At 71.2% G+C, this 49,879-nt stretch carries 42 protein-coding genes and 2 pseudogenes (1 of these 44 running past the window's edge); 24 read left to right on the forward strand and 20 right to left on the reverse strand.

Features of this window, described 5'->3' with window-relative positions:
• Nucleotides 1–1,002: the 5' portion of an ADP-ribosylglycohydrolase family protein gene (locus tag ACIP6U_RS18180; protein ID WP_401718401.1), read on the reverse strand. Its footprint begins 72 nt before the window's first position; only the first 1,002 of its 1,074 coding nucleotides appear in the window; the start codon lies at nucleotides 1,000–1,002; its stop codon lies beyond the left edge, outside the window.
• Between the two features lie 212 nt (nucleotides 1,003–1,214).
• On the opposite strand from ACIP6U_RS18180, the gene ACIP6U_RS18185 reads away from it, so the two are divergent.
• The gene (locus ACIP6U_RS18185) at nucleotides 1,215–2,333 is read left to right on the forward strand and encodes a glycerate kinase (RefSeq protein WP_401718544.1); all 1,119 of its coding nucleotides are present in this window, start codon (nucleotides 1,215–1,217) and stop codon (nucleotides 2,331–2,333) included.
• Nucleotides 2,334–2,422: 89 nt separating this feature from the next.
• Here ACIP6U_RS18185 and ACIP6U_RS18190 read toward each other — a convergent pair whose 3' ends face one another.
• A complete protein-coding gene (locus ACIP6U_RS18190; RefSeq protein WP_401718404.1) occupies nucleotides 2,423–3,619 on the reverse strand; it encodes a PucR family transcriptional regulator in 1,197 nt (398 codons plus the stop codon).
• Nucleotides 3,620–3,797: 178 nt separating this feature from the next.
• Between ACIP6U_RS18190 and ACIP6U_RS18195 the strand changes: the two genes are divergently transcribed.
• The 5 genes from ACIP6U_RS18195 to ACIP6U_RS18215 are packed head-to-tail and all read left to right on the forward strand — an operon-like array spanning nucleotide 3,798 to nucleotide 8,712.
• A complete protein-coding gene (locus tag ACIP6U_RS18195) occupies nucleotides 3,798–4,604 on the forward strand; it encodes an ABC transporter ATP-binding protein (RefSeq protein WP_401718407.1) in 807 nt (268 codons plus the stop codon).
• Nucleotides 4,605–4,612: 8 nt separating this feature from the next.
• Nucleotides 4,613–5,473, forward strand: coding sequence for an ABC transporter ATP-binding protein (locus ACIP6U_RS18200; protein WP_401718410.1), 861 nt, complete (start codon nucleotides 4,613–4,615; stop codon nucleotides 5,471–5,473).
• Nucleotides 5,470–6,360: a branched-chain amino acid ABC transporter permease gene (locus ACIP6U_RS18205; protein WP_401718413.1), complete on the forward strand. Its 891-nt coding sequence runs from the start codon at nucleotides 5,470–5,472 to the stop codon at nucleotides 6,358–6,360. The genes ACIP6U_RS18200 and ACIP6U_RS18205 overlap by 4 nt, the downstream gene beginning before the upstream one ends.
• A complete protein-coding gene (locus ACIP6U_RS18210) occupies nucleotides 6,353–7,438 on the forward strand; it encodes a branched-chain amino acid ABC transporter permease (protein WP_401718416.1) in 1,086 nt (361 codons plus the stop codon). The genes ACIP6U_RS18205 and ACIP6U_RS18210 overlap by 8 nt, the downstream gene beginning before the upstream one ends.
• Nucleotides 7,435–8,712, forward strand: coding sequence for an ABC transporter substrate-binding protein (locus ACIP6U_RS18215; protein ID WP_401718419.1), 1,278 nt, complete (start codon nucleotides 7,435–7,437; stop codon nucleotides 8,710–8,712). Before ACIP6U_RS18210 ends, ACIP6U_RS18215 begins: the two co-directional genes overlap by 4 nt.
• 92 nt (nucleotides 8,713–8,804) lie before the next feature.
• Here ACIP6U_RS18215 and pssA read toward each other — a convergent pair whose 3' ends face one another.
• The 9 genes from pssA to ACIP6U_RS18260 form a co-directional block, all read right to left on the reverse strand.
• A complete protein-coding gene (gene pssA, locus ACIP6U_RS18220) occupies nucleotides 8,805–9,587 on the reverse strand; it encodes a CDP-diacylglycerol--serine O-phosphatidyltransferase (RefSeq protein WP_124002281.1) in 783 nt (260 codons plus the stop codon).
• Between the two features lie 58 nt (nucleotides 9,588–9,645).
• Nucleotides 9,646–10,302 (reverse strand): phosphatidylserine decarboxylase, encoded by a 657-nt coding sequence (locus tag ACIP6U_RS18225; RefSeq protein WP_401718547.1) that lies wholly within the window; start codon nucleotides 10,300–10,302, stop codon nucleotides 9,646–9,648.
• 170 nt (nucleotides 10,303–10,472) lie between these two features.
• Complete coding sequence (locus ACIP6U_RS18230; protein ID WP_401718422.1) at nucleotides 10,473–11,678, reverse strand: acyl-CoA dehydrogenase family protein; 1,206 nt, start codon at nucleotides 11,676–11,678, stop codon at nucleotides 10,473–10,475.
• A 2-nt stretch (nucleotides 11,679–11,680) separates the two neighbouring features.
• On the reverse strand, nucleotides 11,681–12,193 hold the full coding sequence (locus tag ACIP6U_RS18235) for a MaoC family dehydratase (RefSeq protein WP_401718550.1): 513 nt from the start codon (nucleotides 12,191–12,193) through the stop codon (nucleotides 11,681–11,683).
• 2 nt (nucleotides 12,194–12,195) lie between these two features.
• Nucleotides 12,196–13,167 (reverse strand): HpcH/HpaI aldolase/citrate lyase family protein, encoded by a 972-nt coding sequence (locus ACIP6U_RS18240; RefSeq protein WP_401718425.1) that lies wholly within the window; start codon nucleotides 13,165–13,167, stop codon nucleotides 12,196–12,198.
• Nucleotides 13,164–15,212 (reverse strand): protein meaA, encoded by a 2,049-nt coding sequence (locus ACIP6U_RS18245; RefSeq protein ID WP_401718428.1) that lies wholly within the window; start codon nucleotides 15,210–15,212, stop codon nucleotides 13,164–13,166. Before ACIP6U_RS18245 ends, ACIP6U_RS18240 begins: the two co-directional genes overlap by 4 nt.
• Nucleotides 15,213–15,229: 17 nt before the next feature.
• Nucleotides 15,230–16,573 carry a crotonyl-CoA carboxylase/reductase gene (gene ccrA, locus ACIP6U_RS18250; RefSeq protein ID WP_401718431.1) on the reverse strand — a complete coding sequence of 448 codons (1,344 nt, stop codon included), beginning with the start codon at nucleotides 16,571–16,573 and terminating at the stop codon, nucleotides 15,230–15,232.
• Between the two features lie 391 nt (nucleotides 16,574–16,964).
• Complete coding sequence (locus ACIP6U_RS18255; protein WP_401718433.1) at nucleotides 16,965–17,777, reverse strand: TetR family transcriptional regulator; 813 nt, start codon at nucleotides 17,775–17,777, stop codon at nucleotides 16,965–16,967.
• A gap of 160 nt (nucleotides 17,778–17,937) precedes the next feature.
• Nucleotides 17,938–19,743, reverse strand: coding sequence for a 3-hydroxyacyl-CoA dehydrogenase family protein (locus ACIP6U_RS18260; RefSeq protein WP_401718435.1), 1,806 nt, complete (start codon nucleotides 19,741–19,743; stop codon nucleotides 17,938–17,940).
• 384 nt (nucleotides 19,744–20,127) lie between these two features.
• On the opposite strand from ACIP6U_RS18260, the gene ACIP6U_RS18265 reads away from it, so the two are divergent.
• A complete protein-coding gene (locus tag ACIP6U_RS18265; protein WP_401718438.1) occupies nucleotides 20,128–20,703 on the forward strand; it encodes an adenylosuccinate lyase in 576 nt (191 codons plus the stop codon).
• 40 nt (nucleotides 20,704–20,743) lie between these two features.
• On the opposite strand, the pseudogene ACIP6U_RS18270 reads toward ACIP6U_RS18265, so the two are convergent.
• The 4 genes and pseudogenes from ACIP6U_RS18270 to ACIP6U_RS18285 all read right to left on the reverse strand — a co-directional run bounded on the left by ACIP6U_RS18270 (nucleotide 20,744) and on the right by ACIP6U_RS18285 (nucleotide 24,513).
• Nucleotides 20,744–21,244, reverse strand: a pseudogene (locus ACIP6U_RS18270) (GNAT family N-acetyltransferase).
• Nucleotides 21,245–21,276: 32 nt separating this feature from the next.
• Complete coding sequence (locus tag ACIP6U_RS18275; protein ID WP_401718440.1) at nucleotides 21,277–21,675, reverse strand: RidA family protein; 399 nt, start codon at nucleotides 21,673–21,675, stop codon at nucleotides 21,277–21,279.
• Nucleotides 21,676–21,756: 81 nt separating this feature from the next.
• Nucleotides 21,757–23,334 (reverse strand): alpha/beta hydrolase, encoded by a 1,578-nt coding sequence (locus tag ACIP6U_RS18280; protein ID WP_401718443.1) that lies wholly within the window; start codon nucleotides 23,332–23,334, stop codon nucleotides 21,757–21,759.
• Between the two features lie 135 nt (nucleotides 23,335–23,469).
• Nucleotides 23,470–24,513 carry an Rv2578c family radical SAM protein gene (locus tag ACIP6U_RS18285; RefSeq protein ID WP_401718446.1) on the reverse strand — a complete coding sequence of 348 codons (1,044 nt, stop codon included), beginning with the start codon at nucleotides 24,511–24,513 and terminating at the stop codon, nucleotides 23,470–23,472.
• Between the two features lie 167 nt (nucleotides 24,514–24,680).
• Between ACIP6U_RS18285 and ACIP6U_RS18290 the strand changes: the two genes are divergently transcribed.
• The 5 genes from ACIP6U_RS18290 to ACIP6U_RS18310 all read left to right on the forward strand — a co-directional run bounded on the left by ACIP6U_RS18290 (nucleotide 24,681) and on the right by ACIP6U_RS18310 (nucleotide 32,354).
• A complete protein-coding gene (locus ACIP6U_RS18290) occupies nucleotides 24,681–25,124 on the forward strand; it encodes an SRPBCC family protein (RefSeq protein WP_401718449.1) in 444 nt (147 codons plus the stop codon).
• Nucleotides 25,125–25,287: 163 nt separating this feature from the next.
• A complete protein-coding gene (locus ACIP6U_RS18295; protein ID WP_401718451.1) occupies nucleotides 25,288–27,672 on the forward strand; it encodes an MFS transporter in 2,385 nt (794 codons plus the stop codon).
• Between the two features lie 205 nt (nucleotides 27,673–27,877).
• The gene (locus ACIP6U_RS18300; protein ID WP_401718454.1) at nucleotides 27,878–30,337 is read left to right on the forward strand and encodes a SpoIIE family protein phosphatase; all 2,460 of its coding nucleotides are present in this window, start codon (nucleotides 27,878–27,880) and stop codon (nucleotides 30,335–30,337) included.
• Nucleotides 30,338–30,493: 156 nt separating this feature from the next.
• Nucleotides 30,494–31,219, forward strand: coding sequence for a class I SAM-dependent methyltransferase (locus ACIP6U_RS18305; RefSeq protein ID WP_401718457.1), 726 nt, complete (start codon nucleotides 30,494–30,496; stop codon nucleotides 31,217–31,219).
• A gap of 193 nt (nucleotides 31,220–31,412) precedes the next feature.
• Nucleotides 31,413–32,354 (forward strand): SMP-30/gluconolactonase/LRE family protein, encoded by a 942-nt coding sequence (locus tag ACIP6U_RS18310; RefSeq protein WP_401718460.1) that lies wholly within the window; start codon nucleotides 31,413–31,415, stop codon nucleotides 32,352–32,354.
• Between the two features lie 96 nt (nucleotides 32,355–32,450).
• On the opposite strand, the gene ACIP6U_RS18315 is transcribed toward ACIP6U_RS18310, so the two are convergent.
• The 3 genes from ACIP6U_RS18315 to ACIP6U_RS18325 all read right to left on the reverse strand — a co-directional run bounded on the left by ACIP6U_RS18315 (nucleotide 32,451) and on the right by ACIP6U_RS18325 (nucleotide 35,833).
• Entirely contained in the window at nucleotides 32,451–34,490 is a 2,040-nt protein-coding gene (locus ACIP6U_RS18315; RefSeq protein WP_401718463.1) for a hypothetical protein, read from the reverse strand.
• Nucleotides 34,487–35,026, reverse strand: a complete 540-nt coding sequence (locus ACIP6U_RS18320; RefSeq protein WP_401718466.1) for a hypothetical protein — start codon at nucleotides 35,024–35,026, stop codon at nucleotides 34,487–34,489. Before ACIP6U_RS18320 ends, ACIP6U_RS18315 begins: the two co-directional genes overlap by 4 nt.
• A 180-nt stretch (nucleotides 35,027–35,206) precedes the next feature.
• Nucleotides 35,207–35,833, reverse strand: coding sequence for a TetR/AcrR family transcriptional regulator (locus ACIP6U_RS18325; protein WP_401718469.1), 627 nt, complete (start codon nucleotides 35,831–35,833; stop codon nucleotides 35,207–35,209).
• A 96-nt stretch (nucleotides 35,834–35,929) separates the two neighbouring features.
• Between ACIP6U_RS18325 and ACIP6U_RS18330 the strand changes: the two genes are divergently transcribed.
• The 9 genes from ACIP6U_RS18330 (at nucleotide 35,930) to ACIP6U_RS18370 (ending at nucleotide 43,854) form a co-directional block, all read left to right on the forward strand.
• A complete protein-coding gene (locus ACIP6U_RS18330) occupies nucleotides 35,930–36,691 on the forward strand; it encodes a dienelactone hydrolase family protein (protein ID WP_401718471.1) in 762 nt (253 codons plus the stop codon).
• Nucleotides 36,692–36,799: 108 nt separating this feature from the next.
• Nucleotides 36,800–37,213 carry a DUF6069 family protein gene (locus ACIP6U_RS18335; protein WP_401718474.1) on the forward strand — a complete coding sequence of 138 codons (414 nt, stop codon included), beginning with the start codon at nucleotides 36,800–36,802 and terminating at the stop codon, nucleotides 37,211–37,213.
• Between the two features lie 60 nt (nucleotides 37,214–37,273).
• Entirely contained in the window at nucleotides 37,274–37,780 is a 507-nt protein-coding gene (locus ACIP6U_RS18340) for a MarR family winged helix-turn-helix transcriptional regulator (protein ID WP_401718477.1), read from the forward strand.
• 71 nt (nucleotides 37,781–37,851) lie between these two features.
• Nucleotides 37,852–38,685 (forward strand): M55 family metallopeptidase, encoded by an 834-nt coding sequence (locus tag ACIP6U_RS18345; protein WP_280874316.1) that lies wholly within the window; start codon nucleotides 37,852–37,854, stop codon nucleotides 38,683–38,685.
• Nucleotides 38,678–39,982 (forward strand): M20/M25/M40 family metallo-hydrolase, encoded by a 1,305-nt coding sequence (locus ACIP6U_RS18350; protein ID WP_401718481.1) that lies wholly within the window; start codon nucleotides 38,678–38,680, stop codon nucleotides 39,980–39,982. The genes ACIP6U_RS18345 and ACIP6U_RS18350 overlap by 8 nt, the downstream gene beginning before the upstream one ends.
• A 16-nt stretch (nucleotides 39,983–39,998) precedes the next feature.
• Nucleotides 39,999–41,951: a prolyl oligopeptidase family serine peptidase gene (locus tag ACIP6U_RS18355; RefSeq protein ID WP_401718484.1), complete on the forward strand. Its 1,953-nt coding sequence runs from the start codon at nucleotides 39,999–40,001 to the stop codon at nucleotides 41,949–41,951.
• A complete protein-coding gene (locus ACIP6U_RS18360; protein WP_401718487.1) occupies nucleotides 41,948–42,871 on the forward strand; it encodes an LD-carboxypeptidase in 924 nt (307 codons plus the stop codon). The genes ACIP6U_RS18355 and ACIP6U_RS18360 overlap by 4 nt, the downstream gene beginning before the upstream one ends.
• 130 nt (nucleotides 42,872–43,001) lie before the next feature.
• The gene (locus ACIP6U_RS18365) at nucleotides 43,002–43,247 is read left to right on the forward strand and encodes a DUF1049 domain-containing protein (protein WP_401718490.1); all 246 of its coding nucleotides are present in this window, start codon (nucleotides 43,002–43,004) and stop codon (nucleotides 43,245–43,247) included.
• A 19-nt stretch (nucleotides 43,248–43,266) separates the two neighbouring features.
• Entirely contained in the window at nucleotides 43,267–43,854 is a 588-nt protein-coding gene (locus tag ACIP6U_RS18370) for a GNAT family N-acetyltransferase (RefSeq protein WP_401718493.1), read from the forward strand.
• On the opposite strand, the gene ACIP6U_RS18375 is transcribed toward ACIP6U_RS18370, so the two are convergent.
• Complete coding sequence (locus ACIP6U_RS18375; protein WP_401718496.1) at nucleotides 43,826–44,173, reverse strand: DUF6204 family protein; 348 nt, start codon at nucleotides 44,171–44,173, stop codon at nucleotides 43,826–43,828. The two genes, ACIP6U_RS18370 and ACIP6U_RS18375, sit on opposite strands and share 29 nt — an antisense overlap.
• A 168-nt stretch (nucleotides 44,174–44,341) precedes the next feature.
• On the opposite strand from ACIP6U_RS18375, the gene ACIP6U_RS18380 reads away from it, so the two are divergent.
• Nucleotides 44,342–46,297 carry a DUF5107 domain-containing protein gene (locus ACIP6U_RS18380; protein ID WP_401718499.1) on the forward strand — a complete coding sequence of 652 codons (1,956 nt, stop codon included), beginning with the start codon at nucleotides 44,342–44,344 and terminating at the stop codon, nucleotides 46,295–46,297.
• A gap of 28 nt (nucleotides 46,298–46,325) precedes the next feature.
• Here ACIP6U_RS18380 and ACIP6U_RS18385 read toward each other — a convergent pair whose 3' ends face one another.
• Complete coding sequence (locus ACIP6U_RS18385; protein WP_124001755.1) at nucleotides 46,326–46,673, reverse strand: VOC family protein; 348 nt, start codon at nucleotides 46,671–46,673, stop codon at nucleotides 46,326–46,328.
• 266 nt (nucleotides 46,674–46,939) lie between these two features.
• Between ACIP6U_RS18385 and ACIP6U_RS18390 the strand changes: the two genes are divergently transcribed.
• Nucleotides 46,940–48,808: a transketolase gene (locus ACIP6U_RS18390; RefSeq protein WP_401718502.1), complete on the forward strand. Its 1,869-nt coding sequence runs from the start codon at nucleotides 46,940–46,942 to the stop codon at nucleotides 48,806–48,808.
• A pseudogene (gene ligD / locus ACIP6U_RS18395) lies at nucleotides 48,805–49,764 on the forward strand (non-homologous end-joining DNA ligase); the annotation flags it as partial. The gene ACIP6U_RS18390 and the pseudogene ligD, both read left to right, overlap by 4 nt.
• Nucleotides 49,765–49,879 lie beyond the last annotated feature (115 nt).

A 49,879-nucleotide genomic window follows, 5' to 3' on the forward strand; every position in this document is an offset into this window, starting at 1 on the left:
GACCGCGCTGCGTACCGTGTCCTCCAGCGGTTCCTTCCACTGCGCCGGGATGGCGTCCGCGCCGGTCAGGACGCCCGCCACCGAGCCGGCCGTCGCGCCGTTGGAGTCGGTGTCCAGCCCGCCGCGGACGGTGAGCGTGATGGTGCGGGTGAAGTCGCCGTCGCCGTACAGCAGCCCGGCGGTGAGCACGGCCGCGTTCGGGATGGTGTGGATCCAGCCGAGCCCGGCGGTCTCCTCGGACACCGTGGTGAGCGTGTCCTCCCAGGTCATGCGGGTGTCGTGGAGCGAGACGACCCGGCGCACGGTACGGGCGAGCCGGCTGCCCGCCGGGATGACGGCCAGCGCCTGGTCCACCGCGTGCCGCACGGTCGGCGCGGTGAAGGCCGCCGAGATCAGCGCCGCCGCCCACATGGCGCCGTAGACACCGCTGCCCGTATGGGACAGCACCGCGTCCCGGCGGGCCAGGGAGGCGGCCCGGCGGGGGACGCCCGGGCAGGTCCAGCCGTAGATGTCGGCTCGGATCAGCGCGCCGATCCACTCCTGGTAGGGGTTGTCGTACGTCGCCGTCAGCGGCGGTTTGAGCCCGTTGGCGAGGTTGCGGTACGCGGCCCGTTCCGCCGTGTAGGTCTGCAGATACGGCAGCCGCAGCAGCCACAGATCGCCGACCTGCTCGGTGCTGAAGCCGAAACCGTGGGTCTCCAGCAGGTCGAGGCCGAGGATCGCGTAGTCGACGTCGTCGTCACGACAGCTGCCGTGGATGCGGCCGCGCACGCACTGACGCCACTCGGGGCGCAGCTCGAAGCCGTCGCTCTCGTCGGCGGGCGCGGGCAGGTAGTCGGTGAGCGGCAGGGCGGCGGCCTGCCGCAGATAGCGGTCGATCCGGTCCCGCGTCCACAGGTCGCCCTGCTCGACCGGCTTGCCGAGCATGTTGCCCGAGATCCGGCCCAGCCAGCCCCCGAGAACGCGGTCGGCGAGCTCTGGCGCGGTGCCCACAGGGGTCATGGTCCCGGTCTACCCGAATCCGGGGCCGCCGTCTCGTCCCCGGCGGTCCGCACAGGGGTTTCCCACCGCGCTCGTACGTTGTTCCCACCCCGTTCTCAGGGAACGGTCGGGGCATGACGGCGAGGCCGTCCTCCGGTTAAGGTCACAGCGGCGCGACTGGTCCTGACATGTGCGGGACCCGGAGAGCAAGGGGATAACTGGTGACACAGCGGGTGCTCATCGCCGCGGACAAGTTCAAGGGCTCGCTGACGGCCGTACAGGTCGCCGAGCGGGTGACGACCGGGCTGCGCCGGATCGTCCCGACGCTCCAGGTGGCGTCGCTCCCCGTGGCCGACGGCGGTGACGGCACCGTGGACGCGGCGGTCGCGGCCGGTTTCGAGCGGCACGAGGTGCGGGTCGCGGGACCGCTCGGGCACGAGGTGACGGCGGCCTTCGCGCTGCGCGGCGACACGGCGGTCGTCGAGATGGCCGAGGCCAGCGGGTTGCAGCGACTGCCCGCGGGCGTCTTCGCGCCGCTCACGGCCTCGACGTACGGCTCCGGGGAACTGCTGCGGGCCGCGCTCGACGCGGGCGCGCGGACCGTCGTGTTCGGGGTCGGCGGCAGCGCCACGACCGACGGCGGCGCCGGCATGCTGTCCGCGCTCGGCGCGCGGTTCCTGGACGCCGAGGGGGAGCCGGTCCCGCCGGGCGGCGGTGGTCTGGCCGAGCTCGCCTCCGCCGACCTGTCGGCCCTTGACCCCCGCTTCGCCTCCGTCGACCTGGTGCTCGCCAGCGACGTGGACAACCCGCTCACCGGGCCGAAGGGCGCCCCCGCGGTCTACGGGCCGCAGAAGGGCGCCTCGCCGGACGACGTGGAGGCCCTGGACGCGGCCCTTGCCCACTACGCCAAGGTGCTGGAGGACTCGGTCGGCGCCAAGGCCGCCGAGTACGCCCTCGCGCCGGGCGCGGGTGCCGCGGGCGGTATCGGCTACGGCGCCCTCCTGCTCGGCGCCCGCTTCCGCCCCGGCATCGAGGTCATGCTCGACGTCCTCGGTTTCGCGGCGGCCCTTGAGCACGCGGACCTGGTGATCACCGGCGAGGGCTCCCTGGACGAACAGACCCTGCACGGCAAGGCCCCCGCGGGCGTCGCCACCGCGGCACGGGCGGCCGGCAAGGAGGTCGTCGCGGTGTGCGGGCGGCTCGCCCTGCAACCGCAGGCGCTGGGGCAGGCCGGCTTCCGGCGGGCGTACCCGCTGACCGGCATCGAGCCGGACATCGCCAAGTGCATCACGGAGGCCGGACCGATCCTGGAACGGGTCGCGGAGCAGATCGCGCGGGACTTCCTGGTCTGAGGCCCGCACGGTCCGGGGCCCGCGCAATCTGAGGCCCGCACGGCTTCAGTCGACCGGCGTCAGCCAACTGGCTTCCGTCTCAACCCCGTTCACCTCCGCATCCCCGACAGCCGGTACGCGTCCAGCGCCAGCGTCATCTCGATCAGGTCCCGGGGTCTGGCCAGCGACCGGGACGTGAGCTGTTCCAGCCGCCGTAATCGGTTGAAGACCGTGTTGCGGTGGCAGTACAGCCGCGCCGCGGCCCGGCCCGCCGAGCCCTCGCAGGCCAGCCACCCCTCGAGGGTCTCCAGGAGCACGGCCCGGTCGGCGGGCTCCAGCTCCAGGAGCGCGCCGAACACGTCCGCCACCAGCCGGTCCGCCAGCTCCGGCTGGCTGACCACCAGCGCGGTCGGCATCCGCTGGTCCAGGCGTACGACCGCGGTGCCGTCCGGCGGACAGGTGCGCAGCGCCAGTTCGGCCAGCCGACGGGCCCGCCCCAGCTCGGCGAGCCCGGGCACCACCGGACTGAGCCCGCCCGGTCCCGAGCAGCGCCCGGCGAGCACGCGCGCGACGCCGTCCAGGCCCTGACCGGGCGCGAGCGCCACCACCCCCACCTCGCCGTCCGCCCGCATCCGCCAGATGAACCGGAACCCGGCCCCCTGCACCGGCCGCTCGGCGGGCTCGCGCCGTTCGGCCCGCAGCACCACGACCGCGTACGGCCCGTGCTCGGGCAGGTCGAGCCCCGCCGCAGCCCGAGCCGCGAGCCCAGGTGTGGCCTGTCCCTCCAGCAGCGCGTCGAGCAGCGCCTGCAACTGCTCGTCCGTGCGCCGCCGCAGCTCCGCCTCCGTGGCGCGATAGGCCTCCGAGGCGGTCTGGGCCTGCGCGTCCACCGCCGACCACACCATCGTCGTCGAGCGCATCAGCGCCGTGAGCCGCTCGGGCTCGCGGCCCGCCGCCCCGTCGATGAGCGCGTCCCACAGCAGGTAACCGGCGCTGCGGTAGGCGTGCACGAGGAGGTCAAGGGGCAGGCCCTGCCGGGCCCGGCGCCGGCCCGCGTCCTCGGCGTACTCCAGGTCCCGGCGCGGGGAGTCCCGGGGTGCGGACAGCGTCTCGATGCCGATCCGCATCGCCTCCTCGGCCTCGCGCCACTGCTGGTCGTGCGGGAGCACCTGCCCGTAGACGGGGGAGTACTCGGTGAGCTGCCGCAGATGCTCGTCGACGAGTTGCGGCAGCCGTTCCAGCAGAGCCGTGCAGGACTCCGCGAGCAGCTTCCAGTCATGACCGGTCCGCGGCCTTCGCGCTCCCATGGCCGGAGGATGCCATCGCGGGACGGTCCCGCACAGGCCCCTGACACGCGGTGTTGTGCGCGTGCACAACGGCCGGCCCGACCTGCTGGGCACTCGCAGCGATTCCGCCACGGGCCGTGGACGGGCGCCCCCTCCGGTGCTGGGGTGAGCGCCACACCGAGTCGAACAGGGGGTGTTCATGGGCGGATCCGGACTGGTCGTACGTGATCTGTCGGTCGGCTACGGACCCGTACGGGCGGTGCGCCGGGTGTCCCTGGAGGTGCCCGAGGGGGCGGTGGTGACCGTGCTCGGCAGCAACGGCGCGGGCAAGTCCACGCTGCTCAGGGCGGTCAGCCGGACGCTGTCCTTCCACGGCGGCGCGATCACCGAGGGCAGCGTGTGCCTGGGCGACCGCCGCCTCGACCGACTCGCGCCGGACCGGGTGGTCGCCGCCGGTGTGTCCCAAGTGCCGGAAGGGAGGCGGGTGTTCGCGCGGATGACGGTCGCCGACAACCTGCGCGCGGGTGCCCTCGGCGCCGCCCGCTCGGGCCGGGCCGCCGCCCTCGCCCGCGTCCACGAACTGTTCCCCGTCCTCGCCGAACGCTCGGGACAGCGCGCCGGACTGCTCTCCGGCGGTGAACAGCAGATGCTCGCCGTCGCCCGCGCCCTGATGGCCGCCCCGAAGGTGCTGCTCCTCGACGAACCCTCCCTCGGCCTCGCCCCGCTCATGGCCCAGCGCATCGCCGACACCGTCCGCGAGATCAACGCCCAGGGCACCTCCGTCCTCCTCGTCGAACAGAACGCGGCCCTCGCCCTGCGGCTCGCCACACGCGCGTACGTCCTCGAAGTCGGCGAGGTCACGCTGTCCGGACCGGCCGAGGAACTGGCCGCCTCCGACGAGGTGCGCCGCCGCTACCTGGGCGTGGTCGACGAGGACGCGGCCGCGGACGCGGATGCCGAACAGGCGGGTGGCGTACGGCGGACGCTGACCCGGTGGCGGGGGTGAGGCGCCGGATGGAACCGCGCGAAGAGCCTCGCGAGGAACCCCTCGAGGAGAGACGCACGGATCCGGTCGACGACCCTCGGGCGGACCGGCTCGACTCCTCCCCGACCGACCCCCTCGAAGTCCGCGGCCTCACCGTCCGGTTCGCCGGACTCACCGCCCTGGACGACGTCGGCTTCACGGTCCGCCCCGGCACCGTGCACGCGCTCATCGGGCCGAACGGCGCGGGCAAGTCGACCTGTTTCAACGTGCTTTCGGGGGTCTACCGGGCCACCGCCGGCAGCGTCCGCTTCGGCCCGCACGAGCTGACCGGCATGCCCGCGCACCGCATCGCGGGACTCGGTGTCGCCCGCATCTTCCAGAACCTCGCGTTGCCGCCCCGCGCCTCGGTCGAGGACTGTCTGCTGCTCGGCCGGTACCGACTGACCCGAACGGGCTTCCTGGCGGCCGGACTCGGCCTGCCCTCGGCGGCCCGCGAGGAACAGCTCCACCGTGAACGCGTTCGGGAGATAGCGGAGTTCGTCGGCATCGCCGACTGCCTCCACCGCCCGGCGGGCTCACTCCCGTACGGACAGCAGAAGCTCGCCGAACTGGCCCGCGCGCTGTGCATGGAACCGCGCCTGCTGCTCCTGGACGAGCCGGTCGCGGGCATGACCGCCGACGAACGGCGCCGAACCGCCGCCGTGATCGCGGGAGTTCGCGACGGGCTCGGCATCTCGATCGTGCTGGTGGAACACGACATGGGGGTGGTGATGCGGCTCGCGGACGCGGTGACCGTACTGGACTTCGGGCGCCTGATCGCGGACGGCGTCCCCGCCGACGTACAGAACGATCCGGCCGTCGTACGCGCCTACCTGGGGGCCGGAGCATGAGCACCTTCGCCGAAGTCCTGCTCAACGGCGTCTCGTTGGGCTCCGTCTACGCGCTCATCGCGCTCGGCTTCGTGGTGGTCTTCCGGGCCACCGAGGTCGTCAACTTCGCTCATGCCTCGCTGCTGCTCGCGGGCGGATACATCACCGCGTCCCTGCACGACGACATCGGCTTCTGGCCCGCGCTGCTGGTCGGGATCGCGGGGGCCGCGCTGGTCGGCGCGGCCGTGGAGTTCCTGGTGATCCGGCGCTACCGGGGCAGCGACCACAGTGTGCTGGCCATCGTCACCATCGGCGTCGATATCCTGCTCACGACCGAACTGACGCGCCGTATCGGCACCGACGTCATCCCGCTGGGCGACCCGTGGGGCGATGCCGTCCTCAAGATCGGGCCGGTGTCCCTCGCGCACACGCGGATCGCCGCGTTCGTGGCCGCCGCGCTGCTCATCACCGCGTTCCTGCTCGCCTTCCGGTTCACCTCCTGGGGCGTGGCGATGCGGGCGGCGGCGGAGAGCGGGGAGACCGCCGCGCTGATGGGCGTACGGCTCGGGCGGGTCTCGCTGGGCGCGTGGGCCGTGGCCGGGGGACTGGCCGCCGTGGCCGCGCTCTTCCTCACCGTCTTCCCGACCCCGGGCCTGGAACGGGCCACCTCCCTGGCCGCGCTCAAGGCGTTCCCGGCGGCGATCCTCGGCGGCCTCGACTCCACCACGGGCGCGCTGGTGGGCGGCCTGCTGGTCGGCATCACGGAGTCCCTGGCCACCGGCTACCAGAGCGACCTGACCTTCCTGGGCCGCGGCCTGGGCGACCTCGCCCCCTACCTCGTCATGGTCGCGATCCTGCTCGTCCGGCCCGCGGGACTGTTCGGCACGAAGGAGCTGGCGCGTGTCTGAGGTCCTGGTGAAGCCGTTGCGGGTGATCCGGTCCCGCGGATACGTCTGGGCCGCGGTCGCGACCGTCCTCCTCCTCGCCCTCCCCTTCTACCTCGACCGGTTCTGGCTCCAGGCCGGCCTCTTCGCGATGGCCGCCGCGATCGGGGCGATCGGCATCAACCTGCTCACCGGCGCGACCGGTCAACTCTCCATGGGACACGCCTTCTTCCTCGCCGTCGGCGCCTACGGGTACTGCGTGTTCGCGGCGGACGGCGGTGACGGGCTGACCGGGCTCGGGCTTCCGACCTGGCTCGCGGCCGTGCTCGCGGTGCTGGTCGCCGGTGTCGCGGGCGGGCTGTTCAGCCCCATCTCCGGGCGGCTCGGCGGCGCGTACCTGGGGATCGCCACCCTCGCCCTGGTCTTCATCGGCCAGCACGTGATGTTCAACGCCCACGACCTGACCGGCGGGGCGAACGGCCGGGACGTACCGCCCCTGAGTCTGTTCGGCCTCACCTTCGACGACCGTGAACTCCTCGTCGCCGCCGTGCCGTTCGGGTCGGCAGAGAAGCTCTGGTACGCGGGCCTGGCCGTGCTGCTCGGCGGTGCGCTGTTCGCCCGTGGAGTGCTGCGCGGGCGGCCGGGGCGGGCCATGAACGCGATCCGGGACCACAGTGTCGCGGCCGGCGTCCTCGGCGTGCCCGTGGCCCGTCACCGGGCCGCCGTCTTCGTGCTGTCCTCGATGTACGCGGGCCTCGCGGGCGTCCTGCTCGCGCTGGTCTTCCAGCGGACCGTGCCCGACTACTTCGGCATCACGCTGTCCCTGGAGTACCTCGCCATGATCGTCATCGGCGGGCTCGGCTCGGTCTCCGGCGCGGTGGCCGGGGCCGTGTTCGTGTCCCTGCTGCCCCAGCTGCTGACCCGCTACAGCGATGCGCTGCCGTTGGTCTCCGCCCCCGGCACGGGCGGGATCGCACCGGGCGAGGCGTCCCGGTACCTCTACGGCGCCGCCGTCGTGCTGGTGGTGCTGTTCCTGCCCGGCGGTCTGGTCAGTACGGCCGCCCGGCGTCGCGTCAGAACCGATCCAGGGGAGGAACGATGAACAGGACGTACGGGGCCAGAGCCACGGCGGGTGCCCTCGCGGCACTGCTCGTGCTGGCGGCGGCCGGATGCAGCTCCAAGGCCAAGGACAGTGACAGCGGTGACGGCGACAAGGCGGGCGCGGGCGGCATCAAGACCGGCCAGGGGATCTCCGGCAAGACCATCACGCTGGGCGCGCTCACCGACATGACCGGCGTCTACGCGACCCTCGGCAAGAGCGTCACCCAGGCCCAGCAGCTGTACGTGAAGCAGCTGAACGCGGCCGGTGGCGTCTGCGGCTACAAGGTGGCCCTCACGGTCCGCGACCACGGCTACGACCCGCAGAAGGCCGTCTCCGGCTACACCGAGCTGGCGCCGAAGGTGCTGGGCTTCGCGCAGTTCATCGGCTCGCCGTTCGTCGCGGCGGTCAAGCAGCGCGTCGACGGCCAGGACAAGGGCCTTGTGCTGCCGCAGGCGTGGTCGGCGGCGCTGCTGGGCAGCCCGTACATCCGGGTCATCGGATCGACGTACGACATCGAGACGATCAACGCCGTCGACTTCCTGATCAAGGAGAAGGGGATCAAGAAGGGCGACAAGATCGGGCACGTGTACTTCGAGGGCGACTACGGCGAGAGCGCCCTGGTCGGCAGCAAGTACATGGCGAGCAAGGCAGGGTTGTCGGTCGTCGAGCAGAAGATCAAGCCGACCGACAACGACATGACCGCCCAGGTCACCGCGCTCAAGAAAGCGGGCGTCAAGGCGATCGTCATCAGCGCCGGGCCGCGCCAGGCGGCCTCGCTGGTCGGCGTCGCGGCGGCGAGCGGCTTCGACGTGCCGGTGATCGGCAACAACTCCGCGTTCGCGCCACAACTCCTCGCCACCCAGGCGGGTCCGGCCCTGACGAAGAACTACTGGGTGGCCTCGCCCTCGCTGCCGATCGGCGCGGACACCCCGCAGGCGACGAAGCTCGTCGCCGACTACAAGGCGGCCTATCCGAAGGACTCCCTCGACAACGGCATCGTCGCGGGCTGGACCGCCGCGTCGGCCTTCGGCGAGGCCCTGAAGAAGGCCTGCGCGAGCAAGGACCTCACCCGCGAGGGCGTCGACAAGGCGCTGCTGACGCTCGACGCCTTCGACTCGGGCTTCGGCACCGTCCAGGACTTCACCGACCCGGCCGTCGCGTCCTCCCGGGAGAGCGTGATCCTCCAGCCCGACAAGAGCGCCACGGGCGGCATGAAGGTCGTACGGGAGGCAGGTGCGTCCGAGGAGGCGGAGGCGTACACACCGAAGGCCTGAGACCACCGAGGGCCGCATGTGAGCGAGGAACGGCCGAGGGGCCCGAACCGGAATCGGTTCGGGCCCCTCGGGAGTGTTACGGCTGAGACGTCCTACGGGAGTTGTGCCGCCCGCGCCTCGCGACGGTTGTCGCGGAAGTTGTTCACCCGGCGGGCCGTGGCGAACAGCGGGATGACCGCGCCCATGACCAGCTGCAGGGCGCAGCCCGTCTGGAGCAGGAGCTGACCGCTGGGGGCGTCGAAGGCCCAGGCGGCCAGGAGGCCCATGGACACGACGATCCAGGCCAGCATCGCCACGGCGAGGCGGCCGCGCGGCTTCGGGTACTCGACCCGGCTCACCATCAGCCAGGCGGTGCCGAGGATGGCCAGGAGCGTCGCCACGAAGGGCAGCTCCAGGAGCACGATCGATACGACCGTCAGCGCGCCGAACGGGGATGGCATGCCTTGGAACATGCCGTTCGGCACTGTCACGCACGAGAAGCGCGCCAGACGTAGGACCACCGCCAGCAGCACGACGACGGCACCGACCGCCGCCACCTTCTGGTACGCGTCGTCCGCGACCATCCCGTAGACCAGGACGAAGTACGCGGGGGCCAGGCCGAAGCTGATCAGGTCGGAGAGGTTGTCCAGCTCGGCGCCCATGGGGGAGGAGCGGAGCTTCCGTGCGACCAGGCCGTCGAACAGGTCGAACACCGCCGCGCACAGCATGAGGATCACGGCGGTGGCCGCGCTGTTGCGCGCCATGCCCGATTCCTGGCTGTCGGTGAGGTGCGGGATCAGGATGCCGGTGGTGGTGAAGTACACCGCCATGAAGCCGCACGTGGCGTTGCCGAGCGTGAGGGTGTCCGCTATCGAGAGGCGGAGAGAGAGGGGCATCTCCTCCTCGTCGTCCACCTCGTCGGCCTCCGGAACCCAGCCGGCCTGCGTCTCAGGATCAATCACGGTCAATGCGAGTCACCCCAGCCACGGTCTTCTGACCGACCTCGACCGCCACCTCCACGCCCTCGGGCAGGTAGATGTCTACGCGCGAGCCGAAGCGGATCAGACCGATACGGTCGCCCTGCTCGACCTTCGTCCCCTGCGGGATGTAGGGCACGATGCGGCGGGCCACCGCGCCGGCGATCTGGATCATCTCGATGTCGCCGAGTTCGGTGTCGAAATGCCAGACTACGCGCTCGTTGTTCTCGCTCTCCTTGTTGAACGCCGGAACGAACCCGCCGGGGATGTGCTCGACCGACGTCACCTCGCCGGAGAGCGGCGCGCGGTTGACGTGGACGTTGAGCGGGCTCATGAAGATCGCGACGCGGGTGCGACCGTCCTTCCACGGCATGATGCTCTGCACCACACCGTCGGCGGGCGAGATGACCCGGCCCGGGCCGATCTCTCGCTCGGGGTCGCGGAAGAACCACAGCATGCCCGCCGCGAGCACGGTGGCGGGCACGGCGACAGCCTTGGCGGCGCCGGACTTGCGCGCGCGTACCAGGCTGAGGGCTGCGGTGGCGACGGTCGGGAGAAGCCACGGCGATGCTCCGCGCGCGAGGCGTACGCCGGCCCGGCTGTCGCGTGGTGCAGAGGTTTGGCTGTGGGGCATGGATGACCTTCGTAGCGGATGATGCCGCGCTGTAACGGGGGACGGCGGCTTTCCCGGGATCGTACCGGTCGTCGGCCACAACTGGGTAAGCCAGGAAGCCGAGTCGGCGGCTGAAGGGTGCTGACGGGGTGTGATCTTCTTCTCCAAGAAAACACCCCGTATCCGGACATCTAGCCCTGGAATCGATACTCTTCGAGCAGCCTGCGACCGATGATCATTTTCTGGATCTCGGCGGTACCTTCACCGATCAGCAGCATCGGAGCCTCGCGGTAGAGGCGCTCGATCTCGTACTCCTTGGAGAAGCCGTAGCCGCCGTGGATCCGGAAGGAGTCCTCCACGACCTCCTTGCAGTACTCGGACGCGAGGTACTTCGCCATCCCAGCCTCAAGGTCGTTTCGCTCCCCCGAGTCCTTTTTGCGTGCCGCGTTGACCATCATCGCATGGGCGGCCTCGACCTTGGTAGCCATCTCGGCCAGCTTGAACTGGATGGCCTGGTGCTGGGCGATCGGCTTGCCGAAAGTGTGCCGTTGCTGGGCGTAGCGGACGCCCAGTTCAAAGGCACGCTGAGCGACCCCGCAACCACGCGCCGCCACGTTGACGCGGCCCACCTCGACGCCGTCCATCATTTGGTAAAAACCTCGGCCCGTGGTCCCGCCGAGCACGCGATCGGCGGGAACGCGCAGGCCATCCATGATCAACTCGGTGGTGTCGACGCCCTTGTAACCCATCTTGTCGATCTTCCCGGGGATGGTGAGCCCGGGACGGACCTCACCGAAACCGGGCTCCTTCTCGACCAGGAAGGTCGTCATCGACTTGTGGGGCGCGGTGCCTTCGGGGTGTCCTTCGTCACTTCGGACGAGTACGGCGACCAGATTTGACGTGCCACCGTTGGTCAGCCACATCTTCTGGCCGGTCAGGACGTAATCGTCGCCCTCCTTCACGGCCTTGGAGGTGATGGCGGAGACGTCCGAGCCGAGACCCGGCTCCGACATCGAGAAGGCGCCGCGGATGTCGCCGGCCGCCATGCGCGGCAGGAAGTGCTCCCGCTGCTCCTGGGTGCCGTGCTGCTTGAGCATGTAGGCCACGATGAAATGGGTGTTGATGATGCCGGACACCGACATCCACCCGCGGGCGATCTCCTCGACGCACAGGGCGTAGGTGAGCAACGACTCGCCCAGACCCCCGTACTCCTCGGGGATCATCAGACCGAACAGGCCCAACTCCTTGAGCCCGTCGACGATCTGCTGCGGATACTCGTCGCGGTGCTCCAGCTCGGTCGCGACCGGGATGATCTCCTTGTCCACGAAGTCGCGGACGGTGGACAGGATCTCCTGCTGGACATCGGTCAGACCGGCGGTCTGGGCGAGGCGCGCCATGGCTACTTCTCCTGCTGCTTCAGGTCGGGGCGGCCCGGCTGCTCGCCGCCGCGCTCCTTGATGTACGTCTCGGTCGGCACCATCACCTTGCGGCGGAACACGCAGACCAGCGTGCCGTCCTGCTTGTAGCCCTTGGTCTCCACATGGACGATCCCGCGGTCGTTCTTCGACTTCGAGGGCGTCTTGTCGAGCACGGTCGTCTCGCCGTACAGCGTGTCGCCGTGGAAGGTCGGCGCCACGTGCTTGAGCGACTCGATCTCCAGGTTGGCGATCGCCTTGCCGGAGACGTCAGGTACCGACATGCCCAGCAGCAGCGAGTAGATGTAGTTCCCGACCACCACGTTCTTGCCGAAGTCCGTCGTGTTCTCGGCGTAGTTGGCGTCCAGGTGGAGCGGGTGGTGGTTCATGGTGAGGAGACAGAACAGATGGTCGTCGTACTCCGTGACCGTCTTCCCGGGCCAGTGCTTGTAGACGGCCCCGACCTCGAACTCCTCGTAGGTGCGCCCGAACTGCATGCTCACGCCTCCGGAATCTCGAACTCGGTGGTGCGCTTCATGCCGGCCGCGCGCCCCTTGCCGGAGATGACCAGCGCCATCTTGCGGCTGGCCTCGTCGATCATCTCGTCGCCGATCATCGCCGAGCCCTTCTTGCCGCCCGCCTCGGACGTGTAGTACTCGTACGCGTCCAGGATCAGCTCGGCGTGGTCGAAGTCCTCCTGGGAGGGCGAGAAGATCTCGTTGGACGCCTCGACCTGGCCCGGGTGCAGTACCCACTTGCCGTCGAAGCCGAGCGCGGCGGCGCGCCGCGCGACCTCGCGGTAGCCGTCCACGTTGCGGATCTGGAGGTAGGGGCCGTCGATCGCCTGGAGGTTGTTGGCGCGGGCCGCCATCAGGATCTTCATCAGGATGTAGTGGTAGGCGTCCGCCGGGTAGCCGGGCGGCTGTTCGCCCACGACGAGCGACTTCATGTTGATCGACGCCATGAAGTCGGCCGGGCCGAAGATGATCGTCTCGACACGTTGACTGGCTTGAGCGATCGCATTGACGTTGTTGAGACCCTGCGCGTTCTCGATCTGCGCCTCAATACCGATCTTGCCGACCTCGAAGCCCATCGTCTTCTCGATCTGCGTCAGCAACAGGTCCAGCGCCACGACCTGCTGGGCGTCCTGGACCTTCGGCAGCATGATGCAGTCGAGGTTGGGACCCGCGCCCTCGACGACCGTGACGACATCGCGGTACGTCCACTCGGTCGTCCAGTCGTTGACGCGCACGACCCTCGTCTTGCCCGTCCAGTCACCCTCGTTGAGGAACTTGACGATCGTGTGCCGTGCCTCCGGCTTGGCGAGCGGGGCGCACGCGTCCTCCAGGTCGAGGAAGACCTGGTCGGCGGGGAGGCCCTGCGCCTTCTCCAGGAAGCGCGGGTTGCTCCCGGGGACCGCGAGGCAGGAGCGCCGCGGCCGGAGCCGGTTCACGGGGGCGGGCGTGGTCATGCGGGGACCTCCAGAGGGTCGAGCTTGTTCGCTTTCCGGATCTCGTCGACGATGCGGCCGATGATGCCGGTGATGTCGAAGTCCTTCGGGGTGAAGACCGCGGCCACTCCGGCGGCCCGCAGCTGCTCGGCGTCACCATTGGGGATGATGCCACCGGCGATCACGGGTATATCTGTGGCACCGGCCACACGGAGCCGCTCCAGCACGTCCGGGACCAGCTGCGCGTGCGAGCCGGACAGGATGGACAGACCGACCGCGTGCACGTCCTCGGCGACGGCCGCGTCCACGATCTGCTCGGGCGTCAGCCTGATGCCCTGGTAGACGACTTCGAAGCCGGCGTCACGCGCGCGTACGGCAATCTGCTCGGCGCCGTTGGAGTGCCCGTCCAGGCCCGGCTTGCCGACCAGGAAGCGCAGCTTGCCGACGCCGAGGTCCTTCGCCGTCAGGTCCACCTTGCGGCGCACCTCGCTCATCGCCGAGCCCTCCTCGGCCGGCACCGCCACCGGCGCCGACGAGACGCCCGTCGGCGCCCGGAACTCCCCGAACACCTCGCGCAGGGCCCCGGCCCACTCGCCGGTCGTGACACCCGCGCGGGCGCACTCCAGGGTGGCCTCCATGAGGTTGTCGGTGCCCTTGGCGGCCTCCTTCAGCCGCTCCAGCGCCTTGCACGGGCGCGGGTGGTTGAAGGGCGGCTGGTAGCGCGTGTCACGCCAGTGCTGGAGCGAGGCGATGACCTGAGCCTCGACAGCCGGATCGACTGTCTGGATGGCTGTATCGAGATCGGCCGTCAATGGATTGGGCTCGGTCGTCTCGTAGATGTTGACGCCCACGATCTTCTCTTGACCGGATTCAATACGAGCCCTGCGCTCGGCGTGCGAGGAGACGAGCTGCGACTTGAGGTAGCCCGACTCCACGGCGGCCATCGCGCCGCCCATCTCCTCGATCCGCGCCATCTCCGCGAGCGACTCCTCGACGAGCACCGCCACCTTCGCCTCGATGACGTGCGAGCCGTCGAAGATGTCCGCGTACTCCAGCAGGTCGCTCTCGTGGGCGAGCACCTGCTGGATGCGCAGCGACCACTGCTGGTCCCAGGGACGGGGCAGGCCCAACGCCTCGTTCCAGGCCGGGAGTTGCACGGCACGCGCGCGTGCGTCCTTGGACAGCGTCACGGCGAGCATCTCCAGCACGATCCGCTGGACGTTGTTCTCCGGCTGGGCCTCCGTCAGCCCCAGCGAGTTGACCTGGACGCCGTACCGGAAGCGCCGCTGCTTGGCGTTCTCGATGCCGTACCGCTCCCGCGTGACCTGGTCCCAGATCCGGCCGAACGCCCGCATCTTGCACATCTCCTCGATGAACCGCACACCGGCGTTCACGAAGAAGGAGATACGGGCGACCACGTCACCGAACTTCTCGGCGGGCACCTGGCCCGAGTCGCGCACGGCGTCGAGCACCGCGATCGCCGTGGACATCGCGTACGCGATCTCCTGCACCGGCGTGGCGCCCGCCTCCTGCAAGTGGTAGCTGCAGATGTTGATCGGGTTCCACTTCGGCAGGTGGGAGACCGTGTACGCGATCATGTCCGTCGTCAGCCGGAGCGAGGGCACCGGCGGGAACACGTGCGTGCCCCGGGACAGGTACTCCTTGACGATGTCGTTCTGGGTCGTGCCGGAGAGCTGGGTGATGTCGGCGCCCTGCTCCTCGGCGACGACCTGGTAGAGCGCCAGCAGCCACATGGCGGTGGCGTTGATCGTCATCGAGGTGTTCATCTGCTCCAGGGGGATGTCCTGGAACAGCCGGCGCATGTCACCGAGGTGCGCGATCGGCACGCCGACCCGGCCGACCTCGCCGCGGGCGAGGACGTGGTCGGAGTCGTAGCCGGTCTGCGTCGGCAGGTCGAACGCCACCGACAGACCGGTCTGGCCCTTGGCGAGGTTGCGCCGGTACAGCTCGTTGGACGCCTCGGCCGTGGAGTGACCGGCATACGTGCGCATGAGCCACGGCCGGTCCTTCTCCCGCATGCCGTCGGCATTCTGACGCTCAGTCATCTATGACCTCGGGTGTCTCAGACGTTGCGGAAGCGGTTGATGGCGTCGACGTGCTGGGCGCGCTTCTCGTGGTCGCGCACGCCCAGGCCCTCCTCGGGCGCCAGGCACAGCACTCCGACCTTGCCCTGGTGGAGGTTGCGGTGCACGTCGTAGGCGGCCTGTCCGGTGTCCTCCAGGGAGTACACCCGCGACAGGGTGGGGTGGATCTTGCCCTTCGCGATCAGCCGGTTGGCCTCCCAGGCCTCGCGGTAGTTGGCGAAGTGCGAGCCGATGATCCGCTTCAGGGACATCCACAGGTAGCGGTTGTCGTACTCGTGCATGTAGCCCGAGGTCGAGGCGCAGGTGGTGATGGTGCCGCCCTTGCGGGTCACGTACACGGAGGCGCCGAAGGTCTCGCGGCCGGGGTGCTCGAAGACGATGTCGATGTCCTCGCCGCCGGTGAGTTCACGGATGCGCTTGCCGAACCGCTTCCATTCTTTCGGGTCCTGGGTCCGCTCGTCCTTCCAGAACTTGTAGCCCTCCGCGTTGCGGTCGATGACGGCCTCGGCGCCCATCGCCCGGCAGATGTCGGCCTTCTCGGGGCTGGAGACGACACAGATCGGCGTGGCACCGCCGGCCAGCGCGAACTGGGTGGCGTACGAGCCGAGTCCGCCGCTGGCGCCCCAGATCAGCACGTTGTCGCCCTGCTTCATGCCGGCGCCGTTGCGGGACACCAGCTGGCGGTACGCGGTGGAGTTGACCAGCCCCGGGGAGGCGGCCTCCTCCCAGCTGAGGTGGTCCGGCTTGGGCATGAGCTGGTTGGACTTGACCAGGGCGATCTCGGCGAGGCCGCCGAAGTTGGTCTCGAAGCCCCAGATGCGCTGCTCGGGGTCGAGCATCGTGTCGTTGTGCCCGTCGCTGGACTCCAGCTCGACGGAGAGGCAGTGCGCGACGACCTCGTCGCCCGGCTTCCAGGCGTTCACGCCGGGGCCGGTGCGCAGGACCACGCCCGCGAGGTCGGAGCCGATGATGTGGTACGGCAGGTCGTGCCGCTTGGTGAGCTCGCTGACCTTGCCGTAGCGCTCCAGGAAGCCGAAGGTCGACAGCGGCTCGAAGATCGAGGTCCACACGGAGTTGTAGTTGACCGAGGAGGCCATGACGGCCACCAGGGCCTCGCCCGGGCCCAGTTCGGGCAGGGGCACGTCGTCCAGGTGGAGCGACTTGCGCGGGTCCTTGTCGCGGGTCTGCATGCCCGCGAACATCTCCGTCTCGTCCTTGTGCACGGTGATCGCGCGGTACGACTCGGGGAGCGGCAGGGCGGCGAAGTCGCCCGGCGTGGAGTCCGGCGACTGGATCGCGTCCAGGATGTCCTTCACGGTCACGGTGATGCCTCCGGCGAATGGCGTCTTGAGGGGGAGACGCTGAGGGTTACGTCGGTGCTGCTGAGGGCGCTTTGTGGCGCGGGAGGTTGCCTGTGACGCAGGCGTCCGGGCGGGCAGGTCGATGACTTGCTGGGACAGCCGGCGTACGTGAGGTCTCTGCACGCCGGCCGCCCGGACTCCTTCAACGTATGACACCGCGTGTCACCTTGCAAGGCACTGAGTGCCAGGAATTCCTCTCGGGTGAAATCTTTACGTAACAAATGAGCGATGATCGATCGAACGGGCTCTGGAATCCGCGCGAAAAGGTGCCCTGACATGCCAAAACGGCCACCCCGAGGGGTGGCCGTCATCACAGAGGAGTTGGCAGGAGAGCCGGCAGATGTGCTGCCGCTCAGCGGTCCCTGAGGGCCTCTTCGATCGTCCGCATGACCTCGTCCAGCGGGGCGTCCGTGCGGGCGACGGTCACCAGGACCTCGCCCTGGGTGGAGACCGCCGCGAGCGTCGGCGGCTTCGGCGGGGCCGTGCGCCCGGCGCCGATCCCCGTCCCGAACGTCTTGCGCACGATCGCGAAGGCGTGGTCCAGCTGGGCCTCCACGTCTCCCTGGCCGCCGGCCCGCAGCCAGCGCCGCAGGACGTGGTTGTGGGCCGTGACCACGGCGGACGCGGCGACCTCGGCCAGCAGCGGGTCGTCGTTGGCGTCGTCGTCGTGCGCGTGCTCGTCGAAGTGACCCAGCAGGTAGCGGGTGAAGAGCCGCTCGTAGCGGGCCACCGACGCGATCTCCGCCTCGCGCAGGGTGGGCACCTCGCGCGTGAGCTTGTAGCGGGCGACCGAGATCTCCGGCCGGGCCGCGTACATCCGCATGACTTCCTTGATGCCCCGGCACACCGTGTCCAGCGGGTGCTCGTGCGCCGGTGCCGCGTTCAGCACGGCCTCCGCGCGGATCAACGTGTCGTCGTGGTCCGGGAAGATCGCCTCTTCCTTGGAACGGAAGTGCCGGAAGAAGGTGCGGCGGGCCACGCCGGCCGCCGCCGCGATCTCGTCGACCGTGGTCGCCTCGTACCCCTTGGTGGAGAACAGCTCCATCGCCGCGGCCGCCAACTCGCGGCGCATCTTGAGCCGCTGGGCCGCCGCGCGACTGCCTGCGGCGCTCTCCGGCGCGTCGGGCGTAGCTGGTGTACGTGAGGACTTGGCGGGCTGGGACATGCCCCGAACGTACTGCATGTGCGCAGCTTGGTGCGCACGTCGGGGGTTTCCCCGGACCGGCACGGGCGGGGGCACGGCGGGCCGGTGGAGCGGGTGCGGGCCGCCCGGATCGAGCAGCCCGCCCCAGTCCGCCTCCGTCGCGAACCAGTCGCCGGCGCCCTCAGCGCCGGGCATATTCGCGGAAGCCACGGCCCGTCTTGCGGCCGAGGCAGCCCGCGGCCACCAGATGCTCCAGGAGCGGGGCGGGAGCCAGGCCCGGATCGCGGAACTCGCGGTGCAGGACCTTCTCGATCGCCAAGGAGACGTCGAGCCCGACCACGTCGAGGAGTTCGAACGGCCCCATCGGGTAGCCGCCGCCCAACTTCATCGCCGCGTCGATGTCGTCAAGAGTCGCGTAGTGCTCCTGCACCATCTTGATCGCGTTGTTGAGGTACGGGAAAAGCAAGGCGTTGACGATGAATCCGGCCCGGTCGCCACAGTCGACGGCATGCTTCTTGATCTTGACGCAGACCTCGCGGACCGTTGAGTGGACGTCCTCGGCCGTCAACACCGTACGGACGACCTCGACCAGCTTCATCGCCGGTGCCGGGTTGAAGAAGTGCATGCCGATCACGTCCTGCGGGCGCGAGGTGGCGCGGGCGCAGGCGACGACGGGCAAGGACGAGGTGGTGGTGGCCAGGACCGTGCCCGGCTTGCAGACCTTGTCCAGGGTGGCGAACAGCTGCTGCTTGATCTCCAGGTCCTCGGCGACCGCCTCGACGGCCAGGTCGACATCGGCGAAGGAGTCGTAGGAGCCCGCCGCGGTGATCCGGTCCAGGGTCTCCGCGGCGGCCTCGGCGGTCAGCCGTCCCTTGTCGACGGAGCGCGAGAGGGATTTGCCGATCCGGGCCTTGGCGGTCTGCGCCTTCTCCTCGCTGCGCGCGGCGAGCACGACCTCGTACCCGGCCTTGGCGAAGACCTCGGCGATGCCGGACGCCATGGTCCCGGAGCCGGCGACGCCGACCGAGTGGACCGGGCGGCCGGGCGTGAGGGCGGAGCCGTCCAGCGGTGTCAGCGCGTCCCGCACGACGACGGCGCTGCCCGGGGCCTCGTAGGTGTAGAAGCCGCGGCCCGACTTGCGGCCGGTCAGGCCCGCCTCGCTGAGCTGCTTCAGGATCGGCGCGGGGGCGTGCAGCCGGTCGTGGGACGCGGCGTACATGGCCTCCAGGACCGTGCGGGCGGTGTCGACGCCGATCAGGTCGAGCAGCGCGAGCGGGCCCATGGGCAGTCCGCAGCCGAGCCGCATCGCCGCGTCGATGTCCTCGCGGGAGGCGTACTTGGCCTCGTACATCGCGGCGGCCTGGTTGAGATAGCCGAACAGCAGCCCGTCCGCGACGAATCCGGGCCGGTCGCCGACCGCGACGGGCTCCTTGCCGAGGTCGAGGGCGAGGTTGGTGACCGCGCTGACGGCCGTGGGCGCGGTCAGCACGGACGAGACGACCTCGACCAGCCGCATCGCGGGCGCCGGGTTGAAGAAGTGCAGGCCCAACACCCGCTCCGGCCGGGCCGAGTCGGCCGCGAGCCGGGTCACGGACAGGGCGTTGGTCCCGGTCGCCAGGATCGTCTCCGGCCGCACGATCCCGTCCAGCTCACGGAAGATCTGCTGCTTGATCTCGTACGACTCCGGCGCCACCTCGATGACGAGGTCGGCGTCGGCCGCGGCCCGCAGGTCGGTGGAGGTGCGGACCCGGGCGAGCAGTTCGGCGCGCTCGGGCTCGGTCAGCCGGCCCCGTGTCACGGCGCGGGCGGTGGCGGTCTCCAGGGCGGCGACGGCCTGCGCGGTCGCGGCCTCGCTGACGTCGATGCCGACGACCTCGCGGCCGGCCTTGGCGAGGACCTCGGTGATACCGGTGCCCATCGTGCCGAGGCCGACGACGGCGACGGTTTTGATCGGGGAGAGAGGGGAGTGGGACAGGGGAGTGGCCATCGCGGGACTCCAGGAATGAGGGGTGACGACTGGGAGCACGCCCGGGTGCGCCGAGAGAACCGGGCCGAAGCCGGACCGGTGGCGCACCGGGTGCGTGAGGAGTGCGGGTGTTACGGGCTACGAGCGCACACGCCCGGGGAAACGGTGAAGAGTGACCGGCCCTGTCCCAAGCCGGGTCCTACCTCGGTGCGTTGAGCACCGAACCGCTTGTTCTCGCGGCGGCTGCGTCACCAGGCCACCGCAAGGAATGCCGCGAGTGGGTAACTCGCTCGTCTGAGCTTAACCCGTGAGTAACGAGCGCGCCAGCCCCTGTCCGGTTCTCGTAGTTGTACGTCTTTGTGATGTAGGTCCCGAGAGATCGCGGGCGCCCCTACGCTCGGTGCCATGGACGAAGAGTTGCGATCGCTCACTGAGCGTTTACGGACGGAGGCGGGAGCGTCCGCCGTGTACGACCGGCTCGTGGTGGTCGAAGACCCCGACGCGCTGGCCGACGCGCTCACCGAGCCCGGACAGCCGCTGTGGGCGAGGGAGTTGACCGCGTTCAAGCTCGGACTCGCGGGCGACCGGCGGGCCTTCGAGTCCCTCGTCCTGTTCCTGAACCACCGCGACCCGCAGCGCTGCGCCTCCGCCGCGTACGCCCTGGCCCGCCTCGGCGACCCGCGCACCGCCCGCGCGGCAGCCGCCCTCGCCACCAACGAACTGCGCGTCGCCTACGCCCTGCACCCGATCCGCCTGCTGACCGAACTGCGCGCCCCCGAGTCCGTGCCGGCGCTCATCACCACCCTGGAGCGGCGGCTGCGCCCGCACGACCCGTACCGGCGCGTGGCCCTCGCGTGCGTGGAGGGACTCGGCAGCCTGGCGGACGGCCGCGCCCGGCCCGTACTCACCGAGGCACTCGCCCACCCTGCCCTCGCGGAGGCGGCGGTGGGGGCGCTGGGGCGGATTCCGCGGCAGCGCTGACGCGGTTCGCAGTGGTCGGAGCGTTCGGCGTGTGAGCTTCCTAGAGCGTGAGGTTCCTGGCGTACCGCACCTCGGGCACCTCGACCCCGTCCACATCGAAGGGCTCCTCGGTGCCGTCGGCCCGGAATCCGGCGCGCTCGTAGAAGCGCCGGGCGGGCGCGTTCCCTTCGAGGACCCAGAGGTACATGCGCGTGAGGTCGACGGCCACGCACCGCCGTACCGACTCCTCGAGCAGCGCGCGTCCGGCACCCGTGCCCTGATGGTCAGGGTCCACATAGATCGCGTACAACTCCACACCCCCGGCGGGCACTTCACCGTCCCGGTAGGGCCCGTGGCAGGCTCAGCCGACGACTTCGCCGTCCCGCTCGGCCACGATGTTCACCACGCTGCCGTCGCCCTGGAGCAGGCGCGCGCGTTGGCGGTCGGCGTCCTTCTGCACACTCATCGCGTCGAGGTACGGCTGGGGGATCAGCCCGCGGTACGCGCTGCGCCAGCCGCGGACGCGGATCTCGGCGACCGGGTCGCAGTCGGCGAGCGTCATGTCCCGGACCTGAAGACAGGTCGAAGACGCGCTCACTCGGCCACGACCGCGAACGCCTCGACCTCCATCAGGAACTCCGGCCGCACCAGCGCCGCGACCTGGACCGCCGAGGCGGCCGGGAGGCGGTCGTCGGGTATGTGGCCGGCGCGGGCCGCGCGGATCGCCGGCAGGTGGGCCATGTCCGTGACGAAGTAGGTGAGTTTGACGACGTCGTCGAAGGTCGCGCCGGCCGCGGTCAGACAGCGGCGGAGGTTCTCGAAGACCTGGCGCGCCTGAGCCTCGGCGTCACCCTCGCCGACGAGCTTGCCGTCCTCGTCGAGGGCGAGCTGACCGGAGATCGCGACGAAGCGGCCGGTGCCGATGACGACGTGGCTGTACTGGGCGGCGGGGAAAACCCCGTCGGGGGCGGGAATCCTGGTCGTCTCACTCATGCGTCCATCGTGGACCATGGGTCTGACAACCTGGATCTCCGCCCCCGACGGGGTCTCATGCGCGGATGCCCGGGTGGGGGCTCAGCCGCGGAAGCCGACCAGACCGTGCAGGGTCGAACCGCGGGTGGACTTCGCCGCCGCGGCGGAGCTCAGCGGCGCGGGGTCCGGCAGTTTCTGGCACACCGCGTCGACCTCACCGTGACCGCGTGGCACCTTGCCGGTGCTCAGGTAGTCCGCCAGGTACTTGTCCAGGCAGGCGTTCCCGCTCAGCGTGATGCCGTGGTTCCCGCCGCCCTGCTCGACCACGAAACTGGAGCCCGCGAGCAGGCGATGGACCGTCGCGCCGCCCTCGTACGGGGTGGCCGCGTCGTTGGTCGCCTGGAACAGCAGCACCGGCGGCAGCTTGCCGTTGGCGATGTTGATCGGGCGCTTGGTGTCCGTCGGCCAGAACGCGCACGGCGCGTTGTACCAGGCGTTGTTCCAGGCCATGAAGGGCGCCTTGTCGTACACCGCCCAGTTGTCCTTGCGCCACTGGTTCCAGTCGCGCGGCCAGGAGGCGTCACGGCACTGCACCGCGGTGTAGACGCTGTAGCCGTTGTCCCCGGAGGCGTCGATGGCGGCGAAGTTCTCGTACGCCTCCACCAGCGGATCGGCGTTCTTGTCGTTCACGTAGGCGGCGAACGCCTCGGCCAGGTAGGGCCAGTAGCCGTTGTAGTAGCCGCCCGGGATGAAGGTGTCCTCGAACTCCGAGGCGCCCACCTTGCCGCCCGCCGGCTTCTTGGCCAGCGCCTTGCGCGCCGCGTACCACTTGGCCTCGATCTTCTCCGGATCGGTGCCGAGCTTGTACGTCGAGTCGTACTTCGCGATCCACGCCATCAGGGCGCGCTGGCGGTCGTTGAAGGCGTAGTCCTGCCCGATGTTGTCGTCGTACCAGACGCCCGTGGGGTCGACGATCGAGTCCAGGACCAGGCGCCGTACGCGCTCGGGGAAGAGCTTCGCGTAGACCGCGCCCAGGTAGGTGCCGTACGAGTAACCGAAGTAGTTGATCTTCTTGGCGCCGAGTGCGGCCCGGATCGAGTCCATGTCCCGCACGGCGCTGATCGTGTCGATGTACGGCAGCAGGCTCGCGTACTTCTTGCCGCAGGCGTCGGCGAAGGACTTGGCGCGCTTGAGGTTGGCCTTCTCGATCGCCGGTGTGCTCGGCACCGAGTCCGGGCGCACCGGGTTGAAGTAGCCCGGCTTGCAGTCGAGGGCCGGTCGGCTCGCGCCGACCCCGCGCGGGTCGAAGCCGATGACGTCGTACTGGGACGCCACCGCCTTGGGCAGCGAGGACGCGACGAAGCCGGCGAGCGAGAGGCCGCTGCCGCCGGGACCGCCGGGGTTGACCAGCAGGGGACCCTGGCTCTTGCTCGCGGTGTGCGGCACGCGCGAGAGGGCGAGGGTGATCTGCCGCCCGTGCGGCTTCGCGTGATCGAGGGGCACTTTGAGGGACGCGCACTGGAGCGTCGGATAGTCGGTGGTGCCGCATTTCTTCCAGGTGAGCTTCGCGACGGGAGCGGCCGCCGCGCTGCTCGGGGCGCTCGCGTCGGCGGGCACGGCCGTGAAGGTTCCGGCCACCACGACGGCGACGCCGCACAGTACTGCTGCGCGTTTTCTCATGGAGTCCTCCCAGGACGGAGGGTTTCGGACCGCGGGGCTCGTGGTCCTCGCCGCATCGTCCCGGAAAGGCGCACCGGAAGAACGCGTTCTGCCGATACTTGACCCGATCGGAGCGAGGGATGCGCTCGAACGCTCTCAGATCAGCGAGAGTTGGGTCGGTTCGGACACCGCCTCCTCGGCCGGCTCCGGGGGCGTGATCCGCCGGGGCATCCCCGCGCGCGTGGGGCCGATCCCGTACTCCTGGGCCAGCTCGTGGACCTGACGGGTGATCCGGCGCTGGTACCACTTCGGGGCGTACGCGCCGTCCGCGTACAGCCGCTCGTAGCGGCGCACCAGATACGGGTGGTGCCGGCCGAGCCACGCCATGAACCACTCGCGGGCGCCGGGGCGCAGATGCAGCACCAGAGGCGTGACCGAGGAGGCCCCGGAGGCGGCGATCGCGCGCACGGTGGCGCGCAGTTGGGCCGGGTCGTCGCTCAGGAACGGGAGCACCGGGGCCATCAGGACCCCGCAGTCGATGCCCTGCTCGGCGAGGGCGCGGACGACGTCCAGGCGACGCTCCGGGGCGGGCGTGCCCGGCTCCACGGTGCGCCACAGCTCGGGGTCGGTGAAGCCGACCGAGACGGAGATGCCCACGTCGGTCACCTCGGCGGCCTGCCGCAGCAGATCGAGGTCGCGCAGGATCAGCGTGCCCTTCGTCAGGATCGAGAAGGGGTTGGCGTGGTCGCGCAGCGCGGAGATGATCCCCGGCATCAGGCCGTAGCGGCCCTCGGCGCGCTGGTAGCAGTCGACGTTGGTGCCCATCGCTATGTGCTCGCCCTGCCAGCGCCGCGAGCCGAGCTGGCGGCGCAGCAGATCCGGCGCGTTCGTCTTGACCACGATCTGGGAGTCGAAGTCGATCCCCGTGTCCAGGTCCAGATAGCTGTGCGTCTTGCGGGCGAAGCAGTACACGCACGCGTGCGAGCAGCCGCGATAGGGGTTCACCGTCCATTCGAACGGCATTCGGGAGGCCCCCGGCACTCGGTTGATGATCGAGCGGGCGCGCACCTCGTGGAAGGTGATACCGCGGAACTCGGGGGTGTCGAAGGTGCGGGTGATCACGGCGTCCGCGCCGAACAGCGCGGCGTCGTTCGGCCGGCTGTGGCCGCCGGACTCGACGGTGAGGTTCTCCCAGCGCATGACGCCTCCTTCGGTAGGCCTGCCCCCAGAGTGAAACACTTGTTCGAATTGCTGTGCAAGTGTCATTCCCGATCGCCTCGAAGGCCCCGGGCCCCCGATTTGGGCGGCCGTGCGCGGGGGTGGTTGGCTGGCCCCGACACCGAGAACCCAGGTCCTGGAGGAAATCGATGGCGCAGGTCGAGGCCACTACGGAGCGCATCGTCGCGGCGGACGCGGAGACGGTGTTCGACGCGCTCGCCGACTACAGCGGCACGCGCGCGAAGGTGCTGCCCGAGCAGTTCAGCGAGTACGAGGTACGTGAGGGCGGTGACGGCGAGGGCACCCTCGTCCACTGGAAGCTCCAGGCGACCAGCAAGCGCGTGCGGGACTGCCTCCTGGAGGTGAGCGAGCCCACCGACGGCGAACTCGTCGAGAAGGACCGCAACTCCTCGATGGTCACCACCTGGCGGGTCACCCCGGCCGGCGAGGGCAAGTCCCGGGTCGTCGTGAGCACCGTCTGGAACGGCGCCGGCGGCATCGGCGGCTTCTTCGAGAAGACGTTCGCGCCCAAGGGCCTCGGCCGGATCTACGACGCGATCCTGGACAAGCTGGCCGTCGAGGTCGAGAAGTAGGCCCTGTGTCGGGCAAGTCCCCGGCGTTCCGGGGGCGTTGACGGCCCTCACCGGTTCGAGTGGATCTCCACCCGTCGAGCCGTTCTGCCGTAACTCGTCGTGCTTGCTCGCAGTTGTCGCCTTAAGCGGGAATTGTGCGGCAGTGCGACGAGGGGAGCGGTAGGTGGGCGGGACGACTCTGGTGCGGGACGAACCGGTCGTGGCGGCTGTGGAGAGCCACCTCCCCGCGGCCGCCGGTGGCGCCGAACTGAGCCCGCGCCGGGTCCGGTTGGTCTTCCTCGGGCTGATGCTCGCGCTGCTCCTCGCGGCCCTCGAGCAGATGATCGTCGCCACCGCGCTCCCGAAGATCGTCGGTGAGCTGCACGGCCTGGACAAGATGTCCTGGGCGATCACCGCCTATCTGCTCACCTCCACCATCGGACTGCCGATCTACGGCAAGCTCGGTGACCTGCTCGGCCGCAAGGGCGTCTTCCAGTTCGCCATCGTCGTCTTCGTCATCGGCTCCGCGCTCGCCGGCCGGGCGCAGACCATGGACCAGCTGATCGCCTTCCGCGCGGTCCAGGGCGTCGGCGCCGGCGGCCTCATGATCGGTGTCCAGGCGATCATCGCGGACATCGTGCCGCCCCGGCAGCGCGGCCGCTTCATGGGCCTGATCGGCGCCGCCTTCGGCCTCGCCTCGGTCGCCGGACCGCTGCTCGGCGGCTACTTCACCGACCACCTCACCTGGCGCTGGTGCTTCTACTTCAACGTGCCCTTCGGCCTCCTGACCCTGGCCGTCGTCACCGTCGTCCTCAAGCTCCCGAAGCCCAGGACCAAGCCGCGCCTCGACGTCCTCGGCGCGCTCCTGCTCGCCGCGGCCTCCACCTGCCTCGTCCTGCTGACCAGTTGGGGCGGCACCGAGTACGCGTGGGACTCGCGGGTCATCCTCGGGCTCGCCGCGGGCGCCGTGGCCGCCGCCGTCCTCTTCCTGGTCGCCGAGCACTTCGCGGCCGAACCCCTCATCCCGCTGCGGTTGTTCAGGGACTCCGTCTTCAACGTCACCGGTCTGGTGGGCCTGGTGATCGGCGTCGCGCTGTTCGGCGCCGCCAGCTATCTGCCGACCTTCCTGCAAATGGTCGACGGGGCCACCGCCACCGAGTCGGGCCTGCTGATGCTGCCCATGATGGGCGGCATCGTCGGCGCCTCGATCATCGCCGGACAGCTCATCACCCACACCGGGCACTACCGGATCTACCCCGTCCTCGGCAGCGCCCTGTCCGCCGTCGGCATGTGGCTGCTGTCCCGCCTCGAAGTCGACACGTCCCGGCTGCAGTACAGCCTCTGGATGGCCGTCCTCGGCGCGGGTATCGGCATGGTGATGCCGGTGCTCGTGCTGGCCGTGCAGAACTCCGTGCGCCCCGCCGACCTCGGCACCGCCACCAGCGCCAACAACTACTTCCGGCAGATCGGCGGCAGCGTCGGCGCCGCGATCTTCGGCACGCTCTTCGCCGACCGGCTCGCCGACTCCCTCGCCGAGCGGCTCTCCACGCGCGCGGGATCCCAGCTGCCGGACCCGGAGTCCCTCACCCCGCAGCTCGTCCACGCGCTGCCCCCGGCGCTGCGCGACGACTACATCGCGGCCTACGCCGACGCGATGCCCCGGATCTTCCTCTACCTCGTGCCGGTGCTCGTCCTCGGCCTGCTCATCGCCTTCTTCCTCAAGGAGAAACCGCTGGTGTCCCACAACGCCGCCGAAACGGAGACAGTGCCCGTGAACGCCCCGATCCCGCAGGCGCGTTCGTCCTACGCGGCCGGAATCCCGGTCTGCGGCACGGTGCAGCACCCGGACGGGACCGTCGTACCGCGGGCCGCACTCACGCTCATCGACGTGACCGGGCAGCAGATCGGGCGGGGCGCGAGCGGCGAGGACGGGCGGTACGCGCTGTCGACGCCAGGGTCGGGGGCGTACGTCCTGATCGCCGCGGCCGGTGGCCACCAGCCGCAGGCGGTCTCCGTCACCGTCGGCGAGCGCCCCGTCGAACTCGACGTCGTGCTCGGCGGCGCCGGACGCCTCGCGGGCAGCGTGGTCACCGCCGACGGCACACCCGTGCGCGAGGCGGCCGTCACCCTCACCAACGTGCACGGCGAGGTCGTGGCGAGCACCCGCAGCGGGCGCGAGGGCGGCTACGTCATCACCGAGTTGGTGGCCGGCGAGTACACCCTCGCCGCCAGCGCCCCCGCGTTCCGCCCGGCCGCCCTGCCGGTCAGTGTCCAGTCCTCCCGGGAGACCCGCCAGGACATCGAACTCGCCGGTGGTGCCGTGCTGCGCGGCACGGTGCGGGCCGGCGGCGGACGGCCCGTCGAGGACGCGCGCGTGACGCTGCTCGACGCGGCCGGCAACGTCGTGGACACGCTCACCACGGGACCCGACGGAACGTTCCGGTTCGTCGACCTGTCCTCCGGCGAGTACACCGTGATCGCCGCCGGCTACCCGCCGGTCGCCACCGTGCTCCAGGTCGCCGGCGGCGGCCGCACCGAGCGGGACCTGCAACTGGGACACGAGGACTGAGGCCCGCGGATCCAGGGGGCGACCGAACCGGCCGGACGGGCGCGGGGGTTGAGCGCCCCCGGCGCGCCTGTCCGGCGTGCGGCCCCGAACCGGTGCGCCCGCGTGCCACCAATTCCCCCGTTGCCGCACATCACCACCTGAGGGCGCCGTACGGTGGTGACGGCGGACAGATCTTGCGGAGCCGTGGGGAAAGAGGGCCTGGGTCATGGACCGTGGCACCGAGAGGGAAGCACCTCCCAGCCGCGGAGCCGGGGGCGGAGCGGTGGAGGACACCGCGGTCGGCCGTGTGCCGCTGGCCGTGGTCGTGGTCGACCGCGACGGCCTCGTGTCCCACTGGAGCACCGGCGCACGCCGTCTCTTCGGCGTCCCCAAGGAGGACGCGATCGGACACCCGGCGGTCGATCTGCTGCCCGTCTCCGGCGCGCTGCCCGAGGAGCAGGACGTCACGCCGTACGGGACGTACGCCGACTACGACGGACTCGGCCCCGGCCTGGAGTCCTCCCTCGACAGCGGCCTGTCCTACCCGGCCGCGGGCCGTGCCCGGCTCACCGTCCCCGAGCGCGACCGCGTCGATGTCCTGTGGTGGGCCTACCCGTTGGTGGGCCCGGGCAAGGAGCGACTGCTCGTGCTCGGCGCGGACACCGGCGGACTGCGGCCCGACGACCCCGAGCACGACATGGCGTACGAGCGGATCGCGCCCGGCTTCGCCCTGCACACCGACTTTCCGGGTGCCCAGGAACTGGCCGGCCGGCTGCCCGAGATCCTGCCCAGCATGAGCGTCGACGAAAGCGCCCGCATCGTCGCGCAGATCCTCGAACTGGGCTATCCCGTCCTGGAGTTCAGCCAGAACGACCGGGTGCCCGTCACCCCCGACTGGGGTGTGCCCCGGCGCGCGGAGCGCAGGGCCCGGCGGGAACTGGCGGCCCGGGCGGTGGCCGAGGGGCTGCCCACGCCGCAGGAGGCCGCCGACGAGGCCGAGGACCTGGAGTACGCGGCCGTACGCGAACACCTGGAGTTCCTGAACGAGGTCAGCGGCCGCATCGGCACCTCCCTGGACCTGACCCGCACGATCGTCGAGGTCAGCAGAGCCGTCGTGCCGCGCTTCACGGACGTCGCCGGTACCTATCTGCGCGAACAGGTCGTCGCGGGCGAGGGGTTCCCCGACGGCGTGCCCGACACGACCACCATGTGGCACCGGGTCGCCCTGGAACACACCGACGAACCGGGCCGCTGGGACGATGTCGTGCCGGTCGGCGAGGCCATGCCGTTCCCGGCGCACACGCCGTTCTTCCAGTGCATGACCAGCGGCGAGCCCGTCCTGGTGCCCCGGATCAGCGAGGAGATGGGCCACGCCATCGCCTCGCAGTTCGAGAAGCGGGACATCCGGCCGCTGATCACCAACCGCTCGATGCTGGTCGTACCGCTCAAGGCCCGCAACGTGGTCCTCGGGTTCATGATCCTGCTGCGTCACCCGGAGCGGCCCGTCTTCAACGACATGGACCGGGTCACCGGCGCCGAACTGGCCGCCCGCGCGGGCCTCGTGCTCGACAACGCGCGCATGTACACCTACCAGGAGAACGTCGCCGAGACGCTCCAGGACAGCATGCTGCCGGTCATCCCGGCGCGCATGGCGGGCTGCGACATCGCCACCCGCTATCTGCCCGGCACGCTCCTGGGACGCGTCGGCGGCGACTGGTTCGACTCCGTCAAGCTGCCCGGCGCCCGTACCGCCCTGGTGGTCGGTGACGTCATGGGGCACGGCCTCAACTCGGCCGCGATGATGGGCCAGTTGCGGACGGCCGTGGAGACCATGGCCGCCCTGGACCTGCCGCCCGCCCAGCTGCTGCGCAACCTGGACGACCTCGCCCAGCGACTCGGCGACACCTACCTCGCAACCTGTCTGTACGCCGTCTACGACCCGATCGCGAGCGAACTGCACCTCGCCAACGCCGGTCACATCCCGCCCGTCCTGGTCCGTGCTGAGGACGGCCGCAGCGAGCTGCTCGACCTGCCGACCGGAGCGCCGATCGGCGTGGGCGGGGTGCCTTTCGAGGCGGTACGCGTGCACGTGGAGCCCGGCGACCGGCTCGTGATGTGCACCGACGGTCTCGTGGAGGTGCGCGGCGAGGACATCGGCGTGGGTCTCGCGGCGCTCTCCGAGTCCGCCGCCCACCCGGCCGCCTCCATGGACGAGGCCTGCGACACGATCATCCGCGCGCTGAACGTCACGGGCGGCCGCAAGGACGACGTCGCCCTGCTGATGGCCCGCCTCAACGGCGTGGAGCCCGAGGACGTCGCCGAGTGGCGGCTCGCCCTCGACCCGGCCGAGGTCGGCCGCGCCCGAACCGCCGTGCGGGAACAGCTCCATGACTGGGGGCTCGCCAAACTCGCCGACAACGCCGCGCTGATGGTCAGCGAGCTGGTCACCAACGCCGTACGGCACTCCCACGGCCGCCCGGTCGCCCTGCGGCTGGTGCGCGGCGACACCCTGCTGTGCGAGGTCGAGGACGACGACCACGAGCTGCCCAACCTGCTCAGCGCCGGCGGGACCGACGAGTTCGGGCGTGGCCTGCGCGTCGTCAGCACCCTCGCGCGCGAGTGGGGCACGAGCCGGACGCAGCGCGGCAAGACGGTCTGGTTCGAACTGACGCTGCCGCGCCGCTGATCGGCGCCTGGGGCGCGAGAGGCGCACAGGGGGAGTGCGTCCGTCGAATGCGGAGTGAAGGTATGCGCCGCGCGCTTGTAGCCATGACCAGGGCGCGATAGACCGTACTCGCCCGTCACTTGCGGCGGACGGCCTTCACATCCTGGGGAGTTGGGCATGAGTGTGACGAGTCGCTACCGGGAGGCCTGGGAGGGCTTCTGGCGCGAGGCTCCGGAGGAACAGGGGGCGGTGTTCTGGGACGCGGCACCGCCCCTGACCGCCGGACTCCACCTGGCGCTCTTCGAACCGTACGTGACCGATCCGGGCCTGGTCATGGTCGACCTGGGCTGCGGCAACGGCACCCAGACCCGGTTCCTCGCCGACCGTTTCCCGCGCGTCGTCGGCGCCGACCTGTCGGAGGCGGCCGTCGAGCACGCCCGGCGCGCCGACCCCGCGGGACAGGCGACGTACCGCGTGCTCGACGCCATGGAGAAGGACGAGACCGAGACGCTGCACGCCGAACTCGGCGACACCAACGTCTACATGCGCGGTGTCCTCCACCAGGCCGACCCCGAGGACCGCCAGGCTCTGGTGGACGGGATCGCCACGCTGGTCGGCGAGCGAGGCCGGGTCTTCCTCGTCGAACTCTCCGAGCGCGCCAAGCCCGTGCTGCTGGGCCTGGCGCAGAGCCCCGAGGGGCCGCCGCCCAAGCTCGCGCCGATCTTCCGGCACGGCATCGCGCCCGGCGAGGTGTCCGACGAGGCCGTGCCCGCGTATGTGCGCTCGGCCGGCCTCACCATCATCGCGAGCGGCGAACTCCCGCTCACGACCACCGAGTTCACATCCGAGGGCAGGCGGATCGAGCTGCCCTCGAAGTGGCTGGTCGCCGGTCGCGCGGACTGAGCGACGGACTGCGTGAGGGGACAGCTTCCGTGAGGTGAGGGTGGGGCGCGGGGGGAACTCCGGCGTCCGGCGGTTCGTTTGCTACGAACAGGATTCGAAACCTCGGCCAAGGCCGGGTCATCGGGTCCCCAAGGTTCGTACAGCTGTCGAGTTCGCCGCGTCCCCACTCCCCACCTCACGGAGGCCCGAGCCCATGACCCCGAACCACCCCCACCCGTCCCGGCGCGCCCTGCTCGGCGGAGCGGCCCTGGCCACCCTCGCGGTGGCGGCCGGCACCGGCACGGCCACCGCCGGCACCAGAGCGACCTGGCCGACGGAGTTCCCCCTCCCCGACGGTTGGCTCCCCGAGGGCATCGCCATCGGCCGCAAGCCCTACGCGTACATGGGCTCGCGTGCCAACGGCGCGATCTACCGCACCGACCTGCGCACCGGCGAGGGCCGGGTCCTGTACGCGGGCGCCACCGGCCAGGTCGCCGTCGGCCTGAAGCTCGACCAGGACGGACTGCTGTACGTCGCCGGCAACACCGGAGTCGCCCGCGTCCACGACTCCCGCACCGGTGAGATCGTCGCCACGCACCAACTCAGCGAAGCCACCGGCCACTTCATCAACGACGTCACCCTGCTCGGCGACCGCGCCTGGTTCACCGACTCGCGCGCCGCCGCCCTCTACGGCGTACCGCGCGGCTGCGACGGCAGCGTCCGCACACTCCCGCTCACCGGCGACTGGGTGCAGACCCCCGACGTGAACAACGCGAACGGCATCGTCGGCGCCCCCGACGGCCGCTCTCTGATCGTCGTCAGCAGCACACCCGGCAAGCTCTACAACGTCAGCGTCAGGACCGGGTACGCCACCGAGATAGCCCTGGTCGGCGCCGACTCGGTCGCGGCCGGCGACGGCCTCTGGCGCATCGGCCGGACGTTGTACGTCGTCCAGAACCGCCTCAACCTGATCAGCGTGTTCGACCTCGACGCCAAGGCCACGACGGCCACGCTGCGCCGCACGATCACCGACCCCCGCTTCGACGTGCCCACCACCGCCGCGCAGTTCGGCGACCGGCTGTACCTCGTCAACGCCCGCTTCACCAGCCCGCAGACGCCGGAGACGACGTTCACCGCGGTCGCGGTGTCGATCTGAGGCGAGCGACCTTGTGACGAGGTGAGTCCGCCCTTCGGGACGGTGCCGCCGAAGGGCGGACTCGCTTTGGCGGTGGGCCAGTTGAGACCGGACCGGTCAACTGGCGGTGCGTCCGCGGCGGTACGCCGCCCAGCCCGTGCCCAGCAGGGCCGCGGCGAGTGCGGCGGCGGTGAGCGCGCCGACGCCGGTGGCGGCGAGGCTCCCGCCGGAGGTGGTCGCGCCGGTGGTCCCGGAGACGGAGGTACCGCCCGTGGTGGTGCCGGCGCCGCCGGTGTCACCCGGGTCCCCCGTGCCGCCGTCCGTCCCGCCGTCGCCCCCGTCGTCCGGCTCGGTCACCGTGAGGGTGACCGGCGTCGCGCGCGTGGTGCCGACGGCGTTGGTGAACTCGGCGCGGTAGCGGTGACCGTCCTGCTCGGCCCGTGCGGTGAAGGTGTACGACGTCTGTGTCGCGCCCTCGACCGCGGTCCAGGTCCGGCCCTCGTCGCCGCTGACCTGCCAGCGCACGGTCGGCTCCGGGGTGCCCTCGGCGGTGGCGACGAAGGTGACCTCGTCGCCCGCCTCGGCGGACCGGTCGGCGGGGGCGCGCAGCACCTTCGGCGACATCCGCCGGTCCAGGCGCAGCACCTTGCTCTCTGCCTGGTCGGTGACGTAGACGGTGCCTCCACCTGGGGTGACGGCGACGCCCGCGTAGGCATCGGCACGGCTGCCCGGCAGCGCGACCGGCTCGATCGTCCGCTCGAACTTCGCGGTGTCGTAGACCTCCAGAGAGCCCACGTTGTCCGCGCCGTCGTCGGCGTTGCCGAAGTCCTCGCGGAGGACGAACGCCCGCTCGGTCGCCCGGTCGAAGGCCAGCGCGGTGGGCCGGTCCCGACCCTCCAACGTGGCCAGGAGTTCGGCGTTCTTGTCGAAGACGAGCGCCGAAGTCCCGCTGCCCACCCAGACGTTGCCGGTGGCCGGGTCGGCTTCGAGGAACGTGACGTAGGTGTCCGGGAGTTGGGCCGTGGCGGTCACCGTGAAGGAGCCGGTGTCCACGCGGCGCAGCCGGCCGCCCGAGGCCCCCGCGGACCAGGCGGCGGCGTGCGCGGAGTCCACGCCGAGGGCGGAGCCGCCGTCGAGGGTGACCGTGCGCCGGACGGTGCCCGTGGCGGTCTCGACCTCGGACAGGGTCGGGCCCTGGGCCACCAGCACGGTCGCGGCCTCCGTGCCGGGACCGGCGCCGGTGACCGTGGCGCCGGCGAGCCAGACGCCCCGCGCGGCCGTGTCGCCGTCCTTGGCGGTGCCGATGCCGCGCAGCGGGTAGTGGAAGACCACGCCGTCACCGGTCAGCGGGGCGATGACCAGCGGGACGACGCGGGCGGCGAGCGCGCCGGTGGAGCCGGGCGCCTGCGCGATGTGCGAGAGCACCTTGCCGTCGGTCGCGTCGAGGGCGTACAGGCCCCGTTCGTTGACGTCGGCCGTGTCGGGGATGTCGGCCGAACCGACGTACAGCTTCCCGGAGTCGGGATGCAGGAGCAGGTCCTGCGGCCGGCCCGCGGTGGTGAACTCGGCCGTTTTCGCGTAGCTGACGCTGCCCGCCGGTACGTCGACGCCGTCGCCTCCGTCGTCCGGGGTCTGGCCGGCGAAGACGACCGGGATACGGACGTCCTGGGAGCGGTCGCCGGTGGCGCGGTGGTCGACGCGGGTGACGACCGAGCAGGCGACCTGGGCGCAGTCGACGTTGGAGTCCTTGGCCTTGACGGCTAGTTGTACGTCGAAGGTGCCGCCGGGGCCGTAGGCGAGGGCGAGTTCGCCCTCGTTGGGGTCACCGTCGGGGACGATCCACTTCGAGGCGCCGGCGCCCCCGCCGGTGTCGGCGCCGCCGACGCACGGGCCCGGGACGCGGTCGTCGCCGTTGTCCTTGCACAGGGCGACGTAGATGCCCTTGGTCTCGTCGTAGCCCGCGCCGGTGACCTGGACGGTCTCGCCCTCGGGGGCCAGGTTCGCCGTGGCGGAGACGGTGAGTTCCTGGCCGGCGCGGCCGGTCGCGGTCCTCGGGGTGTCGGCGGCCCGGGCGGCCGACCCGGTCGCGATCGAGGCGGTCACGAGCGCGGCGGCGCCGAGGAGCGCCGCCGGGCCTCTGTGAGGGACGCGCGTCACTGGAAGGTGATTGGGACGTGGACGTCGTACTCGCGGTCCTCGCTGTCGAAGTGGTCGGCGCGGGTGACCACGGCGCAGGTGACGTCCTCGCCGCAGACGCTGCCGTCCTCCAGGGTCGCCTTCACGAAGATCGAGACGCTGAAGGTGCCGCCGGTGCCGAACTTGGAGCTGTTGGCGAAGAGGCCACCGAAGGTGTTGTTGACCCAGTGCGAGGCGCCGGTGGTGCCGGACTCGTCCTGGCCGCCGAGACAGGGGGTGGGCTTGTTCGCGCCCTGCGCCCCGTCGACCACGCAGAGGCTGACGTACACGCCCTGGCCCGTGTTGTAGCCGGAGCCGGACACGGTGATCGTCTGGCCGGTCGCCGTGGCCGTCGCGGGGGCGGTGAGCGACAGGTTGTACGTCGTGCCCGCGTCGATGACCGTGCGGGTCGAGGTGGCGGCGGAGGCGGAGCCGGCCAGGTTCAGGGTCAGCGCGGCGGAGGCGGCGACGGCGAGGGTCGCGCGGACGGCGGTGCGTGCGGAGGGAACGGCTCTCATACGAGGAGCACACCTTTCTCGGCGGTGTTTCGCAGCGGCGCGTGGCGATGTGAAATTAGGCAAGGCTTACCTAAGTGCAAGCTCCCGGGCTTTGTCAACGCACAGCAAAAAAGGTCAAGTTCACGCCATGGGGGAGGAGTTGGGTGCTGGGGTGGCCGGTTCAGAGCTGCGGGCGACGGCCTACTGACCCCGTCCTGCCTTCTTGGTCTTGCCCGGGCGCCGCGCCGGGAGGGCCGTGAACGCCTCGTCCAGCAGTCGCACCAGGTCGAGCTCGCCGTCGGAGGCGAGCCAGTGGTCGAGGGTGACGTTCAGGCAGTCCAGGGCGGCGGCCGCGCGCACCGACTGGGCGAGCGTGGGCCGTTCGGCGCCGGCCCGCTCGGCCAGGGCCGCCTCAAGGGCGGGGCGCCAGGTGTACTGCTTCTCCAGGTTCCGGGCGCGCAGGGCCGGCGTCTCCCGGACCAGCCGGGTCGTCGCCAGCGAGCCCGCCGGGTCCTGCCGGTAGCGGACGAGCACGGTGTCCAGGGCCCGGCGCAGCGCCGTCCAGTCGTCCTCGTCGGCCGGGCGGGCGCGCAGGGCGTCGGCGAGCCGCAGGTCGGATCCGTCGAAGGCGGCGAGGACCGCGTCCTCCTTGGTCCCGAAGTAGCGCAGGAAGGTGCTGCGGGAGACCCCGGCGGCGCGCGCGAGGTCGTCCAGCGTGACCTGGGCGAACCCGTCCCGGCGGAACAACTCCAGTGCCACCCGGGTGAGTTCGGCGCGCACGGCCGCCCTGGCGATCTCCCTCGTACTGCCACGCGCCGCTTCGCTCACCTGGCGATCCTAACGTCCGTGGTCCTTGCTTGCGGGTCCGGCACCTGGTGGCTAGCGTGACACTCAGTTTCACATATGACATGGAGGCGCACCATCATGAGCGACATCGCCGTACAGGGCTCGTACGTCGACATCCCCACCCGGGACGGCACCGCCGACGCCTACCTGGCCGCCCCCGGCGACGGTGCCCCGCACCCCGCCGTCCTCTTCTATATGGACGGCTTCGGGCTGCGCCCGCACCTGAAGTCGATGGCCGACCGGCTCGCCGCGGCCGGCTACACGGTCCTGGTGCCGAACGTCTTCTACCGCGCGGGCCGGGCACCCCTGGTCGAACTGCCCGCGTTCATCAACCCTGTTGAGCGCCCGGAGCTGCTCGCGGCCCTGCGCCCGGCCGCGCTGTCGCTGACCCCCGAGGGAGCCATGCGCGACGCCGACACCTACCTCGACTGGCTGGCCGACTCCCCGCTCACCACCGCGGGGCCGGCAGGCGTCACCGGCTACTGCATGGGCGCCGGACTCGCCCTGCGCACCGCGGGCACCCATCCCGACCGCGTCGCCGCGATGGCCGGCTTCCACGGCGCGTATCTCGCCACCGACGCTCCCGACAGCCCCCATCTGCTCGCCGACCAGATCACCGCCGAGCTGTACTTCGGTCACGCCGACCAGGACGCCACCAACCCGGCCGAACAGATCGACCGCCTCGACAAGGCCCTCACCGCGGCCGGCGTCCGCCATCGCGGCGAGGTCTACACCGGCGCCCACCACGGGTTCACGCAGGCCGACACGGCGATGTACAGCGCCGAGGCGACCGAGCGGCACTGGGCGGCGCTGCTCGACCTCTTCGGCCGCACGCTCTGAACCTTGAAGTTTCAAACGAACTCGGTCAGACTCTCGTTTGAGACTTCAATCGTTCCGTTGGGGGTCTCTGCCCGATCTCTGTCCGCAGCCGCCCTCCCTGGAGTGGTCATGTCCGTTGCCTCTGATGCCGTCACCGTCCGCCGTGGTCCGCTCGTGGTGGCGGGAGGTGTGCTGGCCGCGATCGTGGTGGCCTCCGTGGTGGACACGGTGATCGCGCTGCTCGCCCTGGCCGCGGGGGCGCCCGATGACTTCGAGCCGCTGAAGGCGTCCTCGTACATCTTCCTGACGGCGGTCGGGGTGGTGGCGGGTGCCGTCGGCTGGGCCGTCGTGCGCAGGGTCTCGAAGGACCCGGAGGCGCTGGTGCGGTGGCTGGTGCCGACCCTCGTCGTCGTGTCCTTCGTGCCCGACTTCCTGCTCTTCGGTGACGGCGGGATGAGGGGCGTCGGGGCGCTGCTCCTGATGCACGTGGCGGTCGCGGCGACCGCGGTGTTCGCGTACCGCAGGGTCATGCCGTTGTCGTAGCCGGCGGTCATCTCGATGGCGGGTTCTCGCCTTCACACACCGGCTGACTAGGGTGTGCGCATGTCCACGACCCCACGCTGGCTCGATGCCGAGGAGCGGCGGGCCTGGCTCGCCTACGTCGAGTTCTCGACGCTGCTCAACGACTACCTGAACCGGCAGCTGCGGCAGGAGGCGGGGGTGCCGCACACCGACTACATCCTGCTCGCCCACCTCTCCGAACTCCCGGACCGTTCCCTGACGATGTCCGAGCTGGCCGAGCGGCTGAGGATCACCCGGAGTCGGCTCACCCATGCAGTGAACCGCCTTCAGGAGGCCGGCTATGTGGAGCGCCGTGACGACCCCGCGAACCGGCGCAACCAACTCGCCGTGCTCACGGAGGACGGGCGCCGGCTGCTGGAGCGGGCGGCGCCCGGCCATGTCGAGGCGGTCCGCCGCGCGGTCTTCGACGTGCTGACCCGCGACCAGGTCCGCCAGTTCGCGGAGGTCGGCGAGGCGATCAACTCGGCGCTCCAGCGCATGGACGCGGCCGAGGACGACCCGGAGGTCCTGCCCTGGCGGCGACGGTAGGACGGGAAAGTGGTTGAACCTCCGCACCACTTCGTGGCAGGTTCCCTCGTCGGCGCGTAACGTGACGCACCATGAAGATCCTGATCAGCGCCGACATGGAGGGTGCCACGGGCGTCACCTGGCCGGCCGACGTGCTGCCGGGGACACCGCAGTGGGAGCGCTGCCGCTCGATGTTCACCTCCGACGTCGACGCGGCCGTGCGGGGCTTCTACGACGGAGGCGCGGACGAGGTCCTGGTCAACGAGGCCCACTGGTCCATGCGCAACCTGCTCCTCGAACGCCTCGACGAGCGCACCCAGATGCTCACCGGCCGGCACAAGTCCCTGTCCATGGTGGAGGGCGTGCAGCACGGAGACGTCGACGGCATCGCCTTCGTCGGCTACCACGCGGGCGCCGGCATGGAGGGCGTCCTCGCCCACACCTACCTCGCCAACTCCATCACCGGCGTCTGGCTGAACGACGTACGCGCCAGCGAAGGTCTCCTGAACGCGCATGTCGTCGCCGAGTACGGGGTCCCCGTCGTCCTGGTCACCGGCGACGACGTGGCCTGCGAGGACGCCCTCGGCTACGCGCCCGAGGCGCTGAAGGTCGCCGTCAAGGACCACGTCTCGCGCTACGCCGCCGTGTGCCGTACGCCGGCCCGTACCGCCGCCGACATCCGGGCCGCCGCCAAAGAGGCCGCACAGCTGGCGGTCCGTCAGGAACCGGTCCAGGCAGGGCCGTTCACCGTCGCGCTCGAGTTCGACGCCGAGCACCTCGCCATGGCCGCCACCGTCGTGCCGGGTGTGGAGCGGATCGGCGAGCGGAAGGTGGCGTACACCAACGAGACCATGTACGAGGGCATTCGTACCTTCAAGGCGGTCACCACGATCGTCTCGGCCGCCGTGGAGGAGCAGTATGGCTGACCAGCAGGCGTTGGACGAGGTCGTCCGGTTCACCTCCGACCTCATCCGCATCGACACCACCAACCGCGGGGGCGGGGACTGCCGGGAGCGGCCCGCCGCCGAGTACGCGGCCGAGCAACTCGCCGGTGCGGGCCTGGAACCCGTGCTGCTGGAACGCACCGAGGGGCGGACGAACGTCGTCGCCCGGATCGAGGGGACCGAGCCCGGCGCCGACGCGCTGCTCGTCCACGGTCATCTGGACGTCGTGCCCGCGCAGGCCGACGACTGGACCGTGCACCCCTTCTCCGGGGAGGTCCGCGACGGCGTCGTCTGGGGGCGCGGCGCGGTCGACATGAAGAACATGGACGCCATGATCCTGGCCGTCGTACGGGACTGGGCACGCAACGGCGTCCGGCCCCGGCGGGACGTCGTGATCGCGTTCACCGCCGACGAGGAGGCCAGCGCCGCCGACGGGTCGGGGTTCCTCGCGAATCAGCACGCGGAACTCTTCGAGGGCTGCACCGAGGGCGTAAGCGAGTCGGGGGCGTTCACCTTCCACGACGGCACCGGGCGGCAGATCTACCCCATCGCGGCCGGTGAGCGGGGCACGGGCTGGCTGAGGCTGACCGCGCGCGGGCGGGCCGGGCACGGCTCCAAGGTGAACAAGGAGAACGCGGTCACCCGCCTCTCCGCCGCGATCACCCGGATCGGCGAGCACGAGTGGCCGACACGGCTCACCCCGACCGTACGGGCGGCCCTGAGCGACCTCGCCGCGCTCTACGGCTTCGAGCCCGACTTCGACGACGTCGACGGGCTGCTGGAGAAGCTGGGCCCGGCGGCCAAGCTGGTCGAGGCCACCGTGCGCAACAGCGCCAACCCGACCATGCTGGAAGCCGGTTACAAGGTCAACGTGATCCCGGGGGAGGCCGTGGCATACGTCGACGGACGCTACCTCCCGGGCGGCGAGGACGAGTTCCGCGCCACCCTCGACCAACTCACCGGGCCTTATGTGGACTGGGAGTTCGCCCACCACGAGCGGGCCCTCCAGGCGCCGCTCGACTCGCCGACGTACGCCACCATGCGGGCCGCCATCCGGGAGTTCGCGCCCGAGGGGCACCCGGTGGCGTACTGCATGTCCGGCGGCACCGACGCCAAGCAGTTCTCACGCCTCGGCATCACCGGGTACGGATTCACCCCGCTGAAGATGCCCGAGGGCTACGACTATCAGGCCATGTTCCACGGGGTCGACGAGCGGGTCCCGGTCGAGGCGCTGCACTTCGGCGTCCGGGTCCTCGACCGTTTCCTGCGGACGGCCTAGCAAGGTGGGGGAGAACGTGCAGTCCCTGGCGTACGGTTCGTGGCCCTCGCCCATCGACGCGGCGCTCGCCGCCGCGCACGACGGGCAGCCGGAGTTCGTGGGATTCGTCGGCGACGAGGCCTGGTGGACCGAGCCGAGACCCACCGAGGGCGGCCGGCGCACCCTGGTGCGGCGGCGCGTCGGCGGACGCGAGGAGTCGGTGCTCCCGGCCCCGTGGAACGTGCGCAGCCGGGTCATCGAGTACGGCGGCCGGCCCTGGGCCGGGACCGCGGTGGACGGCGAACCGCTCGTGGTGTTCGTGAACTTCGCCGACCAGCGGCTCTACCGCTACGAGCCCGACCGGGACCCCCGGCCGCTCACCCCCGTGTCCTCCGTGGGCGGCGGACTGCGCTGGGCGGAGCCGCAGTTGAGGCTCGACCGCGGTGAAGTGTGGTGCGTGCTGGAGGAGTTCACCGGCGAGGGACCCAGTGATCTGCGCCGGGTCCTGGTCGCGGTGCCGTTGGACGGCTCGGCGGCCGAGGACCGGGACACGGTACGCGAACTCACCGACGAGCGGCACCGGTTCGTCACCGGCCCCCGGATCTCGCCCGACGGACAGCGCGCCGCCTGGCTCGCCTGGGACCACCCGCGCATGCCGTGGGACGGCACCGAACTGATCGTCGCCGACGTCACCGAGGACGGCACCCTGCGGCAGCCGCGCACCGTCGCCGGCGGTCCGGAGGAGTCGATCGCCCAGGCCGACTGGGCGCCCGACTGCTCCCTGCTGTACGCGAGCGACCGCGACGGCTGGTGGAACCTCTACCGCGACGGCACCCCCGTGTGCCCGCGCGAGGAGGAGTTCGGCGGGCCGCTGTGGAAGCTCGGACAGCGCTGGTTCGCACCGCTGGACAGCGGACTGATCGCCGTCGTGCACGGCCGCGGCGCCTCCGCGCTCGGCGTCCTCGACCCCGAGACCGGCGAGGTCGTCGACGCGGCCGGACCCTGGACCGAGTTCGCCGCCACCCTCGCGGTGCACGGTGAGCGGGTCGTCGCCGTCGGCGCCAGCCCGCGCAGCGCCCAGGAAGTGGTGGAGCTGGACACCCGCACCGGCCGGGCCCGGGTGATCGGCGCCGAGCACGACGACGCGGTCGACCCGGCGTACTACCCCGAACCCCAGATCCGCACCTTCACCGGACCCGCCGGACGCGACATCCACGCGCACATCTACCCGCCCCACAACCCGGGTTGCGTGTCCCTCGGCGACGAACTGCCGCCCTACGTGGTCTGGGCGCACGGCGGTCCCACCAGCCGGGTGCCGCTCGTCCTCGACCTGGAGATCGCCTACTTCACCTCCCGGGGCATCGGCGTCGCCGAGGTCAACTACGGCGGCTCGACCGGATACGGCCGGGAGTACCGCAACCGGCTGCGCGAGCAGTGGGGGGTCGTCGACGTCGAGGACTGCGCGGCCGTCGCCCAGGCCCTCGCCTACGAGGGCACGGCCGACCCCGCCCGGCTCGCGATCCGCGGCGGCAGCGCGGGCGGCTGGACCTCGGCCGCCTCGCTCGCCTCGACCGACGTCTACGCCTGCGGCACGATCATCTACCCCATCCTCGACCTGACCGGCTGGGGCACCGGGGAGACCCACGACTTCGAGTCGCAGTACCTGGAATCCCTCGTCGGACCCCTCGCCGAGGTGCCCGGACGGTACGCGGAGCGCTCGCCCGCCGAACACGCCGACCGGGTCACCGTGCCCTTCCTGCTGCTCCAGGGCCTGGACGACGTGATCTGCCCGCCGGCCCAGTGCGAACGGTTCCTGGAGCGGATGGCGGGCCGCGGGGTGCCGCACGCGTACCTCACCTTCGAGGGCGAGGGTCATGGATTCCGGCGTGCGGAGACCATGATCCGGGTGCTGGAGTCCGAACTCTCCCTGTACGCGCAGGTCTTCGGGCTGCACCCCCAAGGCATTCCGACACAGGAGCTGTCCACGTGAGGGAACTGGTACGGCCGCACCGACTCGCCCCCGGCGCCCGCGTGGCCGTCGTCGCGCCCAGTGGCCCCATCCCGGAGGAGCGGCTCCAGGCCGGGCTCGACGTGCTGCGCGGCTGGGACCTGGACCCGGTGGTGGCACCCCATGTGCTGGGTCGGCACCCGGAGTTGGGCTACCTGTCCGGCACGGACGCGGACCGGGTCGCCGACCTCCAAGGCGCGTGGTGCGACCCGTCCGTGGACGCGGTGCTGTGTGCGCGGGGTGGCTTCGGGGCGCAGCGGATGGCGGACCTGCTCGACTGGGAGGCGATGCGGGCGGCCGGGCCGAAGGTGTTCGTCGGGTTCAGCGACATCACCACACTGCACGAGGCGTTCGCCACCCGCCTGGGCCTGGTCACCCTGCACGGTCCGATGGCGGCGGGCGCCGACTTCATCAAGAGCGCGCGGGCGCAGGACCACCTGAAGGCCACGCTCTTCGCGCCGGAGACGGTCCGCACGATCGCCTCGGGCGGCACCGCCCTCGTCCCGGGCCGGGCGCGGGGCGTCACGCTCGGCGGCTGTCTCGCCCTGCTCGCCGGGGAGTTGGGCACCCCGCACGCCCGCCCGGGTGCGCGCGGCGGGCTGCTGTGCCTGGAGGACGTGGCCGAGGAGCCGTACCGCCTCGATCGCTGTCTCACCCACCTCCTGCGCGCGGACTGGCTCGACGGAGTGCGGGGCGTGCTGCTCGGGTCCTGGGAGAAGTGCGGGCCGTACGAGAAGGTGCGCACCCTGCTCGCCGACCGGCTCGGCGGGCTCGGTGTCCCGGTCGTGGAGGAGTTCGGATTCGGGCACTGCGAGGGGGCGTTGACGATCCCGTTCGGGGTCGCGGCCGAACTCGACGCGGACACGGGCACGTTGACGCTCGACGAACCCGCCCTTCGCTGAACCACGGTCACCTGTTGTGGCGCGCGGTCGCGGTGAGTGACGGAATGTGCGGCGACTGTGATCGGCGGACCGGTCACCCGGCGGGCGGCCTCACCGTGCGTGACGGGCGCTTCGGGCGCACCCTGGTGCCATGAGCACGAAGACTTCCGAGCACGGTGCCAAGAGCGGGGGCCGGGTCAGACAGGTGATGACGCCCGCCCGGGTCGTCGTCGTCCTGCTCGCCGTCCTCGCCCTGATCTTCATCTTCGAGAACACCCGGGACACCAAGATCCGCCTGCTGATCCCCGAGGTCACGCTGCCGCTGTGGATGGCGCTGCTGGCCACAGGGCTCATCGGCGCTCTGTGCGGGGCGTATTTCATGAGGCGCAGGGACTGACCCGTCGTAGGGTGTCGGGATGCCGCACACCGCGTCCCGCTACCTCGCCGAAGGCCCCCGCGTGGGCATACGTCACTTCGCCTACGACGACGGTGCCGAGTTCACCGCCCGGGCCCGGGAGAGCAAGGACCTGCACCAGCCGTGGCTGTTCCCGCCGGACAGCTCCGACGGATACCTCGCCTACGCGAACCGGCTGATCAAGGACCCGACCAAGGCCGGGTTCCTGGTCTGCGAGAAGAGCGACGCGGCGGCCGACGGCGGGGAGACGGGGCGCGCCGACGGAGCCATCGCAGGGTTCATCAACATCAACAACATCGTCGAGGGCGGCTTCCAGTGCGGCGCGCTCGGCTACGGCGCCTTCGCGCACGCCGCCGGGCGCGGACTGATGCGCGCGGGCCTCGAACTCGTCGTGACGTACGCCTTCGGGCCGATGCGGCTGCACCGACTGGAGATCAACGCGCAGCCCGGCAACGCCGCCTCGATCGCCCTGGCGCGCTCCTGCGGATTCCGCCTGGAGGGCTTCTCGCCGAACATGATCTACATCGACGGCGCCTGGCGGGACCACGAGCGCTGGGCGCTCACCGCCGAGATGCGGACTTCCGGTTGATCTTCATGGTGTCGAGGTCGGTGACGGTCGACTTCAGCTCCCCGAAGCCGTAGCCGAGCCCGCGCAGCAGGGTCTCCGCCCGGTCCTCGGCGATCGCGCCCGCCATCTCCTCGCCGTCCGCCGCGTCCGAGACCACCACGAACCGCATCGAGAAGTGCTTGAGCGGCGCCGGCTCGTAGGACAGCGAGCCCTCCTCGGTGAACCGCATGCTCGTCATGCCGTGGTCGCCGGCCTCGGCGAGCAGCCGCTCCCGGGCCTGCTCGGTCAGCCCGTCCCACGTGCCCCGCACGATCACCCGGTACGTGTGCCGCTCGCCCATGCTCTTCCGCTCCCGCTTCGCCGTACGTCGAAAACCCGACCCTATGCCGACGGTGATCCCCTGCCCACGGAATTTCCGCGCGCCCGGTCCCGCAGTCCCCGCAGGTCGGCGCCTTTGCGCAATCCTGACCGGCAGGGACCCTGGCCAGCTCACCGGCCAGCGGCTTCCATGGTGATCGTGACGACGATCCGACGTGAGGTAATCACCCTGCCCGCAGTGGACCTCGGTCCGGACAACCCTTTGCCCCCGCTCCGGCCGCTCGACGAAGTGCACCGCGTCGAGGAACGGGACCGGGACGACCTGCCGCGCGACATGGCGCGGCAGGTCGGACTCGCGCCCCTGCGCAGCCTGTTGCCCGCGCGCGTGCGGGACGGGTACGGCAGAGAGCGCGCGCCCCGGGAGATCAACGCCCTCGTGATCGAGAACGACCGACTGCGCGCCACCGTGCTCCCCGGCCTCGGTGGCCGGGTCGCCTCCCTGTTCCACAAGCCCACGGGGCGTGAACTCCTCTACCGCAACCCGGTGTTCCAGCCCGCCAACTTCGCTCTCAACGGTGCCTGGTACTCCGGCGGCATCGAATGGAACATCGGCGCCACCGGCCACACCACCCTCGCCGTCTCCCCGCTGCACGCAGCCCGCGTCCCCGCCCCCGACGGCGGCGAGATGCTCCGCCTGTGGGAGTGGGAACGCCTGCGCGACCTCCCCTTCCAGGTCGACCTCTGGCTGCCGGAGGACTCCGACTTCCTCTACGTCGGTGTCCGCGTCCGCAATCCGCACGAGAAGCCCGTGCCCACCTACTGGTGGTCCAACATCGCCGTGCCCGAGGAGCGCAGGGTGCTGGTGCCGGCCCAGGAGGCATGGCGGTTCGGGTACGAGCGGCGGCTCCGGAAGGTGCCCGCGCCCGCGCACCCGGAGATCCAGCAACTCCCGTGCGCCGCCGACTACTTCTACGACCTGCCCGACGAGCGGCGGCGCTGGATCGCCGCCCTCGACGAGGACGGGTACGGGCTGGTGCAGACCTCCACCGACGTGCTGCGGGGACGCAAGCTCTTCGTCTGGGGAAAGGGCACGGGCGGCCGGCGCTGGCAGGAGTGGCTGACCGAGCCGGGCACCGGCGGCTACTGCGAGATCCAGGCCGGGCTCGCGCGCACGCAGTTGGAGCATGTGCGACTTGACGCGGAGAGCGAGGTGTCGTGGCTGGAGGCGTACGGTCCGCTGAACTCGCCGGGCACCGCCGATGAGGTGAGTTCCCAGGCCGCCGCCGACGAGGTGGAGGAGCGCCTCGAAGCCGTCCTGCCGCGCGCCGACGTCGACGCCGCGTACGAGGCGTGGAAGCCGCACGCCGACGCCGAACCCGGTGAGATCCTCGCCGTCGGCTCCGGCTGGGGCGCGCTGGAAGTCCTGCGCACCGACTGGAAGTTGCCCGGCACGCCCTTCGACGAGAGCACGCTGGGCGAGGACCAGGAGCCCTGGCGACAGCTGCTCCGCGCCGGGTCCCTGCCCGACCCGCGCCGGGTGCGGCCGCCCGGTGAGACGCTCGTCGCCCGGCACTGGCGGGACATGCTGGAGACCGCGCCCGCCACCCCGCTCACCGAGTACCACCTCGGCGTCGCCCAGTGGCACGACGGCGATTTCGCGCAGGCGGTGCGCAGTTGGGAGCGGGCCCTCGAACTCGCCCCGTCCCTCTGGCCGTTGCTGCGCTGCCTCGCCGTCGCCGACCAGCAGGCCGGCAACCACGAGCGGGCCGCCGACCGGTACACCGAGGCCTTCGACGACCTGTGCCACGAGCGGCGCGACACCGGCGCGTCCTGGACGGCGGCCACGGCCGCGCTGGGCCGCGAGGCGATCGAGGCACTGCTCGCCGTACGCCGTACCGAGCAGGCGCGCGCCGTCTGGGAACGGCTGCACCCGGCGACCCGTGAGCGTGGCCGGTTCCGGCTGATCGAGGCCGGGCTGCTCCTGGCGGAGGACCGGCGCGAGGAGGCGCGGGCCGTCTTCGACACCGGTTTCGAGGTCGCCGACCTGCGGGAGGGCGCGGAGGCCATCGGGCGACTGTGGGCCCGGGTCGCAGAGGAGCCCCTGCCGGAGCGCTACGACTTCCGGATGCGGCCCCGGGAGGGGTGAGGGGTGGGGTGGTCGCTACGAGGTGTCGCTACACGTTGCGGTCCACGTACTCGTACACCACACCGTCCGGATGCATCGCGATCAGGTTGCGGCCCGCCGGGGTGGCCACCGGGCCCGCGACGACCCGGGCGCCCAGTTCGGTGAGTACGCGGTTGGCCTCGTCGACGTCCTTCACGGCGATCGTCGCGGAGACCTTGCGCAGCACTTCCAGCTCGGCCTCCGGGCCGCTCATCAGCAGGAAGCAGCCGACGGCGGCGACCTGGACGCCGGCGCGTTCGAAGCGCAGGGCGGTGCCGCCCGCGAGCCGTTCGTAGAACGGGACCGCCGCCTCCAGGTCGTCGACGCAGATCCGCAGCGTGGCTCCCAGAATGTCCATGCGGACGAGCCTAGTTCGCACCGGACGGGAGAGGAGATCGTTTCCCGCGATCGATCCGGCCGTGGTGCGCCCGGCGCGGGACCGGAGCCCCGCGCACGTTTGGCTGCCCGCACCTGGGGGACGCGGAGAAGTCCGGACCGAGGTGCACGCCCGTTACGGAGGCGAACCACGAGGCGACTCCGCGTCGTGGCCTTCGGCGCCTTCGGCGTCGGCCGCGCCGGGTACCGGACGGGCCGAGCACCGGACGACCGCACGGATGGAGAGTCATGAACACCGCCGAACTCGCCGAACTCGCCCAGCAGTTGCGCGTGGACAGCGTGCGGGCAGCCGCGGCCGCGAACTCCGGACACCCGACGTCCTCGATGTCCGCCGCCGATCTGATGGCCGTACTGGTCGCCCATCACTTCCGCTACGACTTCGATCGCCCCGCCCACCCCGGCAACGACCGCTTCGTGCTGTCCAAGGGACATGCCTCGCCGCTTCTCTACGCCGTCTACAAGGCGGCCGGCGCCATCGACGACGCCGAGCTGCTGACCTTCCGGACCCGGGGCAGCCGGCTGGAAGGGCATCCGACGCCGCGCAGGCTGCCGTGGGTCGAGACGGCCACCGGTTCGCTCGGGCAGGGGCTGCCCGTCGGTGTCGGCATCGCGCTGGCCGGCAAGAAGCTGGACCGCGTCGGATACCGCGTGTGGGTGCTGTGCGGGGACAGCGAGCTGGCCGAGGGCTCGGTGTGGGAGGCCGCCGAGCACGCGGCGTACGAGCATCTCGACAACCTCACCGCGATCGTCGACGTCAACCGGCTCGGGCAGCGCGGACCGACCCGGCACGGGCACGACCTGCACGCCTACGCCCGCCGCTTCGAGGCGTTCGGCTGGCACACCGTCGAGGTGGACGGGCACGACGTCGACGCGATCGAACGCGCCTACGGCGAGGCCGAGTCGACGATCGGCCGGCCGACCGTGATCCTCGCGCGCACCCTCAAGGGCAAGGGCGTCGCCTCCGTCCAGGACCGCGAGGGCCTGCACGGCAAGCCGCTGCCGGATCCCGAGGAGGCGATCGCCGAACTCGGCGGTCCCCGTTCGCTCCGGGTCCATGTGCAACAGCCGCCCACCGCACGGATGTTGCACGCCGTCAACGGTGGCGGGGTCCTCGAACTGCCCCGCTGGGACAAGGGAGATGAGGGCAAGAGCGGCAAGGGCGTGGCCACCCGCGACGCGTTCGGGCAGGCGCTCGTCGCCCTCGGCACCGCACGCGGCGACGTCGTCGCCCTCGACGGCGAGGTCGGCGACTCCACCAAGGCCGAGCTCTTCGCCAAGGAGCACCCCGAGCGGTATTTCGAGTGCTACATCGCCGAGCAGCAGATGGTCGCGACGGCGGTGGGACTCGCCGCACGCGGCTGGGTGCCGTACGCCACCACGTTCGCGGCGTTCCTCACGCGCGCGTACGACTTCGTGCGGATGGCGTCGATCAGCGGGGCCGGCATCAACCTCGTCGGCTCGCACGCGGGCGTCTCGATCGGCCAGGACGGGCCCTCCCAGATGGGTCTCGAAGACCTCGCGATGATGCGCGCGGTGCACGGCTCGACGGTGCTGTACCCGTGCGACGCCAACCAGACCGCCCGGCTCGTCACGCAGATGGCTGGTCTGGACGGCGTCCGCTATCTGCGCACCTCGCGCGGCGAGAGCCCGGTGATCTACGGCGCCGACGAGGAGTTCCCGATCGGCGGCAGCAAGGTGCTGCGCTCCTCCGACCGGGACCGGCTGACGATCGTCGCCGCGGGCGTCACCGTCCACGAGGCGCTGGCCGCCGCCGACGCGCTGGCGGAGCACGACATCGCGGTCCGGGTCGTGGACCTGTACTCGGTCAAGCCCGTCGACCGGGTCACCCTGCGCCGGGCCGCCGAGGACACCGGGTGCCTGCTGACCGTGGAGGACCACCACGAGGAGGGCGGCCTCGGGGACGCCGTCCTGGACGCGTTCCTCGACGGGCGGCCGGTGCCGCGGCTGGTGCGGCTGGCCGTGCGGACGATGCCGGGCTCGGCGTCCCCGGCCGAGCAGCTGCACGCGGCGGGCATCGACGCCGAGTCGATCGCGGCGGCCGGCCGGCTGCTGGTCGAGGAGGCGGTCGTGCGGTGAGCGACGACGAGATACGCAGGGTCCGGGCCGGACACCGCACGGTCGACGTGCACCGGCCCGGCAAGGTGCTCTTCCCCGGCGACGGGAAGGCGAAGGACGACGGGAACCCGAAGGACCACGGGAAGACGCCGGAGTACACCAAGGGCGACCTCGTCGACTACTACCGCGCGGCAGCCCCGCTCATGGTGCCGCACCTGCGCGGCCGCCCGCTGATGCTGGAACGGCATCCGGACGGCGTCGACGGGCCCCGTTTCATGCAGAAGAACACCCCGGAGAGCTACCCGGACTGGATCACCCGCGTCGAGGTGCCCAAGGAGGGCGGGACCGTCCTGCACACGGTGTGCGACGACTCCGCCACCCTCGTGTACCTCGCCGACCAGGCCTGTCTCACCGTGCACCGGTGGTTGTCCCGGGTCGGGCGGATCGAGTTGCCCGACCGGCTGGTCTTCGACCTCGACCCGGCCGACGACGACTTCGCCGCCGTGCGCGAGGCGGCCTGGCTCCTCGGGGACCTCCTCGACCGGCTCCGGCTGCCGTCCGCCCTGATGACCACCGGCTCACGGGGGCTGCACGTGATCGTGCCGCTCGACGGCCGGAGCGACTTCGACGAGGTCCGCGCCTTCGCCCGTGACGTCGCCGACCATCTCGCGGACGCCCACCCGGACCGGCTCACCACCGCCGCGCGCAAGAAGGACCGCGGGCACCGGCTCTACCTTGATGTGGGCCGCAACGCCTACGCGCAGACCGCGGTCGCCCCGCTCTCCGTCCGCGCCCGGCCCGGTGCCCCCGTGGCCACGCCCATCGCGTGGACGCAGCTCGACGATCCGGGCCTCGGCCCCCGCCGCTGGACCGTCGCCGACGCCCTGGAACAGGCCCGCACCGACCCCTGGGACGGGATCATGCGCAGGCGCCGCGCCCTGGGACCGGCGCGGCGCAGGCTGGACGCGGTACGGGGGCGGGGGGGGGGGGGGGGGCCCCCCCCCCCCCCCCCCCGGGGGCCCCCCCCCCCCCCCGGGGGGGGGGGGGGGGGGACCACCCCGGACAACCCCAACCCCCCCCCCCCCGCCAGGA

It is taken from the genome of Streptomyces sp. NPDC088794 (assembly GCF_044750545.1).
In the GTDB taxonomy this organism is placed as follows: Bacteria; Actinomycetota; Actinomycetes; order Streptomycetales; family Streptomycetaceae; genus Streptomyces.

Excerpts from the sequence above, each read along its gene's own strand:
- ACIP6U_RS18345 (WP_280874316.1), top strand. The coding sequence starts at position 37,852 with ATGAAGATCCTGATCAGCGCCGACATGGAGGGTGCCACGGGCGTCACC.
- ACIP6U_RS18255 (WP_401718433.1), bottom strand. The coding sequence starts at position 17,777 with ATGTCCCAGCCCGCCAAGTCCTCACGTACACCAGCTACGCCCGACGCG.
- ACIP6U_RS18380 (WP_401718499.1), top strand. The coding sequence starts at position 44,342 with ATGGTGATCGTGACGACGATCCGACGTGAGGTAATCACCCTGCCCGCA.
- ACIP6U_RS18260 (WP_401718435.1), bottom strand. The coding sequence starts at position 19,743 with ATGGCCACTCCCCTGTCCCACTCCCCTCTCTCCCCGATCAAAACCGTC.
- ACIP6U_RS18350 (WP_401718481.1), top strand. The coding sequence starts at position 38,678 with ATGGCTGACCAGCAGGCGTTGGACGAGGTCGTCCGGTTCACCTCCGAC.
- ACIP6U_RS18385 (WP_124001755.1), bottom strand. The coding sequence starts at position 46,673 with ATGGACATTCTGGGAGCCACGCTGCGGATCTGCGTCGACGACCTGGAG.
- ACIP6U_RS18335 (WP_401718474.1), top strand. The coding sequence starts at position 36,800 with ATGTCCGTTGCCTCTGATGCCGTCACCGTCCGCCGTGGTCCGCTCGTG.
- ACIP6U_RS18365 (WP_401718490.1), top strand. The coding sequence starts at position 43,002 with ATGAGCACGAAGACTTCCGAGCACGGTGCCAAGAGCGGGGGCCGGGTC.
- ACIP6U_RS18225 (WP_401718547.1), bottom strand. The coding sequence starts at position 10,302 with ATGCCCCACAGCCAAACCTCTGCACCACGCGACAGCCGGGCCGGCGTA.
- ACIP6U_RS18240 (WP_401718425.1), bottom strand. The coding sequence starts at position 13,167 with ATGACCACGCCCGCCCCCGTGAACCGGCTCCGGCCGCGGCGCTCCTGC.
- ACIP6U_RS18215 (WP_401718419.1), top strand. The coding sequence starts at position 7,435 with ATGAACAGGACGTACGGGGCCAGAGCCACGGCGGGTGCCCTCGCGGCA.
- ACIP6U_RS18195 (WP_401718407.1), top strand. The coding sequence starts at position 3,798 with ATGGGCGGATCCGGACTGGTCGTACGTGATCTGTCGGTCGGCTACGGA.
- ACIP6U_RS18245 (WP_401718428.1), bottom strand. The coding sequence starts at position 15,212 with ATGACTGAGCGTCAGAATGCCGACGGCATGCGGGAGAAGGACCGGCCG.
- ACIP6U_RS18310 (WP_401718460.1), top strand. The coding sequence starts at position 31,413 with ATGACCCCGAACCACCCCCACCCGTCCCGGCGCGCCCTGCTCGGCGGA.
- ACIP6U_RS18300 (WP_401718454.1), top strand. The coding sequence starts at position 27,878 with ATGGACCGTGGCACCGAGAGGGAAGCACCTCCCAGCCGCGGAGCCGGG.
- ACIP6U_RS18390 (WP_401718502.1), top strand. The coding sequence starts at position 46,940 with ATGAACACCGCCGAACTCGCCGAACTCGCCCAGCAGTTGCGCGTGGAC.
- pssA (WP_124002281.1), bottom strand. The coding sequence starts at position 9,587 with ATGCCCCTCTCTCTCCGCCTCTCGATAGCGGACACCCTCACGCTCGGC.
- ACIP6U_RS18370 (WP_401718493.1), top strand. The coding sequence starts at position 43,267 with ATGCCGCACACCGCGTCCCGCTACCTCGCCGAAGGCCCCCGCGTGGGC.
- ACIP6U_RS18230 (WP_401718422.1), bottom strand. The coding sequence starts at position 11,678 with ATGGCGCGCCTCGCCCAGACCGCCGGTCTGACCGATGTCCAGCAGGAG.
- ACIP6U_RS18190 (WP_401718404.1), bottom strand. The coding sequence starts at position 3,619 with ATGGGAGCGCGAAGGCCGCGGACCGGTCATGACTGGAAGCTGCTCGCG.
- ACIP6U_RS18375 (WP_401718496.1), bottom strand. The coding sequence starts at position 44,173 with ATGGGCGAGCGGCACACGTACCGGGTGATCGTGCGGGGCACGTGGGAC.
- ACIP6U_RS18275 (WP_401718440.1), bottom strand. The coding sequence starts at position 21,675 with ATGAGTGAGACGACCAGGATTCCCGCCCCCGACGGGGTTTTCCCCGCC.
- ACIP6U_RS18290 (WP_401718449.1), top strand. The coding sequence starts at position 24,681 with ATGGCGCAGGTCGAGGCCACTACGGAGCGCATCGTCGCGGCGGACGCG.
- ACIP6U_RS18200 (WP_401718410.1), top strand. The coding sequence starts at position 4,613 with ATGGAACCGCGCGAAGAGCCTCGCGAGGAACCCCTCGAGGAGAGACGC.
- ACIP6U_RS18285 (WP_401718446.1), bottom strand. The coding sequence starts at position 24,513 with ATGCGCTGGGAGAACCTCACCGTCGAGTCCGGCGGCCACAGCCGGCCG.
- ACIP6U_RS18265 (WP_401718438.1), top strand. The coding sequence starts at position 20,128 with ATGGACGAAGAGTTGCGATCGCTCACTGAGCGTTTACGGACGGAGGCG.
- ACIP6U_RS18330 (WP_401718471.1), top strand. The coding sequence starts at position 35,930 with ATGAGCGACATCGCCGTACAGGGCTCGTACGTCGACATCCCCACCCGG.
- ACIP6U_RS18280 (WP_401718443.1), bottom strand. The coding sequence starts at position 23,334 with ATGAGAAAACGCGCAGCAGTACTGTGCGGCGTCGCCGTCGTGGTGGCC.
- ACIP6U_RS18320 (WP_401718466.1), bottom strand. The coding sequence starts at position 35,026 with ATGAGAGCCGTTCCCTCCGCACGCACCGCCGTCCGCGCGACCCTCGCC.
- ACIP6U_RS18305 (WP_401718457.1), top strand. The coding sequence starts at position 30,494 with ATGAGTGTGACGAGTCGCTACCGGGAGGCCTGGGAGGGCTTCTGGCGC.
- ACIP6U_RS18205 (WP_401718413.1), top strand. The coding sequence starts at position 5,470 with ATGAGCACCTTCGCCGAAGTCCTGCTCAACGGCGTCTCGTTGGGCTCC.
- ACIP6U_RS18235 (WP_401718550.1), bottom strand. The coding sequence starts at position 12,193 with ATGCAGTTCGGGCGCACCTACGAGGAGTTCGAGGTCGGGGCCGTCTAC.
- ACIP6U_RS18340 (WP_401718477.1), top strand. The coding sequence starts at position 37,274 with ATGTCCACGACCCCACGCTGGCTCGATGCCGAGGAGCGGCGGGCCTGG.